This is a genomic window from Paenibacillus qinlingensis (assembly GCF_013204845.1).
Classification (GTDB): domain Bacteria; phylum Bacillota; class Bacilli; order Paenibacillales; family NBRC-103111; genus Paenibacillus_E; species Paenibacillus_E qinlingensis.
Map to the genome: position 1 here is coordinate 1 of NZ_JABMKY010000013.1, position 57007 is coordinate 57007.

At 44.6% G+C, this 57007-nt stretch carries 60 protein-coding genes, 1 other RNA gene, 1 pseudogene and 1 riboswitch (1 of these 63 cut by a window edge); of the genes and pseudogenes, 29 read left to right on the forward strand and 33 right to left on the reverse strand.

The window, feature by feature from the left end:
* Positions 1 to 123: 123 nt before the first annotated feature.
* From HQN88_RS21585 to HQN88_RS21595, 3 genes are all read right to left on the reverse strand, one after another.
* Complete coding sequence (locus HQN88_RS21585) at positions 124 to 420, reverse strand: transposase (protein ID WP_056609655.1); 297 nt, start codon at positions 418 to 420, stop codon at positions 124 to 126.
* Positions 421 to 750: 330 nt separating this feature from the next.
* Complete coding sequence (locus tag HQN88_RS21590; RefSeq protein ID WP_162261632.1) at positions 751 to 918, reverse strand: hypothetical protein; 168 nt, start codon at positions 916 to 918, stop codon at positions 751 to 753.
* A gap of 259 nt (positions 919 to 1177) precedes the next feature.
* Positions 1178 to 3424, reverse strand: coding sequence for an FAD-dependent oxidoreductase (locus HQN88_RS21595; RefSeq protein ID WP_173116393.1), 2247 nt, complete (start codon positions 3422 to 3424; stop codon positions 1178 to 1180).
* A gap of 120 nt (positions 3425 to 3544) precedes the next feature.
* Between HQN88_RS21595 and HQN88_RS21600 the strand changes: the two genes are divergently transcribed.
* Positions 3545 to 4324 (forward strand): helix-turn-helix domain-containing protein, encoded by a 780-nt coding sequence (locus HQN88_RS21600; protein ID WP_173116395.1) that lies wholly within the window; start codon positions 3545 to 3547, stop codon positions 4322 to 4324.
* A gap of 58 nt (positions 4325 to 4382) precedes the next feature.
* On the opposite strand, the gene ytvI is transcribed toward HQN88_RS21600, so the two are convergent.
* The 3 genes from ytvI to HQN88_RS21615 are packed head-to-tail and all read right to left on the reverse strand — an operon-like array spanning position 4383 to position 6660.
* Positions 4383 to 5495: a sporulation integral membrane protein YtvI gene (ytvI, locus tag HQN88_RS21605; RefSeq protein WP_173116397.1), complete on the reverse strand. Its 1113-nt coding sequence runs from the start codon at positions 5493 to 5495 to the stop codon at positions 4383 to 4385.
* An 18-nt stretch (positions 5496 to 5513) separates the two neighbouring features.
* A complete protein-coding gene (map, locus tag HQN88_RS21610; RefSeq protein ID WP_173116399.1) occupies positions 5514 to 6260 on the reverse strand; it encodes a type I methionyl aminopeptidase in 747 nt (248 codons plus the stop codon).
* A 40-nt stretch (positions 6261 to 6300) separates the two neighbouring features.
* The gene (locus tag HQN88_RS21615) at positions 6301 to 6660 is read right to left on the reverse strand and encodes a winged helix-turn-helix transcriptional regulator (RefSeq protein WP_056616422.1); all 360 of its coding nucleotides are present in this window, start codon (positions 6658 to 6660) and stop codon (positions 6301 to 6303) included.
* A 220-nt stretch (positions 6661 to 6880) separates the two neighbouring features.
* Here HQN88_RS21615 and HQN88_RS21620 point away from each other — a divergent pair, with 220 nt between their 5' ends.
* Positions 6881 to 7183 (forward strand): HesB/IscA family protein, encoded by a 303-nt coding sequence (locus HQN88_RS21620; RefSeq protein ID WP_173116401.1) that lies wholly within the window; start codon positions 6881 to 6883, stop codon positions 7181 to 7183.
* Complete coding sequence (locus HQN88_RS21625) at positions 7183 to 7404, forward strand: YuzB family protein (protein ID WP_028556521.1); 222 nt, start codon at positions 7183 to 7185, stop codon at positions 7402 to 7404. Before HQN88_RS21620 ends, HQN88_RS21625 begins: the two co-directional genes overlap by 1 nt.
* 62 nt (positions 7405 to 7466) lie before the next feature.
* On the opposite strand, the gene HQN88_RS21630 is transcribed toward HQN88_RS21625, so the two are convergent.
* Together HQN88_RS21630 and HQN88_RS21635 are read right to left on the reverse strand one after the other, a co-directional pair.
* Complete coding sequence (locus HQN88_RS21630; RefSeq protein ID WP_173116403.1) at positions 7467 to 7961, reverse strand: glutathione peroxidase; 495 nt, start codon at positions 7959 to 7961, stop codon at positions 7467 to 7469.
* 70 nt (positions 7962 to 8031) lie between these two features.
* Positions 8032 to 8922 carry a TIGR01777 family oxidoreductase gene (locus HQN88_RS21635; RefSeq protein ID WP_173116405.1) on the reverse strand — a complete coding sequence of 297 codons (891 nt, stop codon included), beginning with the start codon at positions 8920 to 8922 and terminating at the stop codon, positions 8032 to 8034.
* A 186-nt stretch (positions 8923 to 9108) separates the two neighbouring features.
* Here HQN88_RS21635 and HQN88_RS21640 point away from each other — a divergent pair, with 186 nt between their 5' ends.
* The 4 genes from HQN88_RS21640 to gloA2 all read left to right on the forward strand — a co-directional run bounded on the left by HQN88_RS21640 (position 9109) and on the right by gloA2 (position 12458).
* On the forward strand, positions 9109 to 10332 hold the full coding sequence (locus HQN88_RS21640; protein ID WP_173116407.1) for an MDR family MFS transporter: 1224 nt from the start codon (positions 9109 to 9111) through the stop codon (positions 10330 to 10332).
* A 115-nt stretch (positions 10333 to 10447) separates the two neighbouring features.
* Positions 10448 to 10541: riboswitch (cyclic di-GMP riboswitch) on the forward strand.
* 118 nt (positions 10542 to 10659) lie between these two features.
* Positions 10660 to 10965: a hypothetical protein gene (locus HQN88_RS37775; protein ID WP_246320387.1), complete on the forward strand. Its 306-nt coding sequence runs from the start codon at positions 10660 to 10662 to the stop codon at positions 10963 to 10965.
* 112 nt (positions 10966 to 11077) lie between these two features.
* Entirely contained in the window at positions 11078 to 11992 is a 915-nt protein-coding gene (locus tag HQN88_RS21650; RefSeq protein WP_173116409.1) for an exopolyphosphatase, read from the forward strand.
* 70 nt (positions 11993 to 12062) lie between these two features.
* Entirely contained in the window at positions 12063 to 12458 is a 396-nt protein-coding gene (gene gloA2, locus HQN88_RS21655) for an SMU1112c/YaeR family gloxylase I-like metalloprotein (protein WP_173116411.1), read from the forward strand.
* A gap of 375 nt (positions 12459 to 12833) precedes the next feature.
* Here the strand turns inward: gloA2 and HQN88_RS21660 are convergent, their stop codons facing one another.
* Positions 12834 to 13970: a THUMP domain-containing class I SAM-dependent RNA methyltransferase gene (locus HQN88_RS21660; RefSeq protein ID WP_173116413.1), complete on the reverse strand. Its 1137-nt coding sequence runs from the start codon at positions 13968 to 13970 to the stop codon at positions 12834 to 12836.
* Positions 13971 to 14106: 136 nt separating this feature from the next.
* Between HQN88_RS21660 and HQN88_RS21665 the strand changes: the two genes are divergently transcribed.
* On the forward strand, positions 14107 to 14742 hold the full coding sequence (locus tag HQN88_RS21665) for an O-methyltransferase (protein ID WP_173116415.1): 636 nt from the start codon (positions 14107 to 14109) through the stop codon (positions 14740 to 14742).
* A 56-nt stretch (positions 14743 to 14798) separates the two neighbouring features.
* On the opposite strand, the gene HQN88_RS21670 is transcribed toward HQN88_RS21665, so the two are convergent.
* On the reverse strand, positions 14799 to 15020 hold the full coding sequence (locus HQN88_RS21670; RefSeq protein WP_173116417.1) for a hypothetical protein: 222 nt from the start codon (positions 15018 to 15020) through the stop codon (positions 14799 to 14801).
* A gap of 338 nt (positions 15021 to 15358) precedes the next feature.
* Positions 15359 to 16273, reverse strand: coding sequence for a metallophosphoesterase family protein (locus HQN88_RS21675; protein WP_173116420.1), 915 nt, complete (start codon positions 16271 to 16273; stop codon positions 15359 to 15361).
* Positions 16274 to 16404: 131 nt separating this feature from the next.
* On the opposite strand from HQN88_RS21675, the gene HQN88_RS21680 reads away from it, so the two are divergent.
* On the forward strand, positions 16405 to 17682 hold the full coding sequence (locus HQN88_RS21680; RefSeq protein ID WP_246320388.1) for a CapA family protein: 1278 nt from the start codon (positions 16405 to 16407) through the stop codon (positions 17680 to 17682).
* Positions 17683 to 17700: 18 nt separating this feature from the next.
* On the forward strand, positions 17701 to 18327 hold the full coding sequence (locus HQN88_RS21685; protein WP_173116422.1) for a fumarylacetoacetate hydrolase family protein: 627 nt from the start codon (positions 17701 to 17703) through the stop codon (positions 18325 to 18327).
* 62 nt (positions 18328 to 18389) lie between these two features.
* On the opposite strand, the gene HQN88_RS21690 is transcribed toward HQN88_RS21685, so the two are convergent.
* A complete protein-coding gene (locus HQN88_RS21690) occupies positions 18390 to 19583 on the reverse strand; it encodes an HD domain-containing phosphohydrolase (RefSeq protein WP_173116424.1) in 1194 nt (397 codons plus the stop codon).
* 158 nt (positions 19584 to 19741) lie between these two features.
* Here HQN88_RS21690 and HQN88_RS38680 point away from each other — a divergent pair.
* Positions 19742 to 19840 (forward strand): annotated as a pseudogene (locus tag HQN88_RS38680) (hypothetical protein); the annotation flags it as partial.
* On the forward strand, positions 19815 to 20594 hold the full coding sequence (locus tag HQN88_RS21695; protein WP_420794165.1) for a DUF92 domain-containing protein: 780 nt from the start codon (positions 19815 to 19817) through the stop codon (positions 20592 to 20594). The pseudogene HQN88_RS38680 and the gene HQN88_RS21695, both read left to right, overlap by 26 nt.
* Positions 20595 to 20623: 29 nt before the next feature.
* Here HQN88_RS21695 and HQN88_RS21700 read toward each other — a convergent pair whose 3' ends face one another.
* The 5 genes from HQN88_RS21700 to HQN88_RS21720 form a co-directional block, all read right to left on the reverse strand.
* Entirely contained in the window at positions 20624 to 20929 is a 306-nt protein-coding gene (locus tag HQN88_RS21700; RefSeq protein WP_173116426.1) for a LapA family protein, read from the reverse strand.
* 119 nt (positions 20930 to 21048) lie between these two features.
* Positions 21049 to 22839 (reverse strand): oligoendopeptidase F, encoded by a 1791-nt coding sequence (pepF, locus tag HQN88_RS21705; protein ID WP_173116428.1) that lies wholly within the window; start codon positions 22837 to 22839, stop codon positions 21049 to 21051.
* A 276-nt stretch (positions 22840 to 23115) separates the two neighbouring features.
* Positions 23116 to 23298, reverse strand: coding sequence for a hypothetical protein (locus HQN88_RS21710; RefSeq protein WP_173116430.1), 183 nt, complete (start codon positions 23296 to 23298; stop codon positions 23116 to 23118).
* A gap of 82 nt (positions 23299 to 23380) precedes the next feature.
* Positions 23381 to 24217: a YjbE family putative metal transport protein gene (locus HQN88_RS21715; RefSeq protein WP_173116432.1), complete on the reverse strand. Its 837-nt coding sequence runs from the start codon at positions 24215 to 24217 to the stop codon at positions 23381 to 23383.
* Between the two features lie 262 nt (positions 24218 to 24479).
* Positions 24480 to 24725 carry a low molecular weight phosphatase family protein gene (locus tag HQN88_RS21720; RefSeq protein ID WP_173116434.1) on the reverse strand — a complete coding sequence of 82 codons (246 nt, stop codon included), beginning with the start codon at positions 24723 to 24725 and terminating at the stop codon, positions 24480 to 24482.
* 189 nt (positions 24726 to 24914) lie between these two features.
* Here HQN88_RS21720 and HQN88_RS21725 point away from each other — a divergent pair, with 189 nt between their 5' ends.
* Together HQN88_RS21725 and HQN88_RS21730 are read left to right on the forward strand one after the other, a co-directional pair.
* The gene (locus tag HQN88_RS21725) at positions 24915 to 25619 is read left to right on the forward strand and encodes a class I SAM-dependent methyltransferase (protein WP_246320389.1); all 705 of its coding nucleotides are present in this window, start codon (positions 24915 to 24917) and stop codon (positions 25617 to 25619) included.
* Positions 25620 to 25758: 139 nt separating this feature from the next.
* Positions 25759 to 25956, forward strand: a complete 198-nt coding sequence (locus tag HQN88_RS21730) for a cold shock domain-containing protein (protein WP_028556542.1) — start codon at positions 25759 to 25761, stop codon at positions 25954 to 25956.
* 104 nt (positions 25957 to 26060) lie between these two features.
* On the opposite strand, the gene HQN88_RS21735 is transcribed toward HQN88_RS21730, so the two are convergent.
* A complete protein-coding gene (locus HQN88_RS21735) occupies positions 26061 to 26681 on the reverse strand; it encodes a TetR/AcrR family transcriptional regulator (protein WP_173116438.1) in 621 nt (206 codons plus the stop codon).
* A 122-nt stretch (positions 26682 to 26803) separates the two neighbouring features.
* Here HQN88_RS21735 and HQN88_RS21740 point away from each other — a divergent pair, with 122 nt between their 5' ends.
* The gene (locus HQN88_RS21740) at positions 26804 to 29029 is read left to right on the forward strand and encodes an MMPL family transporter (protein ID WP_173116440.1); all 2226 of its coding nucleotides are present in this window, start codon (positions 26804 to 26806) and stop codon (positions 29027 to 29029) included.
* A 534-nt stretch (positions 29030 to 29563) separates the two neighbouring features.
* Here HQN88_RS21740 and HQN88_RS21745 read toward each other — a convergent pair.
* From HQN88_RS21745 to HQN88_RS21755, 3 genes are all read right to left on the reverse strand, one after another.
* Complete coding sequence (locus HQN88_RS21745) at positions 29564 to 30211, reverse strand: nitroreductase family protein (RefSeq protein WP_173116713.1); 648 nt, start codon at positions 30209 to 30211, stop codon at positions 29564 to 29566.
* A gap of 154 nt (positions 30212 to 30365) precedes the next feature.
* The gene (locus tag HQN88_RS21750) at positions 30366 to 31544 is read right to left on the reverse strand and encodes an MFS transporter (RefSeq protein WP_246320390.1); all 1179 of its coding nucleotides are present in this window, start codon (positions 31542 to 31544) and stop codon (positions 30366 to 30368) included.
* 20 nt (positions 31545 to 31564) lie between these two features.
* Positions 31565 to 32899: a multi antimicrobial extrusion protein MatE gene (locus HQN88_RS21755; RefSeq protein ID WP_173116442.1), complete on the reverse strand. Its 1335-nt coding sequence runs from the start codon at positions 32897 to 32899 to the stop codon at positions 31565 to 31567.
* A 170-nt stretch (positions 32900 to 33069) separates the two neighbouring features.
* Here HQN88_RS21755 and HQN88_RS21760 point away from each other — a divergent pair, with 170 nt between their 5' ends.
* The 5 genes from HQN88_RS21760 (at position 33070) to serS (ending at position 37701) form a co-directional block, all read left to right on the forward strand.
* Positions 33070 to 33384, forward strand: a complete 315-nt coding sequence (locus HQN88_RS21760; protein ID WP_173116444.1) for a hypothetical protein — start codon at positions 33070 to 33072, stop codon at positions 33382 to 33384.
* Positions 33385 to 33412: 28 nt separating this feature from the next.
* On the forward strand, positions 33413 to 34045 hold the full coding sequence (locus tag HQN88_RS21765; RefSeq protein WP_173116446.1) for a hypothetical protein: 633 nt from the start codon (positions 33413 to 33415) through the stop codon (positions 34043 to 34045).
* A 43-nt stretch (positions 34046 to 34088) separates the two neighbouring features.
* Positions 34089 to 35114, forward strand: a complete 1026-nt coding sequence (locus tag HQN88_RS21770) for a tetraprenyl-beta-curcumene synthase family protein (protein WP_173116717.1) — start codon at positions 34089 to 34091, stop codon at positions 35112 to 35114.
* 37 nt (positions 35115 to 35151) lie between these two features.
* Positions 35152 to 36120 (forward strand): 6-phosphofructokinase, encoded by a 969-nt coding sequence (gene pfkA / locus HQN88_RS21775; RefSeq protein ID WP_173116448.1) that lies wholly within the window; start codon positions 35152 to 35154, stop codon positions 36118 to 36120.
* A gap of 300 nt (positions 36121 to 36420) precedes the next feature.
* Complete coding sequence (gene serS / locus HQN88_RS21780; protein WP_173116450.1) at positions 36421 to 37701, forward strand: serine--tRNA ligase; 1281 nt, start codon at positions 36421 to 36423, stop codon at positions 37699 to 37701.
* Between the two features lie 517 nt (positions 37702 to 38218).
* On the opposite strand, the gene HQN88_RS21785 is transcribed toward serS, so the two are convergent.
* The 7 genes from HQN88_RS21785 to HQN88_RS21815 all read right to left on the reverse strand — a co-directional run bounded on the left by HQN88_RS21785 (position 38219) and on the right by HQN88_RS21815 (position 43661).
* Positions 38219 to 39175: a D-2-hydroxyacid dehydrogenase gene (locus tag HQN88_RS21785; RefSeq protein ID WP_173116452.1), complete on the reverse strand. Its 957-nt coding sequence runs from the start codon at positions 39173 to 39175 to the stop codon at positions 38219 to 38221.
* A gap of 136 nt (positions 39176 to 39311) precedes the next feature.
* Positions 39312 to 40505 carry a putative glycoside hydrolase gene (locus HQN88_RS21790; protein WP_173116454.1) on the reverse strand — a complete coding sequence of 398 codons (1194 nt, stop codon included), beginning with the start codon at positions 40503 to 40505 and terminating at the stop codon, positions 39312 to 39314.
* Between the two features lie 183 nt (positions 40506 to 40688).
* The gene (locus HQN88_RS21795) at positions 40689 to 40913 is read right to left on the reverse strand and encodes a Sec-independent protein translocase subunit TatA/TatB (protein ID WP_173116456.1); all 225 of its coding nucleotides are present in this window, start codon (positions 40911 to 40913) and stop codon (positions 40689 to 40691) included.
* 123 nt (positions 40914 to 41036) lie between these two features.
* Entirely contained in the window at positions 41037 to 41231 is a 195-nt protein-coding gene (locus tag HQN88_RS21800) for a hypothetical protein (protein ID WP_056616326.1), read from the reverse strand.
* A gap of 130 nt (positions 41232 to 41361) precedes the next feature.
* Complete coding sequence (locus tag HQN88_RS21805; RefSeq protein WP_173116458.1) at positions 41362 to 42183, reverse strand: YitT family protein; 822 nt, start codon at positions 42181 to 42183, stop codon at positions 41362 to 41364.
* A 149-nt stretch (positions 42184 to 42332) separates the two neighbouring features.
* Positions 42333 to 43034, reverse strand: coding sequence for a DUF4247 domain-containing protein (locus tag HQN88_RS21810; RefSeq protein ID WP_173116460.1), 702 nt, complete (start codon positions 43032 to 43034; stop codon positions 42333 to 42335).
* Between the two features lie 90 nt (positions 43035 to 43124).
* Positions 43125 to 43661, reverse strand: a complete 537-nt coding sequence (locus HQN88_RS21815; RefSeq protein ID WP_173116462.1) for a DUF4178 domain-containing protein — start codon at positions 43659 to 43661, stop codon at positions 43125 to 43127.
* 285 nt (positions 43662 to 43946) lie between these two features.
* On the opposite strand from HQN88_RS21815, the gene cshA reads away from it, so the two are divergent.
* Entirely contained in the window at positions 43947 to 45572 is a 1626-nt protein-coding gene (cshA, locus tag HQN88_RS21820; RefSeq protein ID WP_173116464.1) for a degradosome RNA helicase CshA, read from the forward strand.
* Positions 45573 to 45633: 61 nt separating this feature from the next.
* Here the strand turns inward: cshA and HQN88_RS37780 are convergent, their stop codons facing one another.
* On the reverse strand, positions 45634 to 45720 hold the full coding sequence (locus tag HQN88_RS37780; RefSeq protein ID WP_246320394.1) for a YjcZ family sporulation protein: 87 nt from the start codon (positions 45718 to 45720) through the stop codon (positions 45634 to 45636).
* Between the two features lie 207 nt (positions 45721 to 45927).
* Here HQN88_RS37780 and HQN88_RS21825 point away from each other — a divergent pair, with 207 nt between their 5' ends.
* Positions 45928 to 46764 (forward strand): YesL family protein, encoded by an 837-nt coding sequence (locus HQN88_RS21825; RefSeq protein WP_173116466.1) that lies wholly within the window; start codon positions 45928 to 45930, stop codon positions 46762 to 46764.
* A 49-nt stretch (positions 46765 to 46813) separates the two neighbouring features.
* Positions 46814 to 46995: non-coding RNA, 6S RNA (ssrS, locus tag HQN88_RS21830), on the forward strand.
* Positions 46996 to 47061: 66 nt separating this feature from the next.
* Here the strand turns inward: ssrS and xylB are convergent.
* Entirely contained in the window at positions 47062 to 48594 is a 1533-nt protein-coding gene (gene xylB, locus HQN88_RS21835) for a xylulokinase (RefSeq protein WP_173116468.1), read from the reverse strand.
* Positions 48595 to 48938: 344 nt separating this feature from the next.
* On the opposite strand from xylB, the gene HQN88_RS21840 reads away from it, so the two are divergent.
* Entirely contained in the window at positions 48939 to 50285 is a 1347-nt protein-coding gene (locus HQN88_RS21840) for an Nramp family divalent metal transporter (protein WP_173116470.1), read from the forward strand.
* A gap of 156 nt (positions 50286 to 50441) precedes the next feature.
* On the forward strand, positions 50442 to 50831 hold the full coding sequence (locus HQN88_RS21845; protein WP_056616306.1) for a DUF1499 domain-containing protein: 390 nt from the start codon (positions 50442 to 50444) through the stop codon (positions 50829 to 50831).
* Between the two features lie 48 nt (positions 50832 to 50879).
* Here HQN88_RS21845 and tpx read toward each other — a convergent pair whose 3' ends face one another.
* Entirely contained in the window at positions 50880 to 51398 is a 519-nt protein-coding gene (tpx, locus tag HQN88_RS21850) for a thiol peroxidase (protein WP_173116472.1), read from the reverse strand.
* 158 nt (positions 51399 to 51556) lie between these two features.
* On the opposite strand from tpx, the gene gltC reads away from it, so the two are divergent.
* Entirely contained in the window at positions 51557 to 52441 is an 885-nt protein-coding gene (gene gltC / locus HQN88_RS21855; protein ID WP_173116474.1) for a glutamate biosynthesis transcriptional regulator GltC, read from the forward strand.
* Between the two features lie 52 nt (positions 52442 to 52493).
* Here gltC and HQN88_RS21860 read toward each other — a convergent pair whose 3' ends face one another.
* Both HQN88_RS21860 and HQN88_RS21865 read right to left on the reverse strand, forming a co-directional pair.
* A complete protein-coding gene (locus HQN88_RS21860) occupies positions 52494 to 53183 on the reverse strand; it encodes a zinc metallopeptidase (RefSeq protein WP_173116476.1) in 690 nt (229 codons plus the stop codon).
* Between the two features lie 22 nt (positions 53184 to 53205).
* A complete protein-coding gene (locus HQN88_RS21865) occupies positions 53206 to 53646 on the reverse strand; it encodes a MerR family transcriptional regulator (protein WP_173116478.1) in 441 nt (146 codons plus the stop codon).
* Positions 53647 to 53950: 304 nt separating this feature from the next.
* Between HQN88_RS21865 and HQN88_RS21870 the strand changes: the two genes are divergently transcribed.
* The 3 genes in view from HQN88_RS21870 to HQN88_RS21880 are tightly spaced (at most 49 nt apart) and all read left to right on the forward strand, a layout consistent with a single transcriptional unit that may run on beyond the window.
* A complete protein-coding gene (locus HQN88_RS21870) occupies positions 53951 to 55336 on the forward strand; it encodes an ammonium transporter (RefSeq protein ID WP_068662125.1) in 1386 nt (461 codons plus the stop codon).
* Between the two features lie 39 nt (positions 55337 to 55375).
* Positions 55376 to 56458 carry a DUF294 nucleotidyltransferase-like domain-containing protein gene (locus HQN88_RS21875; RefSeq protein ID WP_173116480.1) on the forward strand — a complete coding sequence of 361 codons (1083 nt, stop codon included), beginning with the start codon at positions 55376 to 55378 and terminating at the stop codon, positions 56456 to 56458.
* A 49-nt stretch (positions 56459 to 56507) separates the two neighbouring features.
* On the forward strand, positions 56508 to 57007 hold the 5' portion of the coding sequence (locus tag HQN88_RS21880; protein ID WP_173116482.1) for an exonuclease domain-containing protein. Its footprint extends 235 nt past the window's final position; 500 of the gene's 735 nt are visible here — the first part of the coding sequence; the start codon lies at positions 56508 to 56510; its stop codon lies off the right edge, out of view.

Below are 57007 nucleotides of genomic sequence, written 5' to 3' on the forward strand. Positions count from 1 at the left end.
GTTTGCACTGCTCAGAGACTCCAGCTGCTCGCCATTTGTAATATCCGCTCTTGGAGACCTTTAACACTTTGCACATCTTCTCCAATCGAAACTCGGAGCGGTGATCTTCAATGAACTTAAATCTCAGTTCTTTTCTTTGCTGAAGATGTGCATGGCCTTTTTTAGAATCGCGATCTCCTCCTTCAGATCTTCGATTTCCCGTTTCTGGTCATCAATGAGCTGAGACTGCTCGCGGAGGTTTTCCACTTTGTTCACAGGTTCATGATCAAACTCCCGATATTTCCCCAACCAGTTACGAAGGGTACCAGGATTGATATTCAACTCATCCGCGATATGCTCTAGGGATTTAGTCTGTTCTTGCACATACTTTACAGCTTCACGTTTAAAAGTTTCATTATATCGTTGTCTTGATTCGCTCATGGATAGACACCTCTTAGTTCATAGTTAAGATTATTATTACTCCTACACTAAGAGACGTCCACTTTTAATTCTAAGTGCATATATACAGCTAATTAGCTACGTTTTTGCAAATAGGATCGGATGAGGCCAAATTAACTACCTATTTTCCATCTAAATTGAATTTAACAATGGATTTCTCAAGAATAGCTGTAGAATTTCCAGTTATTTCATTTGCGACGACCAGCGCCGACTTAGGAATCGGAAGTTTGCACTGTAGATCCCCATAGTTCCCTCTAGAACATCAATAAAAAGCCCCACGAGTTAATCTCGCGGGGCCCATATGTGTATGAATTAATGGTTTGGTGTGAGTAGTTTATCTGCTAAAGATTGTTTAAGCTTCTTCATTGCATCGGTCTCAAGTTTGTTGCTTTGGGCGAATTTGGTTCCAGTTAATGCAAGCGCTTCCTTGACTGTCATTTCAACACGAATAATTTCTTCGCCATGCGGAATTTGTAACATTTTCATCACTCCTATGTCAGCTTTTAAAAGCGAAAACCTTGATTCTACGCACTTTTAATATAACACATCATGTAAGGTTAAACAAGAGCAAAGCGAGCCTATTTTTAAAATAATTAAGGGGGCTTGTCCGAGAAAATGAACACAGCAACGCCAACAATCAGAGTGGGAAACCATCACCATCCATCTACATCAAAGCATAAAAAGAACCGATCTCAACCATGAAGCACATGGCGATATCGGTTCTTTCAATGGCACTATTTTAACGGTAACAACGTAATTCCACGATTTCTGCATGTGCAGAGCCATTCGTTGATGCCACAACGACACGCAGACGGTTCGTTGATACGGCGCTGTCTAACACATGAACATGGTGCCTTGTATGATTGTTAGTTGCCTCAACAACTGTTGTCCACGATTCCCCAACCCATGCTTGCACTGAATAATCTTTAACGAGTTCTGGAATAATTTCGAATTCGGTCCGATGATGATGCAAGTTAATTAAATCCTCGTTCACGTCATCATTGAACGTTAGATGCACTTCCCCAATGCTATGAGTTCCCGTCCAGCTAGCTTCGAGCCATTCCTCAGCACCATTGCCTCCAGCGGAAGACCACAGATGTGGACTACCGTAAGGCCGTTTGTGGCCGTCAGCAGCTTTCTCAGCCGCATAAGCGGATGTTGGCGAGAGAAGTCGGAAGCAGATTGGCTTCCGTTTAAAGTTATACGGACTCCAGTCGATCACAGGTTGATCAGGTTGCATGTCCCCGAAGTCTGCTGTACTTGTCGTGACCGCATTATTCTTAAAGGACAGTACGCCAGATTGCGGGCGATCGGATAGATGTACAGCTAGAGCAGGGTTGCTTTTGAGCACGATGAACGCGTTCTGAGCGTGTGTTGGCTCCCAATTCAGCGCTGCTGTAACCCACTGCTTAGTCCCCTCAGCTACAGGCACGACAACGGTCGCTATGAGTGTTTGAGGGACGTAATTCTGCGGCTTGCCTGTGTCCCACAGTTCGACAGTAAGCTCTGTAGCAGCAGTCGCATCGACTAATAGCTCTAAGCCATTAATAAACGGATCTACGGGCACTAGAAGCGCTGCCGGCGTCTCCAAAGGATAAACACCAGCCGACTGCTCCAAAGCCAGCTCTGTCAGCGTGCTGGAGGCCGTCAGCGTCGCGCTGCGCACAAGATCTCCCTCGTCGTTATTCACTACGCCGAGAATCGACGCATCCTGCCGCAGCAGCGTCTGCTGCAGCTCGTTCAAGTGCTCGCTATGCAGCTCGCGTGGTGAGATCCCTTTGGCTGCGCACAGGGCTGCGCCTGTGCCCGCAGCTTCGCCAATTACAGCACATGTCGCCATGACACGTGTTGTGCCGAAAGCAACGTGGGACGCGCTGATATTGCGTCCAGCCATGAGCATATTCGACACGTTGGTCGAATAGAGGGAACGGAACGGGATATGATAGGAACCATCCATATGCATATGTTTAGAGCCGCTTTCCGTCGAATACATGCCTTGCGGCGGGTGCAAATCAATCGACCAGCCGCCGAAGGCAACGCGGTCCTCGAAGAACTCTTGGGCAATCACGTCATTTTGATTCAGGACGTAGTCCCCGACGAAACGGCGGTATTCCCGTTTCCCTGGAATCGATCCAATCCATTCCAATGTTAAATTGGCGCTGTCAAATTTCCCTGAGTTTTTGATATAATCCCAAATCCCATAGATAACGGAGGAAAGCTCATCACGAATTCGCTCATTATCATGAACAGTGTCATGTTCTCCGCCCCATTCAATCCACCAGTAAGCGCACCCATTATCGCCGCTGCGAATGACTCGCTTCATAGGGATAGACGTTTGTGTAATATCTTTAGCAAAACTTGGTGCTATATATTTAACTGGGCGGCCAGCATCTTTGGTGTAGAAAAGAAGTGTGCTTCCGAGCGTGATATCATCGGGGATAAGAGGTGCCCATTCCTCGTTTAATTCATGCCTAGCTTCGCGGCCAATACGGAATTTAGCGCCTGCTAGGAAGCCGACTAGACCATCTCCTGTACAATCGAGGAAAACACGACTTTCGAAACGGATTCTTCGCTCCGAGCCCATCATCCAACCTGTGACAGCTTGAATGGTGCGATTATCATCGTCACCTGAGGCATCGACCTCGTGCACATCTGTGTTTAAGAATAAAGTAATATTTGGCTCCGCTTTCACTTTTTCAAGGACAATTAAATCCCAGATGTAAGGGTTGCCATCAATATTGCGATATTGGTTTTCTACAAAAAGTTCACCCATAATACCGGTTTCGCGGGCATTGCGGTGGACACCATGTGAAGTGGCACCACACACCCATACACGTATTTCACTGCTGGCATTTCCGCCAAGTACCGGACGATTTTGAACGAGAGAAACAGTTTGACCTAATCGTGCTGCAGCAACTGCTGCACAAACGCCTGCCAAGCCACCGCCAACGACTGTGATATCAGATGTAACGATTTCATGCTTCATAATGAGCACCTCACTAGTTTTAGAATATCCATGCTTTCATTTTAAAATAGGTGATATCCTTTTAACATACAGTGAGTTACAATTAGCATATACTTTATTTCATCGAATGGAGAGTAGGATATGGCCTATCGCGATCCAGCCTTGAAACTCTTATCTCATGTGTACTGGCATCAGAAAAAAGAGTTTATGTTTGAGCGTGATGACTACCCATGTTGGACGTTGTTTGCGGTGGAGGAAGGGGGCTTCTTCTATGAAATTCGTACGGAGCAAGGTGAGGCTAAATTCGGAGACCTGGTGCTGTGCCCCCCTCGAACCGTGTTTCGTAGAAAAACGATCGAGCCGCTGACGTTTCATTTTATACAGTTTATTGGGGAGCCCCATATGGAACAGGAAGCTAGTTGGAAGGGAAAGCTGTCCGTCCAAGATCTGCCGCGCCTGACGTCTAGTTATCGCTATTTGCGATCTATGCAAGGGTGGGATGAAGAGAGCACTCAGCATAAGCTGCATCTTGTGAATGATCTCTTCCGAATGGTACAAATGGAGAACCTTATCAAGGAAGGCTCACCTGCTACTATTATAGATGGAGATATGGACCAAGCACGGGGCTTTCTGACCGACCATGCGTTTGGCAATCTATCGATGCTGGAAGTAGCCACCTCATTGGGACTGACGCCTGTTCAATTTACCCGCAGATTTCGGAAAGCCTTTGCCCAAACACCAACCGAATTTATTAATGACTTGCGTCTTACGCGTGCGAAACATCTTTTGGAAAATACGACATTCACGCTGGACATGATCGCGGCCCAATGTGGTTATGAGAATGGCTTTTACTTGAGCCGTGTGTTTACGCAAAAAATCGGCAAAGCTCCCTCCTTGTATCGCAGTATGCATCGAGTATAGTACAAAAGCACAACCCCCCAGATCTTCAATAGAAGACTGGGGGGTTGTGTGCTAAAGGCTAATTGCCCGTATACGGCAGTTTTCCTTCGGTATATTCGTTCTCCGGCTTACGGATCCAACGCTGTAAATATCCTTGCGTATGCAAGGCTTTGATCAGAATGATCAGTACTGGTGAGAGGATCACCCCAGCTACCCCAAATAGGGAAAGAGAGATAATCATGAACGCTAAGGTAGTAAATGCCGATACCCCTAAGGATTCACCTGTGATTTTGGGTTCCATAATTTGTCTGACGAGAATCACGACTAGAAGCAGTGAACTTAGCCAGATTGCCAGCGTTGTATTACCAACGATAAATAAGTATATAATCCACGGGATGAATAGTGTGGAAACACCAAGCAATGGAAGGACATCAAAAATCGCTGACAATAGGGCGATAGAGAAGGCATTATTCACATTCAGTACGAGCAAGGCAATAAAGACAACGATGAACGTTAATGTGATGAGCTTGGCTTGTGCTTTTATGTAAGAAACGATCCCCTTCACGACATTTTCCTTAAGAAAAAAGAAGGCGGATTTAAAGGTGTTCGGTGTTTGCTCACTTGCAATACGTTTCCAAGATTCAATTTCGATGCTTAAGAAGTATGCGAGAATAATGCCGACGATGAAATTGAACATGAACGTGGAGAAAGAGGTCAGGGAGGCGACTAAGCCTGATAAAAAGGCGACAAGGAATGTAGACGCTTTGCCAGCAAATTGACCAGCATAATCTTTGGCCTTACCAGTCACATCATCGGGCAGGGCTTGGAATCGATCATTTAACTCCGCAATGCGATGAATAATCTGCTCGTTGAAAACCGCTGCGTAGTCATCGATTTTATCCACAAGACTCATGATTTGACTGGTGAAGATGACGACTGCCCCAGCCAACGCACCTAGGATGATCAAGACGAAAACCAAGGTTGAAAGGGCGGAGGCAAGCGATTTACGCATGCCTTTGCGATTCAAAAACCGAGCCAAAGGCTCGATCATCATGAAAATAATCAAGGCCAAGAAGATTGGCGTGGCGATAGCGTACAAATAACTGAATAACAGCATGAATAAGTAGACGGTTAATACGATGAGCCCTATGTCGAATACCGTTCGCCAATATTTCTTGTAAAAAGAAAGCATCCCTGTTCCCCCAGATCGTTATTGTTCAGTTAAAATAATCGGTCCGTTACTAGTGATCGCAATCGTGTGCTCGTATTGTGCAGAGAGACTGCCATCGTATGTTCTAGCTGTCCAACCGTCTTGGTCGACTTTGGAGTGATATTTACCAACATTCAACATGGGTTCAATGGTGAAAACCATGCCTTCCTTGATGCGCGGCCCTTTGCCAGCCGGTCCATAATGCGGCACTTGAGGCTCTTCATGCATCTCGGAGCCGATTCCGTGACCGATGAAATCTCTAACAACCGAGAAGCCATGCGACTCCGCATAAACTTGAATAGCGTTAGCGACATCGCCGATCCGATTACCAACGACTGCTTTTTCAATACCTTTATATAAGGACTCCTTGGTAACTTGCAAGAGTTTCTCAGCAACAGGCGAAATCGTACCAACCGCGTAAGACCAAGCGGAATCTGCTAACCACCCATCGACCCGAACGACCATGTCAATCGTAACAATGTCACCATCATTGAGCGGCTCTTTCTTTGGGAAGCCATGACAGATGACGTCATTTACCGAAGCACAGGTTGCATAGGGATAGCCGTGATACCCTTTTTGCTCAGGTGTAGCGCCATGTTTGGCCAGAAAGCCTTCGACAAATTGATCGATTTCCCATGAAGTAATGCCTGGGCGAATCATTTTGGCGATTTCTTTATGGCAATCCGCAAGAATTCGGCCTGCTTTCCCCATGGCTTCAATCTGTTCTTTCGTTTTAATAGTAATCATCAAGTTTCTCTCCTCTTCAGCTAGCTTCCCTAATTGTTCATTATGTCCATTTTGCTGACCAAAGCTTCATCTCTCTAATAATTTGATGCAGATCCTGCCCTTTTGGTGTCAAGGTATACTCAACTGTAACAGGAACTGTAGGGAACGCCATGCGCTCGAGAACCCCGTGTTCTTCCAGATGGCGCAAAATATCCGTAAGGGATTTGGGACTAATGCCCGTAATTTGACGCTGCAGCTCTCCGAAACGTTTCGTTCCACAGAATAATTCGCGAAGAACAAGAAAGGCCCATTTCCCACCAATAACCTCCAAGGTTCGCTCGACGGAACACTCGATTTCTTTGGGGATTTTGGGAACATAGTTGCTTAGTGGAGCGACTTTTTCATTTTCAAGAGTGGACATGAGATCGCTTCCTTTCATCAAAATCGTGTAGGGTACTTACTTTAAGGTTAGTAAGTTAACATTTTGTAATAAGGGATTAATACTCATACTACTATGTATTTTAAAGTTCCTTATGGAATTTGGCAATAGAAGGGTAGAATAGGACAAGGTTGATTTCATGCTCTAGATTCTTTACAATAGAGTTAAAATTAAAATTTATTGTTTCAGGAGATGTGTACATATGAATGTCAAAATTTCTCGTAATGCAGCAAAAGTACTTCAATTGGAGCTTGATAAAGAAGAAAACCAAGGTTTGTTGGTTCGCGTACAAGTGACGCATAAGCATGGTGATCATGCTCACTATGGTTTGGGTCTTGATGATAAAACGGAAAATGATGTTGTTGTAAACACAGACAAAGGAATTGATGTTTTGTTGGATCAATCAGAGCCGCTTCTAGACGGTATTCGTATTGACTACTTCTACACACCAGAAGAAGGCTTCATGATTACTAACCCAAGTAAGGGGAACCACGGAGACCACTAATGCGGAATGATATTCGCATTTGTGATAAATGCAAACACATGAAGGTGAAATCAGCGCTTGCCAAAATAAGTGCAATTGCACCGGATACGGAAGTCAAAGTTGCGTGCAAATCGTATTGCGGTCCATGTTCGAGATTCGCATTCATCTTTATTAATGGCCGCTACATTACGGGCGCAACAGAAGACGAAGCCATCGAAAAAGCAAAAAAATATGTGAAATGATTAAAAAAGCATCCGTCCAATAAGGACAGGATGCTTTTTTTTGGCTTATATAAGCTGTGAAATTAGGCATGCACGGCTGATTTTTCTAACAGCTTACGAATTTCATGATCGATCTTATGCGGTTTCGTAGTCGGTGAGAAGCGCTTGATCACATTGCCGTTTCCATCGACAAGGAATTTGGTGAAATTCCACTTGATGCCAGATCCGAATAGGCCAGATGCCTTGCTTTTCAAATAACGATACAAAGGATGGGCATCAGCGCCATTCACATCAATCTTGGCAAATAACGGGAAATTAACACCGAAATTAAGCTGGCACGCTTGTTCAACTTGTTTGTTATCGCCAGGCTCTTGATCCCTGAATTGATTGCAGGGAAAACCTAGGACACTAAAGCCTTGATCTTTATAGGTGTCGTGTAACTTCTGAAGTCCTTCGAATTGAGGAGCTAACCCGCATTTGGTTGCTGTATTTACAATAAGCAGGACTTGGTTCTTGTAATCGCTAAGAGATTTGTCCTCACCGCGAATCGTCTTCACTTGAAATTGATGTACACTCATAGTGACACTACCTTCCGCTACTAATATTTCTCACAATTTAATTGTACACAATTTTAATTCGGAAGGAAAGTTATTTTTTTGCCAAATCTTCTAATGCACCTGTTATCCAAGGGAAACGCCACTCAAAACCATGCTCTTGCAAGACACGCGGAATGACCTTCTGACCTTCCAGAAGGAGAACAGAAAGTTCGCCGAAAATTAACTTCATCATAAATGCGGGAACGGGGAAGAGATTAGGTCTATGCATAGCAGTCGCAATCTCTTGCCCCAATTGTTTATTCGTTACAGGGTTTGGTGCTGTGGCGTTTACAGGACCCACAATCGCGTCATTTTGAACGCAAAAATCAAGCATTCTCACCATATCATCGATGTGAATCCACGAGTGCCATTGCTTGCCACTGCCCACGGTGCCGCCTACACCAAACTTATATGGAAGTGCCATCTTAGGGAACGCACCTTCTTTATTATCCAACACAAGCCCAACCCGCACCTTCACGATACGTGTGCCTTGAATCAGATCAGCTGCAGCTTCCCATTGCTTGACTACGTTGGCTAGGAAGTCTGTTTCTCGATAAGGACTTCTCTCGTCAAACGTATCCGTCTCCGAAATACCGTAATACGACATGCCAGAAGCATTCACAACGACTTTAGGCTTTGGATTCATTTTGGCGACTAGCTTGGCTACATGATCAGCCGCTTGCAATCGGGATTGTACAATTCGCGTCTTAGCCGCTTGCGTCCATCGTTGACTGATGGATTCACCTGCCAAATTTACGATGGCATCAAGACCTGCAAGAGATTCCGTATTCTGCTCTAACTGATCCCATGTTATCGTTCTGACCCGTGGTATCTGCTTGGAAGATGAGCGTGAAATATTAATGAGTTCGTGACCTTGTCCCAACCAGTATGAGATTAATCGTTTTCCTATAAATCCGCTGCCGCCTGTGATCGCTATTTTCATATGCAAGCACCTCCATATCGTTATTATAAATTCTCTACCCAATAAATACCATCTGAGACATGGAAAGTTAGAGTAAACTTCTTAGTCTGAAATGACGACACAATTCGCTATTTTCGTGTATAATTGGATTTTGGTTATTAATTAACCAAAGGGTAATTCGTGTGTCAGCGAGAGGAGTCATCGTCTATGAATCGTATGCGTCAATTTCTTCAAGCCTATCATCCTATCGTACATACGCTTATCTTAGGTACGGTCATGGCTCGGGCTGCTTCTTCCATGAGTTTACCGTTCCTAGCTATCTATTTGGCGAAGCACTCCGATATGAGTCCAGGCGTCATAGGTATTGTCATTGGAATGGGGGCGTTAGCTGGAACGTTTGGCGGTTTTATCGGTGGCACCTTGTCGGATCGATTTGGGCGTCGAATCATTATGCTCGCGGCACTGTTCGGGTGGAGCTTTGTCTTCCTAGGCTTTGGAGTCGTCAAACTTCCCGTGTTGTTTATGCTGCTCAATATGCTGAATGGACTTTGTCGTTCTTTTTATGAACCCGTATCACAGGCCTTAATGGCAGATCTAACAGAGCCCTCCAAAAGGCGACAGGTATTCTCTCTTCGGTACATGGCGATTAACGTCGGTGTAGCTGTTGGTCCATTACTGGGAGCTTTCTTTGCGACAATGAACGGAGCCTTACCATTTCTGCTCACAGGAATCATTTATGGAATTTATGGCCTTACACTTTACGCCCTTCTTATTAAGTTTGGGATTAAGAAAATTGAGGGTGAGAAGAAATCAATTGTTACTTTCCGTTCTGCGATAGATGTTATTCGTAAAGATATGACCTTTCGTTTGTACATTATCGGGGGGATTATCGGAGCCATTGGCTATTCACAGGTAATGGTTACGTTGTCGCAGTACTTGCAAAGGGATTGGGCTGATGGGGTCAAAATGTTTGCCATTCTCATGAGCGCCAATGCCATTGTCGTCATTGCGATGCAGATCCCTTTGGGGAGATGGGCGGAAAAGTATTCACCTCTAACGGCAATTGTTGTTGGCAACTTCATGTTCGCATTAGGAGATATCGGATTTGCCTTTTCACACACGCTGCCATGGATGATTATTTCGATGGGGATCTTTACATTTGGTGAAATTCTAAACTATCCAGCCGCGAACATGTTGATTGATAAGCTAGCTCCAGAACACATGCGCGGAACGTACTATGGTGCTCAAACGTTAACGAACATCGGTCACTTTATGGGACCATGGATTGGCGGCTTTTTATTAGTATCTTATGGCGGCAGCACACTCTTTCTTGTGATCGCTATTTTGTCCTTGATTGGCTCAATTTTCTATTGGAGAGGCACAAAACGTCGAAATGTTGCGAATATAACGTCGAAAATGCAAATATTATGATGAATTTCGTAAAAATAGTTCCTCCGAACTATTCGATTTCAAATCGTCATCCCTTATCCTTGAGAGTATAGCAAGGAATAGTAGGAAGCTACATCTAACAGGATTGTGCACGTCATCTCGACAAAGGCAAAGCTGGCGAAAGCCAGTGACGCAAAGCTACAGGGGCCTTACTTCTCCTGCAAAGGACAAGCAGCCAGCCAGCCGCCGAACGATTGGGAATTCACTTTCGAACCCCTCTAGTCGGTTCACTACGGTGGGGTTTTTTCTCTGTCATAGCGAAGCAAATGAATCAAATGGAATGACACGCACAAAGGAGGCCCTAGCGGCATGAAATCAGAAGTAAAATTGCAGGATGAACAAAAAGCAACATCGTTATGCGGTAACCATGTTGCTCGTTTGGTGCCATCCACGGATGGTCCTAAGCTTATGATTAATCGAGAAGAGTATGCATTGAACGAAGCGTGTTGGGATGTTGAAATGTTTCACGGGAGAAACAATAGCATTCTGATTTTTTACTGGAAAGGTGAAGTAAAGCTTTCTGTGAAAATGCCCCCTATGGCTCAAATTGAAGGGTTTGTCACAAGACTTTTGCAATGTCTATCATCCAAATTGAGAGCGGTTCAACCTATCTAGGTGAATCGCTCTTTTTTTTGAAATCGCTCATTGTCACCAATCAACACTAGCTGATATAATATACCAATACAATTCGTAGTTCTTAAGGACTATATTAAAGGAGATGCATGGCATGAGATTGATCACACGTTCCGATTTCGATGGCTTAGTATGCGCGATGCTCTTCAAACAATTAAACATGGTGGATGAAATGAAATTTGTCCATCCCAAAGATATGCAAGATGGCTTAATTGAGGTTACCGAGAATGATATTTTAGCTAATGTGCCCTATGTCGCAGGATGCGGTTTATGGTTCGATCACCATTCTAGTGAACTCACACGGATGGGGGAATCCGTAACGTTCAAAGGTGAAACACGGCTGGCTCCAAGCGCTGCGCGAGTTGTCTATGATTACTACGGTGGAAAAGAAACCTTTGGCGATATCGACGATATTATGTTGGGTGTAGATAAAGCGGACTCCGCGCAATTTAGCAAAGAGGATATTTTGAATCCGAGCGGTTGGGATTTGCTTTCGTTTATCATGGACGCTCGAACGGGGTTAGGTCGTTATCGGGATTATCGCATCAGCAACTATCAGTTGATGGAGGATCTAGTCGAGCATTGTGCAACGAAATCCGTTGACGAGATCATGGAATTGCCCGATGTCAAAGAGCGTGTAGCTCGTTATTTTGAACTAGATGCGCTTTACCGGGATATGCTGCAAACCTATACTCGGGTAGAAGGAAATGTCATTATTACTGACCTTCGCAACGTGGAGACGATCTATCCAGGGAATCGTTTCATGGTATATGCGCTCTATCCGGAGCAAAATATTTCCATTTGGATAGTTGACGGTCGAAACAAACAAAACTGCGTATTCGCTTGTGGGCATAGCATTGTCAATCGCACCGCACAAACAAACATTGGTGATTTGATGCTCCAAAATGGTGGTGGCGGGCATCAAGCTGCTGGGACTTGCCAAGTGGACTATGCGCAAGCTGACGAGGTTCTGCACAAAATCGTTGAAACGATGCAAGCAGCAGGTTAAAATAAGTGGACAAGCCGCAGCGGGGGAGCAGCCCAGCGTGCGGTTTTTCTTTGTGAGGAGGTCATATTCAATGGATTTAAAACAGATGCATCACGTTGCGATTATTTGTTCCAATTACGAACTATCGAAGCATTTCTATGTTCATTTACTCGGGCTCACCGTCATTCACGAAACCTACCGCGCTGAAAGAGACTCGTACAAATTGGATTTGCGAATCGGGGATACCGCGCAGGAAATTGAATTGTTTTCTTTTCCGAATCCACCACTGCGTGTAAATCAACCAGAAGCTAGGGGACTGCGTCACCTGGCCTTCGTTGTTGCCGATATGGAGCAAAGTGTACAAGAGTTAGAAGGCAAAGGAATTCCAGTTGAGCCAGTGCGAATTGATCCGATTACGGGGAATCTGTACACGTTTTTCGTGGATCCCGATGGACTGCCGTTGGAGTTGGTGGAGATTGTTGGATAGGTGAAATTCTGAGCGGGCTGAAGTAGATCGGACTATTGACTTATAAATGGTAGAGCGATTAGTCACCTTGATGCATAACGGACACCAGCGCCGTTATTGTTCTGTAATTCGTTACTTTTTGAACCTAACGGACAGGAGAGCTCCTAGTTGCTCATTTTGAATCAAGTTTTCATTCAAAAAGGACGAATAGCCGCGTTGGTGTCCGTTAAAATTCTGAAGTGGTGATGATCCCACGAATAAGGGCTTCTGTGTCCGTTACAACGGAGCGGGAAACGGGAAGGATCAGCTCTCCGTATGTGTAATCCCAAAATAGCGGCAGCGAAGACATAAAGTCTCGCTGCCGCTGTTTCATTTATCTGTATGCTATGTGAGTTATCAGCGCGGAGGCAAAGGGCCTAGATACTGGAACAAATTACATTCGATCCGACCGTTAAACAGCTTACGCTTCTTATCAGCGCGGCGGTTCATATAATGCTCGAGCTGGGTGCTCGGGCTTAGGATGAACAGGCTCCACGACGGCATCGGCCGCGTGAGTGCGCCGAGCTCGCGAAGCGCCAGCTCGACATCTGGTGCTTCACCAAGTCGCTCGCCATACGGCGGGTTGGTGATCAAGCAGCCATAGTCGCCGCGTGGGCGCGCTTTGGCGATGGGTTCAACCTTCAGCTGGAACTGCTTCGTCAGTCCAGCTGCCTTGGCGGCCGCCTCTGCCACTTCGATGGCAGCAGGATCAATATCGCTGCCGACGATGTGCAGCGGCACGTTGTCTTTCACCGCGTCGAAGGCTTCGTCGCGGGCTTTGTCCCACAGCTTGCGGGGAATGTTCCCCCAAGCTTCACTAGGGAAGCTGCGCCGCAGGCCTGGCGCGATGTTCCAGCCGATCATTGCGGCTTCGATCGGGATGGTACCCGACCCGCAGAACGGGTCGTAGAGCGGCCGGTCGACGTTCCAGCGGCTTAGCAGGATCATTGCAGCCGCCATCGTTTCCTTTAGCGGCGCTTCAGTCACGAGCTTACGATAGCCCCGCTTATGAAGGCTCGGGCCGGTCGTGTCGATGGTTAACGTCGCGATATCGTTCAGAAGCGCGACTTCAATGACGTAGCGCGCTCCGTTCTCGGGGAACCACTCGGTGCCATAGCGCTGCTTGAGCTTCTCAACGACAGCTTTCTTAGCGATTCCTTGGCAAGCGGGAACGCTCGATAATTGCGACTTATGGGATCGCCCCTCGACAGGGAATTCGGCATCGTTCGGGATCCAGTCTGGCCAAGCGAGAGCTTTGGTGCCTTCGAAAAGCTCGTCGAAGGTTGTTGCTTTGAATTGCCCCATGAGTACGAGGACGCGATCTGCTGTACGCAGCCAAAGGTTCGTACGACAGATGGCCAATTCGTCACCAAAGAAACGAACGCGTCCATTCTCGACGGTCAATTCCTCATAGCCGAGATCACGGATTTCGCGGGCAACGATAGCCTCTAGTCCCATCGGACAAGTGGCGATTAGTTCAATTTTTTGTGGCATAGGTATAGTCCTTCCATCCGGGTTGTACAACGCTCAGAAAACTCATACAATTAACAAGTATAGGACAAATAGGTTACACTTACAAACGGGTAATGCAAACTACCTACCTATGATGCGAATTTAGGAGGACAAATACATGGAAACGATCACTGCAGAAAGCTATATGGAAGGTCTATATGAAGACGATGCCGTACTAACACGGGTGAAGGAAGTTATTGTTGCTCACAACATGCCTGAGATCTCTATCGCTCCAGGATATGGCAGATTGTTAACGATGCTGGTTACGATGATAGGTGCGAAGCGAGTGTTGGAAATTGGAGCATTAGGCGGATATAGTGGCATTTGCTTAGCAAGAGGGTTAAAAGAGGGCGGCAAGCTCATTTCTTTAGAGCTGAAACAAGATTTCGCGGATGTGGCGAAGCGCAACGTGACCGACGCAGGTCTTGGGGATTTCGTTGAGTATCGGATAGGCGAAGCACTTCATCACTTGAATGAACTGCTGGAGCGGGGCGAGCGATTTGATTTCTTCTTTATTGATGCGGATAAAGTGAATTATCCGAACTATTTGGAGCTCGCAATTAAGCTGGCTAATCCTGGTGCAATCATTGCTGGAGATAACACGCTGATGCGAGGCAAAGTTGTCGATGAGAAGCAAACGAAGGCATCCGTACAAGCGATGCGAACGTTTAATCAGCGGATTGCGACAGATGAGCGGCTGGAAAGCACCATTCTTCCAGCGTATGATGGTTTGGCATTAGCTCGGGTGAAATAGAGCAACTGAGCAAAAAAGAGCGATTCGCTGCTAGCAGCTGATCGCTCTTTCATGTGTTAAGACGCTTTATCTTTCGTATGTATATCAGAATCGATCCTTTTCGTATCTTTTATTTGTGGTTGAATTTGTGTTAATGGTGCCTGAGGTTGCTTGGTTGGTGCGAGGTGAGTCGTTGTACGTTGCTTCTTGAAGCTCATCGTGCTAAGGCTGTTCCAATAGATAAACAAACATTCGGCACAAACGATAATCAATATGATTTTACGCCAATTTAGCTTCATTTAGATAAGCCTCACTTTCCATCATGCACCTATATTAGCATATAGTGGAATTAATTTCCATGAGTTTTCATCCAAGGGTAAAATCATTCCCTATTCGCAAGGCCTGTCGATACATGGAAAACCTCCATCTAATTTTCGGAATATATGATGAAAGTATGAATTAAATGGAAAAAGTACATATAAATGTCCCGTTTTCAGAGGAAATCAAAGAAAGAGCCCAAATTAGCTGCCTAAAATCCAGTTATTTGTGCAAATGGGTGTTTTAGACTGATAATAACTGGAGATTTTCCATTTATCTTGTTAGGAGGGGGGTGATAGGAGTAGGCGGGAGCACAAATTCAAACGTCCAAATGCACCAGTCCTGTCGTAATCTCCAACTCGTATCTATGACTTTCAGGCATTTGCATGTCGTATGCCATCTGGACAGCTCGCTTAATATCATAGGGCACCCGCACGAATTGCAGCGTAACCCCGGCCTGAACCGCAGGATCCGTTTCGCCCTCGATCACGCAGTAGCACGCCTGAGGTATACCGTCGTAGGGAACGCCAATACTGCCCACGTTGAACAGCATCAACCCGCTGCGCTCCTGAGTTTTTGCATGCTGCTCTGTCAGGCTCGCATTCCGCCCAACTGCGTTCGCCCGCTGCTCTCCCAGAGTTGCAATCGGCTTTCCTAGCTCCGCACTTTGCTCCTCATCACTCGCACGCCGAGCCTCTAAGCCAGCCCTCAGCTCCCCCCTCTCTGAAGGATTGCTCAACGTCAACATATAAGGGATATGTATATCCCCGTATCCAACGATATCCGGCTCATCACCACCGACAGGGAACCCGGTCATCTCTGTATTTTCAAACATTGCTAGCCGCTCTATCTTGGAAGCTTCCCGTTTCAATCGATGAAAGACACTCTGAGCCGATGCGTGGAACAAGCGAATATGTTTCCCGCTAAGCATCACGTCGATGGAGAAGGGAAGCTGCTTCAAATAGGCTAGCCTCTCATCACCAAGCGATTGTTGCTGCCACAAGCCAGCAGGAAGCTCCTGCGGCATCGTAATGCCGAGATCCCAGTTGCCTTGCACAACGGCTTCACAAGTCAATTTAATGAGGTCGACAACCTCAGATGAGCTTGGTCCTTTGCCAACAAGATCACCTAGGCAGATGATACGTGTAAGGCCTCTACGCTTAATATCGTGAAGCACTGCTTCCAAAGCTGGAAGGTTTCCATGAATATCGGAAATAATAGCGATTTTCTCCAAACGATCCGTGTCCTTTCTTCTCTTATGTAATGCTTCTGTTATACCACAAGGTAGGCATTCCTGAAAATGTGAGTCTCTTCCTATTACCCAACGATGTCGACATCTGTTATAATTTGTAGGGGGAAAGGGGAATGTTTGAATTGGAATCCAGACAAGAACGTCACGGTAAATCGAAAAAAGAATCAAATCCGAGCAAAAAGCCTTCACTTAAAGTTTTAGGTGTCTTCACAGTTGCAGCGATTGCTTGTTTTGCCATTGGAATCGGGGCTTCTTATTTGTCCTCCAATTATAATAATGGGGAAGAAGAGGGATCGGCTTCAACACCAATGGCTGTTATTTCACCTAAACCATCGACCTCCACTACGAATGGAAATTCGACCGTGCAGGTAAGTCCCAAAGCTTCTGCCGTCGTTACCCCGACACCAACACCATCAGCGAATGCAGCAGCGGTACAGCAAGTAGGAACTGGCGCGCAAGTGAAGTTAACTTTTGTGGGTGATGTGATTATGGCCTCCAAAGTGGAAGATATTCTTAAGCAAAAAGGCTATGATTACCCGTACACGAATGTAAAAGATTTCTTAACCAAAGCTGATTTTACAATTGCAAATTTGGAATCGCCCATAACGACTAGAGGCAGTGTTCAGAACAAAGAGTACGTATATCGTTCAGCGCCTGAAGCATTGCCCCCGCTTAAACAAGCAGGTGTTGATATTGTCAACCTAGCCAATAACCACATTATGGATTATGGATCTGAAGGATTATTAGATACGATGAAAGCACTGGATCAAGAGGGCATTAAGCGAGTGGGAGCCGGCAAGGATAACTTAGAAGCCTACCAACCAACCATCGTGGAAAAAGATGGCATGAAGATTGCTGTTTTTGGTTTCAGCCGTGTTGTTCCAGAAGCTTCTTGGAAAGCTGCACCTGGTCATCCTGGCGTTGCCGAAACATATAACTATAAGCCGCCTGTTGAAGCTATTGAGAAAGCCAAAGCAACCGCAGATCTCGTTGTCGTTGTGGCTCATTGGGGCGTAGAGCGCGATGACAATCCGGATAAAAATCAGAAGGAGCTCGCACATCGATACATTGATGCAGGAGCAGATCTCGTTATCGGTGGACATCCGCATGTCCTTCAAGGCTTTGAACAATACAAAGGCAAATGGATTGCCTATAGTTTAGGGAACTTCATCTTTACGACGAATGATACACCCAAAACGTGGGAGACCGTCATCTTGGAAGCGGCTTGTAAGAAGGACAAGTCTTGCAATATTCATTTAGTGCCAATTTTGACGAAATTAGCCTTGCCTACTCCAATGAATGAGGAAGATGGTGCCAAGCTATTTCAACGATTAAGCAAAATTTCAATAGGTGCCACGGTGGATGCACAAGGCAATGTGAATAAGAAATAGAAGAGGTGTTCATCTCACATGACAGCAACGATCCGAAATATATATTGCGTTGGACGGAACTATCGCGCCCATGCAGCAGAACTTGGGAATGACGTCCCTGATCAACCGATGATTTTCACAAAGCCTACTCATGCGTTAGCACATATGGATGGAGGCGCTCTGTCTCTCCCTAGTGATCAAGGTGAGATTCACTATGAAGCTGAACTCGTCTTACATATTTCGAAGCCGTACACGGAAGGCATACAAGTCGATGAGATCGTCGATCAATACGCACTAGGGATTGATTTCACACTTCGTGATGTGCAGAGCGTGATTAAGAAAAAGGGGCAGCCCTGGCTGCCTGCCAAAGGCTTCCTGAAGTCAGCGCCAATCACAACTTTCCGTCCATTTCCTGGGGCATCTGAGTTGGCGAAATCGAACTTTCAACTTCGTCAGAATGGGCAAGTTGTTCAGGATGGGAACATATCTCATATGATTTTCGATCTTCAGACCATCATCGATTACATTGCGAAGCATTATGGATTAGGTCCAGGTGACATCATTTTCACGGGGACGCCTGAAGGCGTCGGCCCTGTCCAAGATGGCGACCGATTAGAGTTGCACTGGGGCGAAGAATCATTTGGAGCTTTTTCCATTCAGTTATAGCATAAAAGGGCAAACTCTAAGGTCAAGTCGACCTCTGAGAATTGCCCTTTTTTATTGGTATTCTATGTATTCGTTTCAAATGGATTGGCTAGAGCAGCATCCGAATATTGCTCTCTTACACGGAGAATAGCAGGTAATTGTTTGAAAAAGGCATCAACCACATCAGGGTCGAAATGCTCTCCGCGTTCCTCCTGAAACAATTGGAGAATACGATCGAGCTCCCAAGCCTTCTTGTAGACACGATCACTGCCAAGGGCATCGAAAACATCAGCTATAGCTGTTATACGCCCGTAAATATGAATCGCTTCACCTTTAATGCCGCGCGGGTATCCTCGTCCATTCCATTTCTCATGGTGTTCATAAGCAACAACCGCGGCGGTTTTGAGAATATGGCGGGGCGAATTTCGAAGCAGATTATAGCCGATTAGCGTATGGTTTTGCATGAGTTTGAACTCGTCCTCAGTCAGCTTGCCTGGCTTATTGAGAACCGAATCGGGGATAGCTACCTTGCCGATATCATGCATAGGTGATGCAATCTTCAACAGTTCAGCCTCATCTTGACTCATACCTAACTCAAGTGCTAGTAAATACGAATACTCGGCAACACGCTTCACGTGATTACCTGTTTCCTTAGAACGACTTTCACCAATTTCCCCCATCCGAAAAATGATTTCTTTCTGGGTTTCCTCAATTTCCATCGTGAGGAGAGCAGACTCTAAGGATTTTCCGGCGTAGGAGGAGGCCAAAGTCAAATATTCCATATCTTTATCGGAGAATTGTTCACACGCTGTTAGCTTATTAATCGCTTGATAAGCCCCCATAATCTCGCCTTGGCTATTCCGGAAGGGGATGACCATCAAGGCTTTGGTGCGATAACCCGTTTGTTGATCCGTGCGGAGGGCACCATTTTGCAGATAAGATTTATATTCCTCATTGGTATAAGCATCATGAATGAAGACAGCTTGATCATTCGTCACAGCGTAGCCTACAAGGCCAGCAGAACTTGGAATCCGAATTTCATCAAGACCATGAGCCACTTTAGACCATAGCTCATTCTTTTGTGTATCGAGCAGCCAGACGGTACAACGATCAGAGACAATCATCTCGCGACCCATATCCGCCATTAGCATAAGTACGTTATCAAGAAGCCGTTCGTTCGCAATCTTGGAAGCATAGTCGAAAATGACACGCAGCATTTCTTCGGGTTCTAGGTCTCTTTTGTAAGTGGAATTGGTAGTGAAGTGATCTTGCTCCATGTCAGCCTCCTATCGCTTATCACTTTTATAGTATCATAGAATAGGTTATTTATGGTTAACAATTTGCAGAAATAACCGAAAAATGTCGAATTAATTTTACAAAAATGCAATAAAAAGGGACGAAGTCGAATGTGATACAATATACATAATTAAATTGGGTGCAGAAACGAAATGAAAGGGAGAGTCCTATTTATGCTGTTTATGCCGGTACTCTACGGATTCATAGGAAGTGTGTTGATTGCAGGTGCTGCCTACTGGAAGAAATCTTTATCTATGACGGGGGGGATAGCTGCGGTGCTGCTAGGAACGACGATGTATGCGTGTGGGAGTCTAGCATGGTTCGGAACACTAATCGCATTCTTCATTTCTTCTAGTTTGCTATCGAAACTCAAACATCAGCGCAAGGCCGCAGCAGAGAGTGGCTATGCCAAAGGTGGACGGCGTGATGCAGGTCAAGTTGCTGCCAATGGAGGACTTGGTTTGTTGCTTTGTATCGGAAATGCCATCTGGCCAGATCCTGTCTGGTGGTATATCTATTTAGGTGTTATGGCAACTGTGAATGCCGATACGTGGGCAACCGAAATTGGCGGGTTAAGCAAGTCGATTCCTAGGTCTATCGTGAATGGGAAGCCGGTTGCAGCGGGTACTTCAGGTGGAATTACGGGGCTAGGATTGTTTGCTTCCTTGCTTGGTGGGGCGTTTATTGGACTTGTTGGAGGCATTTACCATCTTGGGGAGTCACATGAGGCGAATAGCTTTATTGTTGTTCTGGTCTTGCTGGGGGCGATAGCTGGATTAAGCGGATCTCTTGTGGATTCCTGGCTCGGGGCTACCTTGCAGGTGATGTTTTATTGTGACGTTTGCGGCAAAACGATTGAAAAACAGGAACATTGCTCTCAGAAAGCTAGGCAAATTCGTGGTCTGCGAGGGATGAGTAATGATGTGGTAAACGCATCTTCCTCATTAATCGGAGGGGTAATATGCTTCTACTTAAGCACCTTACCTCTCTAATGGTTGTTCGTCAGTAATACGTTATACTTCTATACACTTGGCTCGTTCTGTTCTATGTCGGAAACCTTGGTGGATACAGCGGGTGGAAGTTGCGCATCGTGAAGTTGTTTCTCTAATTGTTTAACTTTACGCTGGAGCTTATATTGACGTACCATGCCGAAGAGACCAACAATGAGACCACCTAATAAGGTTGAGGTTAAAATGACGAGAATTAGAGGTGTGGACGTCGTGGTGAACATGAAGTTTACCTGTACCGGCTCTACATTGACGACAGCGAAAACAGCTGTGATTAGAGCAAACACTAAAGCACTGATTAAGATCCATTGCATCTTCATATAGCCATCTTCCTCTCTTGTTTAAGAAAAAGGTTGAAAGCTAATGCTTTCAACCTTTTGGTGTTTCCTGCTATCCGCCTTCGTTACCAACCGGAAGGCGGAGGTAATCTCGGAATCGTTTACTTCGTTAGCTCTTCCATTTGGTCCAGCAACGAGCTGAATACGCTCATGGCTTGCTTAATCGGCTCAGGTGAAGACATATCCACACCGGCCTTCTTGAGAATGTTCAGCGAGTAGTCACTGCCGCCGCTTTTGAGGAAGCCGAGGTAGCGGTCAACTGCTGGCTGACCTTCATCCAAAATCTGTTTCGCGAATGAAGTAGCAGCAGAGAAGCCTGTCGCATATTTATAAACATAGAAGCTGTTATAGAAGTGAGGAATCCGAGCCCATTCCATCTCGATATCTTGATCTACAACCATGTCGTTGCCATGGTACAGTTTATTCAAGCCATAGTAGATTTCGCTGAATTCTTGTGGTGTTAGGGATTCGCCTTCTTCTGCTTTCTCATGCGTGATCATTTCGAACTCAGCAAACATCGTTTGACGGAATACTGTCGTACGGAACTGATCAGCGTAGTAAGTGAGCAAGTACATTTTTTCCTTCGGATCCGTTACACGTTTCAACAGATAATCCATCAGAAGGGCCTCATTTAAAGTTGAAGCAACTTCAGCTAAGAAAATGGTGTATTGTGCATAACGATACTCTTGGTTCTCATCCGACAAATAGGAATGAATGGCATGACCCATCTCATGCGTTAATGTAAACATGCTGTTCAAATTGTCTTTATGGTTCAACAATACGTACGGATGTGTGCCGTAAGCACCCCAGCTATAAGCACCATTGCGCTTATTTTTGTTCTCGTATACATCGATCCAGTGGCTGTCGAAGCCGTCTTGAAGAATTTTCAAGTAATTTTCGCCTAGTGGTGCCAAGCTTTTCTTGATTTCTTCTTTGGCTTGCTGATACGTAATATCCATTTTGAACTCTTCAACGAGCGGTGCAAACAGGTCATACATATGTAATTCATCGACCTTGAGCAGCTTTTTACGGAGTTTGAGATACCGTTGCAACTGAGGCAAGGATTCGTGAATGGTGGAAATTAAGTTCGTATATACTTCTTTCTTGATATTGTCACCGAAGAGTGTCGATTCAAGGACAGAAGGGTAATGACGTGCTTTGGCATAGAAAATGTTTTTGTTAATATTCGCGCTTAGTGTAGCACCAATCGTATTCCGATTATTGCGGTACGTTTCATAAACCGCTTTGAACGCATTCTTTCGAACCTCTGGGTCACGGCTCTCTAGGAACTGAATATAGCTGCCGTGGGTTAGTTCAACTTCCTCACCCTTTTCATTCTTCACCTTCGGAAATTTCAAGTCTGCATTGTTCAGCATGCCGAAAATCGTACTTGGCGCCCCGGCCATCGTGCCTGCTTGAGCAAGAAGTGCTTCTTGTTCCTTAGACAACGTATGTGGCTTCTGGCGGATCATTTCTTCAAGTGTATCTTTATAAAAAGATAAGGAAGAATCACTTACGAGCTGCTGAAGCTTTTCGTCCGAAAGGCTTAAAATTTCAGGAGATATGAAGGAAGCTGCTTCCCCAACTTCAACACTGAGTTTTTTTGCTTTTTCGGATAAAGCCTGGTACACAGGTTCAGCTGTATCTTCATGATGCTTCATGTTGGCGTAGACATATAATCGTTCCATTTTCACAGAAAGCTCATCTTCCAATTGGAAAATTTGCTTCACGGAAGCCGCATCGTTAAGTTTTCCTTGGAAGGCACTGACTTTGCTAAGCGAGCCCTTCACCTCTTGAAATTCTTGATCCCAAGCCTTCTGATCGGCAAATAAATCCTCCAATTGCCAACGGTGCTCGGCCGGTACTTGCTTGCGTTCCAATAATTGAGTCATCGGAGCCCTCCTGTCCTTGTTTTGAGATTGGGGTAAGCTGGAATCCTTTGCGTGTAAATCAGCTATGGGGATGGAGCTAAGTAGAATTCCCATGACAGCTGTTACATAAAGAAGTCGCATTGCGGTCACGCTCCCGGCATATTCCCATGTGGGATGTTCTAACTGAAATCCCAATCCATGGTTTTCACCTAGTATGACCGATTGCCTGTTCAATTATTATTATACAAAACAAACGACTCTGCCGTCCATGATGGACGCATGCGTATGGAAGTATTTTCAAGTTCCTGCTCGAAAGAAGCTAAGCAAGATCAGAACGAAGGATATGGAAACCATAACAATCGCCAGCAAAGCCAGATAGCGCTTCATTTGTGCTGGTAGGCTGTCTTTTTTCATAATCAAAATAATCGCCAGGCAAAAGGATACAATTATAAATGTGAGTATAGATCCAGAATCGGTCATCGAAAATCATCCTTTTTCCTTTAGAGTATGATACTTGTTCCATATCATACTAATTTTCGCTACGCACGGTCAAACTCCTTTTTCAACCGGCATGCTGCATAGAATCTTGGGTCGTGTCATCATCTTCCTCTTTCACCAGTATGAACTTGCCGCGAGAATCCATTTTGACTGTGAAGCGATCCTCAGGAGAAATTTGTGCTTCTTCACTAAGTTCTTTGGGAAGTGTTAACTGTCCGCTATCCCCGACACTTACTTGATAGCCAATCATCTTCGACCATTTACCTGCGCCAAGCACGAGGATGACGAGTAAGCCAATGAATAACCATTTCCCTAACGGGTTGGATTCGAAGAAAGGGGCAAGGAATTTTTCGCCAGTAATCATCTTTCCTGCAGTAAGTGCAAGTACGCCAGCTCCGATATAAATAATCGAAGGATACTTCTCAATCCATTTAATGAATAAAGTACTTCCCCAGACCACGATAGGAACACTGATCAGTAGGCCAATAATCACAAGTAGGAAATTCCCATGTGCCGCGCCAGCAACCGCGATGACATTATCTAAACCCATGACCGCATCAGCGATGATAATGGTCCGAATGGCAGCCCACATACTGTCTTTCACTTGCATCGTTTCATGATTTTTCTTTTCGCTCAGAAGCTTATACGAAATCCACAACAGCAAGATCCCACCGATAAGCAGCAGACCAGGTATTTTGAGCAGCGTTACAACGACTAGTGTTGCAAATGCACGAATCACAATCGCGCCAACCGTGCCCCAGAGAATGACTTTCTTTTGTGTTTCTTTTTTCAAATTACGTGCTGCCATCCCAATCACGATCGCGTTATCACCAGCAAGTACCAGGTCAATCAGAATAATGCTTAGCAGAGAGACGAAAAAGCCCGTTGACAACCAATCCATACGCGAACACACTCCTTCAAGGTTTTTTGATGCAAAAAGAGCCCAGCACCTTTTGTATGGTGAAGGCTCTAATTCATCAAAAAAGACCTTCACCAATGAACATGGCAAAGGTCTTGCTAACAACGTTGTCGTTGCCAATAAAGCCGGGACCTGATGAGGATCCGAATTGACGACTTTACTGTATCAGCTACTCCCCTTTGGAGTGTTACTATGAGATTATACGTTTATTGTATGCGATGCGTTTCAAAATAGTCCTCTTTTTTTAAACGTTTTTAAAAGCATCCATAATAGCTTGCAATTCTTCTTCTGAGCCATCGAATTTATCCGGGGCAAAGCGCTCGCTAGCCCAGTGCAGCATGGCAGGTCGTCCAATAAAAGTATGGCACTCTTCACCCCATTGGTCGGAAATCTCGGTTAAGACAATTTTGGTGCCTTGAACCTCGACATTGAGCATGTTCCATTTATCTTTTTTATAAATCGTATGTCTTTTGAAGGGTTGATGCGACATGGCTTTTTTCCTCGTTTCTGTAATAAGCTTATAGATGTAAACAATCGTATCATAAAATGCCGCCATTTCCAAACAAGTGGACTGTTTTTTTCGTTATTTTCTTGTTGCGCAGGGGAATCACGCGTGATAGAATTCTCCTAATCCTTTCCAGAGGGAAGGGGTTATGAGCCGAGTTGAGGAGAGATGAGCATGGAACAGAAGCAAGTTTATGAGCAAATTGGGGTTGCAATGACCTCGAGATCGTATGTGGAATACGAGAAAATGTTTATGTTGCAGACGGCAGGCCTGATTGGCAAACGAGTACTGGATGTCGCTGGTGGCGCTTCTTCATTTACGTCAGACGCCAGGCAGCTTGGTATCCACGCAGAGTCGGTCGATCCGTTGTATGCAAAGTCCCCAGGTGCCATTGCTGAGCATGGCAGGCAGGAGATTGAGATTGTTGCAGCGAAAATGGCGAAGCTAACCGATGTGTACGACTGGACATTTTACGGGTCTGTCGAGCAGCATCGAGCAGGACGCATTCATGCGCTGGAGCGTTTCGTAGAGGACTTCTCAAGCGCGGAGGGATCAGCCAGATATCATACAGCTGCTTTGCCTTCTTTACCATTCGAAGCGGAGAGTTTTGATCTCGTGATGTGCAGTCATTTTCTTTTTCTGTATGAAGAGCAGTTTGATTATGCGTTTCATGTAGAAGCTGTTCGTGAGCTCCTTCGTGTTTGTAAGCCAGGCGGCGAGGTAAGAATATACCCGCTGTTGAATTTCCGAACAGAGGAATATTGTCGTCTCCAGGATCTCATCAACGAGTTCGAGTTAGCTGGATTTACTCTCCAAAAGCGAGAAGCTAGTCTACCTTTTCTACCGAATTCTCATCAATTTTTAAGCATAAAAAAGTAGCCCTCTGCATAGTGGAAAACCTTGGTACATCAACAAATTTCAGCTTATCCACCTCGGAATTTCCGTTGATTTTTCACCACTCAAATGGTATAATTTCCTTATTCGCCATAGATGGCGATATTTTTAGGAGGTTGTTCATTTGAAGGGTACAGTGAAATGGTTTAACGCAGAAAAAGGGTACGGTTTTATTTCTGTTGATGGAGGCGACGATGTATTCGTTCACTTCTCCGCAATTCAGGGCGAAGGATTCAAAACATTAGAAGAAGGCCAATCCGTTGAGTTTGATATTACTCAAGGTAACCGTGGTCCTCAAGCAGCTAACGTCACCAAATTATAAGACTCTGGGATTCCCTACTTATAAATAGTGTCATAGCACAAGCAATAAAGACAGTTCTCGAGTTCACTCGAGGCTGTCTTTTTTGTTTGTTTTGCTGTCCAATTTCATCGTGGCGGGTATAAGCCATGCCAGAGAATGTCGATAATTTGCGTAGCGGCTTCCCCCTCTTGAGGAAACATTTTATTTCCGTCGCCGTCTGTCGCATGCCCCATCATGAGGAGAGAGGTATAGGCACGTGCGATCACACGTGGATTGACTGGACCGATTTCTCCGGAGTCAATCGAATTCTGGAATTCGGTTTCGAGCGCATCCAATATGCCTTGTTCGGATTTGCGCATGGCTTTCATTTGCTCCTCGGAAAGTGTGGCCTCCATCTTGCGCATGAACGAATGCAGGTCGAAATCGACCGCTTTCAGATGTCCTTCGGTAATGCCGAGAAGCCTTTCGCGAAGTGGAGCAGGCTCGCTTAAACGTTTAATGGTGACACGTCTTACGTTATCCATCAGTTGAATCATGGAGGCTGTAAGCAGGTCAGACTTGGAAGGGAAATAGTAATACACAGATGCTTTTGTAACCTGGCATTCTTTGGCGATATCGTCCATGGAGACGGACTCGAAGCCCCGGGACAAGAATAAGGGAATAGCCGTCATTAAAATTTTCTGATTAAGAGGCATGTCTCCCTGGGAGACACGTGGTCTGCCGAGAGCCTTTGATTTTTTTTCCATAAGTGTCACTCCTGAGAGGGTTCTAAATAAAACTTGATTAATTAACTATATAGTATATATAATTAATTCTGTTGCAAGATTAATTATATCACTATTTCATTTACAAGGAGAGAGGCTACGTCATGCATGAAAATCCTTTTTTCAGTAAACTAGGCGGTATTGTTGCGGGTCGCCGCAGCAAATGGGTAACATTGGCCGTTTGGATTTTACTTACAGGCATTTTATCTGTCTTTCTACCTAACGTCAATTCACAAGAGAATAATGCTGCTAGGCAACTGCCAACCGATTCCTGGTCGCTCGAAGCAGCGGCGTTGATGAAAGAACAATTCCCAAGTAATGAGGGTGTGCCAGCGCTCGTTGTTTGGTATCGGGGATCTGGACTGACAGATCAAGATTTAGCAGCTGTTCAAAAGGTTACGAAACAGCTCACGGATACGCCGTTAGCTGCTCAGAAGGGATTGCCCCCTTTGCATCAGATGCCTGCACCTGCACTGAAAAGTATGGTATCCAAAGACGGCAAAATACTGGTCCTGCCGATTTCGTTTAACGAAGGGACGGAAACAGAAGTCCTCCAGGAAGGTATGAAGAAGCTAGAGGAGTTAACCGTAAGTCAATTAGGCAGTGACCCTTTTGAAGCTCCAATTGAGGCGGACGGTTTGCATGCGCGAATAACAGGCCCAGTAGGCATTCAGACGGATGCAACAGCATTATTCAAGGGAGCGGATTTTACGCTGTTGTTAGCAACGGTACTTCTCGTACTCTTTCTTCTCATTTTACTTTATCGTTCACCGATCCTGGCTATTATTCCACTGGTTGGCGTAGGATTTGCTTATGGCGTTATTTCTCCTATTCTTGGATTCATGGCCAAGCAAGGTTGGATCACGATAGACGCGCAGTCGATCTCCATTATGACAGTCCTATTGTTTGGTGCAGGAACGGATTATTGTCTCTTCTTCGTGGCTCGCTACCGACAGGCACTATTGGTTGAGAAAGACAAATATTCCGCACTTCGTGTTTCATTCGGTGGCTCAACAGGCGCAATCGGGATGAGTGGACTCACCGTAATTGTGTCCTTACTAGGCTTACTATTTGCTCATTATGGTTCCAATCATCGGTTCGCGATACCGTTTAGTGTAGCAATTTTCATTATGGCCATTGCGAGTCTAACACTTGTCCCAGCACTTCTTGCCATTATTGGACGCGTGTCTTTCTACCCATTCATTCCTTTAACAGCAGAAATGAGAGCGGAGAAAGAAGCACGCAAAGGGAAACGCATTCGCGAGCAGAAGCCTGTTGGTGCCATGAATGCTGCACTTGGGCGAGTGGTCACGGAAAGACCCAAAAGTGTGCTTGCTATTTCATTAATCATTCTTATTGCCTTGGCAGCTTTTGCACCGCAAATTAAGTTTACGTATAATATTTTGGAATCGTTCCCTTCCACGATGGCGTCACGTGAAGGATTTAGCTTGTTATCAGAACATGTTTCACCGGGATCACTGGCACCAGTTAAAGTGATCGTCAATACCGAAGGAAAGACGGCAGATGTTCAAGGAGCCCTTGCTAAGCTACCTTATGTGGAATCGGTTGGTAAACCAGAGGATAGTAAGAAAGACGCCAATTATAAGGCTTATGAGTTGATTTTTAAGCAAGATCCATACGACTTGGAAGTCATCAATCATATTCCTGAGATTCGAAGCACATTGGAACAGAAGCTAATTGAAGCAGGTTTACCGAACCCGCAGGTTTGGGTTGGCGGCGAGACTGCTACCCAGTATGACACCAAAACGGTCGTAGAGCGGGATACGAAAATAGTTATCCCAGTAGTTATAACCGTTATCGCGATCCTCTTACTCGTGTATTTGCGATCCATTGTTGCAACTGTTTATCTGATTGCAACAGTACTGCTTTCCTATTACTCGGCGTTGGGTGCGGGGTGGCTCATCTTGCACTATTTCATGGATACAGCCGCAATCCAAGGCTTGATACCGTTGTATGCATTCGTATTCCTTGTAGCGTTAGGCGAGGATTATAATATTTTCATGATTTCGAGTATTTGGCAGGAAAGAAATCGCTTGAAACTGAAGGATGCGATACGTTTAGGCGTAAGCTCAACGAGTAGTGTTATCACTTCAGCAGGATTGATTCTAGCTGGTACCTTTGCGGTTCTAGCTTCACTGCCGATTCAAGTGCTTGTGCAGTTTGGTGTTATTTGTGCCGTCGGTGTTATCTTGGATACTTTCATTGTTAGGCCTTTCCTTGTCCCTTCCATCACGATGCTGCTTGGGGATGCGGTGTTCTGGCCAAGTAAAGTGAAGCGGGCGCCACTTGCGTCTGGTTCTAAGAATTAAGAATGACAAAAGGAGCTATCCGCAATTGCGGACAGTTCCTTTTTAAGTGCATTCCAACTTATTATGAGGTGCTGGGGCTAAGCGGTCGCTAGCTCGATTTAAATGTGATGATTGACATGCTGGTTACAAATTGAGTTGGGGAGGAGTAGTGTGGTCAGTTGAGTAGCTGTCTTTTCAAATAAATGTAAAAGGTGCAGTTAATTTTATCGATTTACCTGGGATTTAATGCGTAGATGGAAAAAGTACATCTAATTTGAAGGAGATTGGCCGTTTAATGGATTATGGCAGTTATTAACTGTAGGTAATCCATTTACTTCTCCCAAATGGCGAGAATCAGCAAAGATAACAACATAAAATCCATTTAATTTGTTTGTGGCGGTGGAGTAAGGTTTGATTGTAGCAGGAAATAGTCACATGGAGGAGTGTTAAAGCAGATTAGTGAGTTGGTTAGATGATAAAAACCCGTTAGCATCTGCCAAATCGGATGCTAACGGGTTTAGTTTGGCTAACTAAGGTCACTTATCGCCGAGGGATTTAGTCGATGATTTCAAGAATATCGTCAATTTCTTTACGTGCCATTTTCCCTGGTTTATCCTTCGGATAACCAAGGGAAATGACCATGTTAATTTGATACTCTGCTGGTATCTCCAGGTAAGCTCGGATTTGATCCTGTGCCAACAAGACAGGGCCCGTCATTGGGCAGGTAGCGAGACCTCTAGCGTGTGCAGCAAGCATCAGGTTCTGTGAGGCTAAGCAAGAGCTCTTGATGCCTTCTTCCGCCCAAACATGATCATCAACCAATTGAATGGGGTCAAAGATGCGATCGCGGAATTTGGATTCATAAGGTGTCGCCAAACAAATGATAAGAACAGGTGCGTCCGAGAAAGCTGTTGCATAAGGTCCGAAGGATCTCACCAGCATGCGTGCTTCTCTCGACAGCCCTTTCTCCTCGGCAGCCGCGGCACGTAGATGCAGCTGGTCCCAAGTCAATTGCTCAATATGTTTGATCTTCTCTGTATTTCGAATGGCGATAAATTTCCATGTTTGTGAGTTTGTATCGCTGGGAGCATAACGGGCACAGTCGATGATTTCACGAATATCTTCTACTGCGACTTCTTGCTCGGTAAAGTTGCGAATGCTGCGTCGTTCAAGAACGATGGTTTTGAAATCCTCATACATCATAATAAATGTGTACCTACCTTTGCTGCTCATAATGTTCATCTTGGATTAATACTTGGTACTAAGACTATATCCTTATTATAGGGGAGATCTACAAGGAGCACAACTGTCGTTACTTCCACTATGCTCAAGCTATAAGGAAGTAAGCATTCTTTTATCATCGACTAGGAAGGGCATCCTCATTCTTTTGAAACAGATACGTGCACAGAAAACCTATGGCTGACGTTATCGACAAGCACGCTGCAATCATATAAACAGTACTTCCGCCAGCTTCGTTATAGATCCAGCCACCTGCTGTGCCGCTTATCAAACCGGCTATGCTTGACCATGCGACAGCGAAAATAGCTTGACCTGAAGATCGGTACTCATCTGGAATGATTTGACTCAAATAACGATTCGCTGTGAAGAGGAAAACACCGAAAGTTAAACTATGCAGAAGCTGAATGCCGATGACCCAAATGGGATCTTGGATGAAACTCATCATGACGAAGCGGAAGGCGTAAATCACACCAGCAAAGGCAAGTAAGGGCAATTCTTTAAAGCGATGGCCGTGCTTGCTTAAATAAAAGAATACCGGAATCTCGCTGAGTGCAGATGTCATCCACGCATAACCGATGAGTGAATCTGATGCGCCGAGCTGACGCATATAGAGGGCTAAGAAACCGTCATTGAATCGATGTGAAACTGACATGATGATAACAAGCATAAGGAACCAGATGAATTTTTTGGAACGGATAATGTTCACCATGCCGCCAAAAGCCATCTTTTTGCCGCCCGAGCGCGTATCTTTCAGCAGAAAAAGAATGATTAATGTACAGCCTATCGTGATAAAAAGCAACAGAGGTGTAAGTCCTGTTCCATATGCTCGTAAGAGTAGACCGAAGCCTCCAGCTGAAAGTGCGAAGCCAATGGAGCCATAGACGCGGAAGGAGGCATAACTTTTCCCGCTAGATCGAATATGCAGCATGACTTGACTGTCATTTAAGGAGTTCACTGGCTGCTGGAAGAAGAAAAACGCTGCCAAACAGACGTAGAGCAGAGAAAACCAGCCTGCAGTAGAAACTAAGATAGCAGTGACGAGTTGACCGAGGATCAGAATAATCATGATCTTCTTGACAGTTTGGAACCGGTCGCTCAGGAACCCCCATAGTAGGTTAGTTGCAATGCCAATTAATGGTCCAATGGCGTAAAGTAAGCCGATTTGGATTTTAGAATAACCTTTATAATCGAAATAAAGCGGGAAAAAAGTCACAACAATCCCCATCGTCATAAAAAAAGAAAAAGTAAACATTTTAAGCAATCGATCATTTCTATCAATCGCATTTGAATTTGCCAAGCGTAATCATCACCATTTCGTTACATATTTTCTTGAGGTTGATTAGGTTGTTCTACATCATTTGTACGTTTGAGCACATAGATGACAACAAGCAGTTCAGCCAACATTCCTACCGATTGTGCTAACGCGCCAATCATTCCGTTCCATTCTGGAACCGTTGCAATGGCAACGAATAATGTGAATACCGTAATAGTAGCATTCGCAGATTGCGAGAAAACCATGATTTTTGTTTGGCCGCGCAGCATAATAATCCCATTCATATAATCGAGCCACGGGAATACAATCGTCATGATCATGAAAATACGCATGGCACTCAGGCTGGCTTGCCTAAGCTCCGCATTTACACCCATGACATGTGTCATAAACCAAGGGCCGATCGGCGTATAAGCGAGTATGGCTATTAATGCTCCAGGAATGAAGCTGAGAATGAGAATGAATTTTTTGACTCGCACAGCATCTTTGCGATAGAAGTTTAAGACGATTTGATGTATGTATGAGAAGAAACTCATCACTAACTGTGTTAAGGATCCAGCGATCGCAAAGGAAGAGATGGCTAGATGGATATGTGTTGTTTTGCCTAACATGGCATTAATAGAGGGTCCAATAATTACCGCGATAACAGATGAATATAACAACGGTTTATAAAAGCTGAAAATTTGCCCCTTCGTCTCAATCGGATGATTAGGCGCTTTCTCCGGAATAACATGTTTGAGTAAGCTTGTACCCTCCCAAATGGCAACAGCTGCTTCAATAACCATGCCGACAAGGAAGATAATGGCACCTACTTTACCGCTAGAGACACTATCCGTAGTAATGAAATATAAAGATAAGAAATACATCGCGATAATCCGTACGCCCATACCGATGGTGAGCCATTTGGTACGCATATTGAAAATGATAATCCCGTGAAATAAACAACGCAGGCCAGAGAAGATGCTGACGTACATGAGGATACGGTAAACACTTAATGTAGCAGCTAGCATTTCACGTTCTACGCCGAAAAAGTAAAGAAACACCCATTCTCCAACCGGTGTGTAACAGAGTATGAGGCCTAGCAGGATGATACAGGCAAATACATATGAGCTGACAACGCCCATGGCGCGGAATGAAATCCGATCTCTGACGAGTGCCGAGCAGGCTTGTCGTAGCAATACAACGGGTCTTTCAGTCAGTCCTAGTAGACTTAGGGGAATAGCATAGCTTGCGATGACGACCTCGGGATTATCAGCCCTAGCCAAGGTGCTGTTAATAATAACATGCGAGAGAGTTACAAGCGTTGCAGAAAGTCCGAGGGGGAGGAAAAAGGAGATGAGCTGTTTCCATGTGATGGCTTCCTTTAATGTCTTAGCATTCATCCAAATCGCACTCCTTCGCGTTTTGCAAAACATTTCTTAAGTATATCAGAAAATGAAATGGGGATGACATACAATTTTAACTGGAAACCGAAGGTTTGAAGTGATACATTTAAAGGTAGAATGTTTCTTGAACAAGACTGACAGTTTTGCCTGCAAGGAGGTACACAGGAATGAACAGCTATTTTCAGTATGATGAGAGACTCGGCATTGAGATTCCCGTTTTGGAATTGGAGTGGGATATGTATGATGCTGCTGTTCGCATAAATCTTTTATTACAGTGGGAACAAATACGAGGCGTTATTCCGGATCGAATTATGAAATTGGAAGCACAAATCATTGAAAAGCAAAATAAGCTCGATAAGGAAGACGATTTTGTAACCTCCTGCCGTTTGAATTCCGATATTGCTGACTTAGCTTCAATCATAAATGATCTTCATCTCTGGTTCCGAACTAATCAGGATTTGGAATCAAAAACCCACCATTAATGGTTGTCAATGAAGGGAGAATGACTGCATGCATAGCAATAAGGATGGGAATAACTGGCTGGGAACGATAGCGAAACCACTTCTGGAGCATCTCCCTGCGCTTTATCCAATTGAAGAGTGGGATGTCGCAATGGATGCGCGGATCGAAGGTCTCTCTACATCGTTGATTACGGAAGGTAGTCCTGAGCAGCTCCCCTATGGGTTAGCGATTAAAGCGGGCCTATTTCTTCTCAATGAAAGCCTTGATAAATCTCATGATATCTCGCAGGAAATTACGAATCCAACCGGAAGTTATTGGCATGCCCTTATGCATCGGATGGAAGGCGACTATAGCAATGCGAAATACTGGTTTAATGATGTTGGTCATCATCCTATTTTTTCTAATCTAATCCAATTTGTAAGAGATAATCTATCGCTCAAAGACTTCATGGAATTGGAAAATGAAGCACTTCGACATAAGCTTGAAGTACTTGTAACATCGCCAGTTTGGAATCCATACGTATTTATTGATGTGATTGAAATTCAGGTATCGCTTGTTCAGAATCCTACAGTTGATAGTTGGTTACGCCACATACAGCGATCTGAAATGCAATTATTACTTCAATTCTGCTATGAACAAAGTTGTGGAGGAAGTTTACTTGAAGCAATTGGACAAAAGTAGAATAAGGAGCCATGCGAAAGTTCCGCAAGGGCCCATTCGATTAATGATCAGTGTATATCGTTATATTTTACCCGGTGTCAATGAACAATTGAGCATCTGGAAAAGTAAAGCGGCGAGTATTCCCGATGAAGAGCTTCGAACCCAAGCGCTAGCAAGCATTGCAACGAAGCAATTTCATTGTCAAGGAGGAGCTGTGTATGCAGCTGCTCATTTATCGATGCGTCATGTGCTTATTCCACTGATCGTCGCATTTCAGTCGATCAGTGACTACTTGGATAATTTGTGTGATCGAAGTACGTCGCTAGATCCTAAGGATTTTCGGCAATTGCACCAATCCATGCTTGATGCAGTTGATCCTACGAAGCCATTGCATGATTATTATGCGTTCAGAGATGAGAAAGAAGACGGCGGTTATTTACAAGATCTTGTTCAGCAATGCCAGACTTCAATAAGCCAGATGCCATCGTATTTGAAAGTGGCTGACCAGGTCAAAGAGTTTGTTGGCTTATACTGTGATTTGCAGGTGTACAAGCATATTCGCAAGGATTTACGCGAGCCGCAGCTGCATCAATGGTGGGATAATCATCACCATAAGTATCGCCAGATTGATTGGAATGAGTTTGCTGCTGCTACGGGTTCAACGTTAGGCATGTTCATGTTATTTCTGGCTGCGTGTGATCCGAATTTGACGGACAAGCAGGTGCAATCCATTCGAGAAGCATACTTTCCTTATGTCTGTGGACTTCATATCTTGCTTGATTATTTAATTGACCAGGAAGAAGATATTGTAGGTGGAGACCTGAATTTCTGTACCTACTACGATTCGTTAGATACCACAGTAGAGCGAATCGCTTTCATTGTCCAAGAGGCGAGAAGTAAAATTTTGTTCTTGGAACATCCGAGATTTCATCGTATGATAATCGAAGGTTTGCTTGCTCTCTATTTATCTGACCCTAAGGTCAACAGCCAACACCAAGTGAAGAAAATTTCAAAGCGTCTGATGAAAAACAGTCCTTTAACCAGGCTTTTTTTCTGGATAAATAGCATGTACATCCGTACGACATCATGAATATCATTCACAAGAATTATGAGGGAGGAAATTTAATATGTCAGCAGTAAAATCAATTGCCGTGTTAACCAGTGGAGGAGATTCTCAGGGTATGAATGCAGCGGTTCGAGCGGTTGTTCGAAGTGCATTATACCATGGGCTAGAAGTGTATGCCGTTCAGCGCGGATATCAAGGTCTTATTAACGATGATATTCGTAAAATGGACTTGCGTAGCGTAGGTGACATCATTCAGCGTGGAGGAACGATTCTTCAAACGGCTCGTTGTAAAGAATTTATGACACCTGAAGGACAACAAATCGGTGCAGACAACCTGCGTAGACGTGGAATTGACGGCCTAGTTGTTATTGGTGGAGATGGTTCCTATCAAGGAGCGAACAAGCTTAGCAAGTTGGGTATCAAAACGATGGGCCTGCCGGGTACGATCGACAATGACATTCCATTCACTGATTTTACTATTGGATTCGATACAGCCGTAAGTATTGTTGTGGATGCAATTAATAAGCTGCGGGATACCATGACATCTCATGAACGTTCATCCGTTGTGGAAGTTATGGGACGTCATTGTGGTGAAATTGCCCTGTATGCGGGACTTGCCAGCGGTGCTGAAACTATTATTGTGCCAGAGGTAGATGTGGATGTTACTGAAGTTGCTAATCGGATGAAGGATAACTTCAACCATGGCAAGCGTCACAGTATTATCCTTGTAGCTGAAGGAGCAGGAACGGGTGAAGGAATTGCGAAGCAAATCACGGAAACGAACGGGATTGAGCCTCGTGTGACTGTTCTTGGTCATATTCAACGTGGTGGTGCGCCAACTCATAATGACCGCATCTTGGCAAGTCGTCTAGGCGATTTTGCTGTTCGCAAACTAATGGAGGGTGATTCTTCCAAAGCTTGTGGTATCATCAAAGGTGAGCTAGTGGCAACGGATATCGATCTTGTTGTGAACACGAAACGTAGTTTTAACATGGAGCTTTATGAATTGGCAAGCCGTTTGTCTCAATAAGCCTAATTGTGTACAGAGGTATTGATCTTCATTTGCATTTCGGCTATAATTGCGAACAACGTATAAATCGACATCATGTCTATGAAGAGCTTCCAACTCGGAGACGTTCATGATCGGAAGGATGTAAGGTCCTTCTCTAAATAAACCGGCACCGCCCGTTATCGCGGAACCAAGCGGATGATGACCATTCATGTCATCATCAAGTTGGGTGGCACCGCGAGCAGAACGCTCCTCGTCCCAATCGGACTGAGGGCGTTTTTTGTCTTTTTCACATATACGAAGAGGAAGCGGTGACGGATTATGCTGGATGTCAAATGGATTCGAAACAACCAAGATCAAGTGAAAGCAGCAGCGATTCAAAAAGGTGTAGAATGCCACGTTGAGGAACTGCTCGTAGTTGATGAGAGGAAAAGGGACTTGCAGGGCCAAGTCGAGCTGCTGCGAGCAGATCGCAATCGTGCTTCGGAGCAAATTGCGTCGCTAATGACGCAGAGGAAAATTACCGAAGCAGAAGGCTTGAAGGAGCAAGTTCGTGGCTGGAATCAGAGCTTAACACGACTAGAAGCGGAATTGAACGCGTATGAACAGAAGTTCATGGATCTTATGCTGAAAATACCGAATCTAGCCTCGCCGGATACACCAATAGGGGCGAACGATCAAGAAAACGTAGAGCTGAAGGTCGTTGGGGATAAGCCGACTTTTAACTTCGAGATGAGGGATCACCTTCAGCTTGGGGAAGCGTTGAACATAATCGATGTTGTTCGGGGTGTGAAGATCGCGGGCAGCCGCAACTATTATCTCAAAGGAATGGGGCTTTATTTGCACAGGGCTGTCCAACAACTGGCCATTGACTTGCTAACGGATCGTGGGTTCACGGTCATGGATGTGCCACTCATGGTACGGGAGGAAACACTGCTGAATGCGGCTTTCTTTCCTGCAGGCAAAGATCAAACATATGAGCTTCCTGAGGACAACACATGGTTAGTGGGTACTTCGGAAGGTCCGTTGATTTCGTACTATGCAGGAGAGATTATCGATCTATCGGAGGGACCAATCCAGCTAGCGGCCGTTTCGAATTGCTTCAGGAAAGAAGCGGGCTCAGCGGGCAGAGATGTACGGGGCTTATATCGCGTTCATCAATTTGCGAAAGTAGAGCAAGTGATTCTCTGCGAAAATAATGCGGATGAGGCAGATCGCATGCTGCAGGCGATCACACAAAATGCCGAGGATTTACTTGCATGTCTAGAACTGCCGTATCGCGTTGTAGCGGTGTGTTCGGGGGATATGGGGGCCAAAAACTACAAGCAATTTGACATTGAAACCTGGATGCCTAGCCGCGGGGCATATGGTGAAACGCATTCGTCGTCGAGCTTGCTGGACTTCCAAGCTCGACGCAGTAATTTGCGTTATCGGGATCAAGAAGGTGTATTGCGTTATTGCTACACACTGAACAATACCGCCGTTGCATCGCCGCGGATCCTTATACCACTGCTTGAAAATCACCAACAGGGGGATGGCTCGATCTATATTCCCCCTGCATTGCGTCCATACATGCGCGGACTGGAAGAGATTCGCGCATAATCATAGAAAGCCCCTTATCCTAAGTGATTCGCTAGGATAAGGGGCTATTTGTTGAAAGTGGCGGATTTGCTTTGGCTAAGATTTTCGGTGCTTACTTGCTTCCGAGCTTCTGAGCCCCCGAATACCCGAACTCTCGAATACCTGAACTCTCGAATGCTTGAAATCTCGTATGCCTGAACACCCGAATACCTGAGCCCCCGAATACCCGAACTCTCGAATACCTGAGCTCCCGAATACCTGAGCTCCCGAATACCTGAACACCGCAAACTCCCGAATTCTTCTGTTCCAGCTCACTAATTTATTCGCTAAAGGACATAGAGGACGCTATTTGGCTTATATATGCCCCTTTAAAACTCTAACGGTCACAGTGGATGCTATTCAGTAGAATTAGCTCTTTATTCGAGTTGAAATCGCACAATAACGTCAATCATGTCCGTTAGATTAACAAACATCCTTTTTGTGTAGAAATAACGATCATCGTGTCCGTTAGAGTTCGTATGTGCATCTGGCTATCAAATTAATAACCCTCTGACAAGTCCACAACGTTGATCATTTCTCCGCCATCCAACATCGCACGTAAATTGTGATAGAAGATGGTGGATACGCGATCTGTATAATGCTCAGAAGATCCAGCAATATGAGGGGTTAGGATGACATTTTTCATGCCCCAAAGAGGGGAAGTAGCAGGTAGCGGTTCTTGCTCAAAAACATCTAACGCAGCGCCAGCAAGTTTGCCCTCCTGCAAAGCTTGAATCAAAGCATGTTCATCCAGGACATCGCCGCGAGCTAGATTTATGAAAAAGGCACTCGGTTTCATAAGCGCCAGATGCTCTTTTTGCAAGAAGCCCCGTGTTTTCACTGTACTTGGAAGCAGGACGACAATGAAATCGCTTTGTGATAATAGCAATTGTAGGCCATCTTCACCGTGAACGGTTTTATCGAAGGCGGCTTGTGGTACTCCCGACCGATTCAAGCCGATGACTGACATATCAAACGCTTTGGCTTTGCGAGCAACTGCTTCACCGATGGCTCCAGCCCCGATAATACCAATCGTTTTACCATGCAATTCACCAAAGCGAACTTGATTGTCCCACACGTGCTGCTGCTGATTATCATGAAGCAAATTAGCTTTCCGAACCCATTGCAGCATGAGACTCAGCGCGAATTCACTCATTTGAATGGTGTGAACACCTCTGGCATTCGTAACAATCACTTGACGTTGATCGAGCTCTGCCAGAGGCAATTTATCAACGCCTGCGGATAAGGTTTGCACCCATTTCAACTTAGGGGCGCGACTGACGATATCAGGCTGTAAACGACCTGCTGAGATGATCACATCAGCATCAGGGAGAACGTCTCCAGCATCCTTAGAAGAGGCAAACCAATGAAACTGGATGCGTTCTTTCAAGTCTGGAGGGATTTGCTCTTGCATAGAAGTTAGATTCATGCCTGTTACAGCTACTATTTTCAGCATATCTTCACATCCCTTTTATAAATTCGAAATGACTACTACCATGATAAATGAAATGGAAACCGAAAGTAAACTCGGACCGCATGCAAAAATACCCGGAACGCATATATATGCGCTCAGGGTACTGACATAATGGCGACTAATAATTGACGTTAGCGGTGTAATTATTGTTGGCATTCCATAATAAATACTCATTAACGCCGTTATCCTTCAAAGCTCGAATCTGTTCATCTAATTCATGTTTGCCGTATTTAATATAGCCTGGTACCCAGGAAGCAGTAAAATCTTGTATCCAAGGGCGGATAACCGGCTTCCAGCCTTTCTTATCAATGGCTTCAAGCTTCTTATTGGTATCCTTGGAAGCACCATTGATTGTGGCGTAAGGTGCAGCATCAGGTACTTTGGAGCCGAACCAACCCGTACTGTAATGGCTTGGATAAATCATTGGAGCAATGACATCGACATTCTGTGAGATTTTCTCGAAATCTTGACCGATACCTTCTGCAGCCGGAACAGACGCTGCATATCCGAAAATGTCGACAGAGACGCGAACACCCAGTGGAGATAATTGCTCTCTCGCATATTTCACGAAAGAAGAGACCGCATCAATCCGTGAACGCTCATCTTTGGTATATTTGAGAATGTCTGATCGTTTCTCGAAGCCTTCTGGAAAGCGAACGTAATCAAACTGAATTTCTTTGAATCCTGCTTTGACAGCTTCTTTGGCAACGGCGATATTGTAGTCCCATACCTCTTTGCTGTATGGATTGACAAAGCTGTCAGCAGGTTTTTTCCCGTTATCCCATAGTGTGCCGTCTGGATTAACAAAAGACAATTCCGGTTTTTTCTTAGCAAGGATGGTGTCTTTGAAAACGACAATACGAGCAATAGGATAAATGCTATGTTCTTGTAGTGTTGTCATGAGTCCTGGCATATTGCCAATGATTTTCTGAGTAGTTCCCATTGCATCGAGCTCGGGATTTCCTGTTTCCCAAGTAATGTAACCCCAGTCATCTTTCACGTCGATAACCATCGCATTCAAATCGGTATCATCAAGTAATTTTACAAGCGTATTGAGTCGTGAACCGCCTGCACTGTGAGCAGTGGAGTAGATCCCTTTAACGACAGGAGCATCTTTCTGTGGATCTACCTTGTTAACAGGTGCGAGTGGATCCGTTGCATCCGTAGGTGTCGCAGGTGTGACGGGTTGAACGATAGCAACAGCGTTCTTCGCATCTAGCGAAGCTTGCACAAGCTGTTCAAAGCTTGCATCGGGGTTTGCGGCCGTAACATTGCCCCAGATAAGGGCAAGTGAGGCGAGTAATATTTCCATGATGTATAAGTCCACTCCAATCCTTGTTTCTAGCTTTCATTATAAGCCAAGCGGGAAACTACGCACAGAGGAAATTTGTAGGCTTTTGTAGAAGCTTGTATGAGTCATTTGGCACATGTGGTACACAGTCTTAAGTAGGAAAAAACAAAAACACCTAGAAGCTTGGCCTCCAGGTGCTTGGACTTACTTATTTGATTCACTATTGGATACTTCAGGGTTAATTTCTTTCCTTGTAGTCGTAGGTTGATCATCCGCTGATGAGTTGCCGCCGTTTCCATTTGTTGCATCTTTGAACTCGCGGAACATTTTGCCGAAACCTCGACCAAGCTCAGGCAGTTTATTAGGCCCAAATAAAAGCAGGGCAACGATCGCAATTAGAATGATGTGCCAAGGAGATAAAGCTCCCATTCCAGACACCTCCAGTAAAATTTATGTTACTTTATTATATCATGGACTTATCATAACCTATATAGCCTATTTATTACAATTTTAATAACAGTATATGCCTAAGAGATCCAAAAAAAGACACCCTCAATGGTACAGGGTGTCCTTATGATGTTCCGAAATGCTAAATTGAATAATTTCCATGACATCTTCCGCTGCGAGTGCCTCTATACCGAACCGTAGCACGATCTCGGATTCCAACTCATTGCTGGTTAAAGAGGGATACAACTCGGGCGTTAATTTCATTACAATCCTGGATAATTTGACTGTCTCCACAAGCATCACCCTTCCAATCAGAAGATTAGAATAAGAACTACGCCTGAACCTACCATCGATGAAAACCAGAACTATATGAAATTATATTCATTATAACACAATTCAAAATGGAATAAAGGGGCAGTTGGCTTATTTATCATTTGGGCTTTCGAAATTCCCCGACAACACCGACCGTTTCCACAATATTCACGAACGCTTTCGGATCAATCTCTTTAATAATTCGCTTTAATTCCACGAGTTCATATCGCGTCGTAACCGTCATCAACATATCATGCTGCTGCTTCGTATACGCACCTTCCGTTTTAATGAGAGTAACCCCTCTTGGGATCATGAGCAGCTTATTAATAATGGCATCCTTATGCTTCGTTACAATGAACGCGGTTACTTTAACATGGCGGATATGTATCATATCAACAGTTTTCCCGCTAATGAAAATTGCTAACATTGAAAATAATGCTAGGTCCCAGTTATCTTTAAAATAGCCTAGTGCGACGATAACAATACCGTTCATCGAGGATAAGATGGTGCCAAGAGGGAAATCGTATTTCCGGGTTAAAATCAGGCCGACAATGTCGAAACCGCCGCTGGATCCGCCGATGCGAAGTGTGATTCCGCTGCCAATACCAATAAGGACACCGCCAAAAACAGCGCCTAGCATGGAATCTTTGGCTACGAAGTTCATGGGAATAATTTGCATCATCCAAGTGGTTAAGACGACAGATGCAACGCTGATCATGATGAAACGTTTACCAATGGAGACGAGTCCCCAAATCATGAGTGGCATGTTAAACAACAAATAAAGAAATCCGATATTATAATCTGTAAAATAACCAATAATCATGGCAATACCCGAAACTCCACCGCTAAGCAGCTGATGGGGAATGAGAAACATATTGAAGCCAACTGCGACAAGCAGTGCGCCAACTAGAATGATTAGGACATCTAGCGCCTTTTTCAAAACAAATCACCTCTAAAATAGTATGCAGCATATTGCAAGTATAATTCATTCTTATAAAACTGCAATCATTATTTAGACGATGGTTAATTAATGTGGGAGACGCAAAAAAAGCTGTGTCCAAGAGATGGACAACAGCTTCTAGGTGAGAATTATCGGCGCTTGAAGGAGCCGGTTTTCTTAGTCGTACTTGGCTTGCTTGTACTCGGTTTAGTTGTAGATGGCTTCGTTACTTTATTAGTAGTCGAACCATCATTTTTACGTGCCGTTGAGGAGCTTCCAGAGCTTGGATTAGCTGCACCACTCGTGAATCCACCCGTTCGATCGGACGTAGTAGGCTTCGTCTCTTTGGTGGAGCCGGTAGCCGGTGTTGTTGGTGTACCTGCCTTGTAAGTCGGCGTCTTTGTGTAGCCGCGGTAGTCATAAGATGATCCTCTGTTGTTATTCCAGCCGCCACCGAAAATAGATTGAATCAGCGAGGCCGTTAAATAACCTTGTAAGAAGGAGGAGTCATAATGGCTCTTGGCATATTCAATGCTATCGAGCTGAACTAATGTATTGTTACTATCACTCGGATCTTTCTGGATGTTGATAACCTTGTCCTTATAAATAAGGAACATCTGATCCTCGGATTCTTTACTCTTCTCTTGGGGTTTTTCTTTGGCAGCCAGTTCATTGGCAACTGTTGGCACGTTCTTGTCTTCAACAGCGTAAACTTTGGACATTGTAGTTCCCTTGCCATCAACGCTTACTAACGGATATTCATCCTTGATATAACGTCCGGCATCTGCGCCACATGCGGTAAGAAGAGCGATAATTAGTATGAAGGAAAGCCATGAAGTCCATCTCTTCATTGTCTGGTAGTCCTCCTTTCAGGGTGTTTCCGAAACATGCTTTCATGATAACATAGCTTGGTCGTCATCAGTGTCGATTTCAAAAATTTCTTAAACATTTCTCAAAAATTTAATTTGATTGCCAGGTGTCCGCTCGCCTTCTAGTGCAACGAACTTACCATCCTGCCATTGAAGGAAGAAGAAGCGCTGGTCCGGTCCGAAATATCGCCAGAAGATAATATCATCGCCGCTGCGAAAATCGGTGTTGCCTTCAGTCTGTGAGACGTCGTTGCGATGAAATTCCAAATCGAAAGTGACATCGCCGTCTAGCTCTAATCGGGTGGGCACATCATTAGGATCATCTAGAGCTCCTTCAATGAAGCTGCATAAGAAGCAATCATAAGTTCTGCCTTTTTCCACAATCAAGCACTGAATATTTTTACCGCTTTGTAGATAATAAGCATAGCGATGTGGAGCGAATCCGCGGTCAAAATAAGTGACCTTACCTGAGATGACATATTCCTCTAAGTCTACATTGACGATATCGCCGACCTTTGCGACTTCTAGGGGATTGCCGAGGGATGCTGTCGCAGGTGGTTGCTCCTTATTGCTTCGTAGAATGTTGCTGACACGTTTAAAAATGGACATAGAAACTCTCCTCTGTACGATTCCGTTTTATTGTTCTCCCCTTTAATACGAGTTGCTTATTCATTCGGTTTCGTTCGAATCGTTAAAAGTAGCCACTGGCAATGTGTGTATCACCTGTGCTATAATATTTTAGATGTTCTTAAGGGCGGCCAGTTGGATCATGGAAGATGACGAATCGAAAGTGTATTCCACCAAGAAACTATAGAGACGGATAGGAAGTCGTACTTAAGGGTAAAAAAGATACAAGGCATTAGCCTGCCCTGTACAAAAGGAGATTGAATTTATTTGAAAACATTTCAGGAGTTTGGTTTAGACGCATCGGTACTACGTGCGATTACGGAAATGGGCTTTGAAGAGTCCACACCAATTCAAGAGAAAACAATACCATTGGCCATGGAAGGCCGTGATTTGATCGGGCAAGCACAAACAGGAACTGGGAAAACGGCAGCATTTGGTATTCCACTAGTTAACAAAATCAATGTAAAAGAAGAACGTATTTCGGCTTTAATCATGTGTCCAACACGGGAACTTGCCATTCAGGTTGCGGAAGAGATTGAAAAACTCGGTCGTTTCAAAGGCATTCGTTCTTTGCCAATTTACGGTGGACAGGATATCGTCAAACAAATCCGTGCTTTGAAAAAGAAACCACAAATCATTATTGGGACACCAGGACGTCTTCTTGACCATATTAACCGCAAAACAATCAAGCTTGATGATGTTCAAACGGTTATTTTGGATGAAGCGGATGAAATGCTTGATATGGGCTTCATGGATGATATCCAATCTATTCTTAAACTAGTTCCAGCAGAACGCCACACGATGTTGTTCTCTGCAACGATGCCGACGAACATTCAGAAATTGGCACAACAATTCCTTACAAATCCAGAACACGTTTCGGTAATCCCGAAACAAGTGAGCGCTCCTCTGATTGAGCAAGCTTACATTGAATTGCATGAGAAACAAAAATTCGAAGCTCTTAGCCGTTTAATCGATATGGAAGCACCAGACCTAGCAATTATCTTCGGACGCACGAAGCGTCGGGTAGATGAGTTGGCAGAAGCTCTTCAAAAAAGAGGTTATGCTGCTGAAGGACTTCATGGTGACTTGTCCCAAAATCAACGTGATAACGTAATGAGAAAATTCCGTGATGGCAGTATTGATGTTCTAGTAGCAACTGACGTTGCTGCGCGTGGACTTGATGTATCTGGTGTTACTCACGTTATCAACTTTGACCTTCCGCAAGATCCAGAGAGCTACGTTCACCGTATCGGCCGTACAGGTCGTGCAGGTAAAGAAGGTACTGCTTGGACTTTCGTAACGCCACGAGAAATCGATCACCTTCACTTTATTGAGAAGGTTACACGCCATAAAATTAACAAAAAACCTTTACCTAGCGTCGCTGAAGCGGTAGAAGGTAAACAAAAAATGACAGCTGAGCGTATTTTGGATATGCTTCAAAAAGAAGAGCATTCCGAATTTAAAGGCCTAGCTATTCAAATGCTTGAGCAATACGATTCCGTTAACTTACTTGCAGCAGCGATGAAGCTTCTTACAGGTGACAAGAAAGATCTTAATATCGAATTGACACCAGAAGATCCGATTCGTGCAAGAAAGAAAAAATTCGATGTTCGCAGCTCAGGTAGACGTGTTGGCGGCGGATACGGTTCAGGATCAGGTTCAAGCGATCGTCGTCAAGGTGGCGGCGGCTACGGTGGATCAGGTTCAGGATCAGGCAATTCCTCCAGTGGCGGCTCACGTTACCCGCGTAAGGATAGCAGAGATTACGGTTCAAACAGAGAAGGCGGAAGCAGCTCAACTTCAAGAAACCGCGAATACGGAAGCAACAACTCCGGAAATCGTGATCGTTCCAGAGCACCGCGCAAAAGTGAAGATACACTTGTAAATAAATAAGATATAGCAACGAAAAGGCGGAGATCCTAGGATCTCCGCCTTTTCTTAACTTGTATATAGATTAAAGAACGAATGAGCTAGTGATGATGACTAACAAGATAAAAAGCACCAAAATAGCACCTGCGGATGTTCCAACTGGATAAGACATAGTATCTACCTCCTGAAGAATGATTTGGGGGTGATGCGACTAGACAATTCTATATTATGTAAAAGAACCTATAACGACTAGACGGCTACCTATATGATGAAAAATAGGCTATAATTAAGAACATATACAAAAAAGACATGCTATGGTCATGTCAGCAGTTAACAACGTAGAAAGTTTCCTGAAGGAAACGCTAAGGAGGAAGCAGTTTTGGAGTTTAAGGGAGTTATGGGAGGACTGTACAGAATATCGGAGTGGATTATGCGGTTATCCGTTATTAATTTACTTTGGATGCTTTGCTCGATTCCGGTATTCTTTTTCCTCTTTATGGGGTTAGTGAGTCAAACGCCGGACGCTTTGAAAGCTACGCTGCCGATTCTTGCAGTTTTGGCACCGTTTACTTTATTTCCTGCGACAACCGCTATGTTTGCGGTAGCTAGGAAATGGGTGACCGGAGAAGAAGATGTTCCCTTGTTAAAAACATTTTTCCGTGGATACAAAGAAAACTATTTGCAAAGCATGCTTGGTGGTATATTTTTTGTACTAATCTTCGTAATTATTGCAGTGAACTATTTCTTCTATTTGAAACAAGGCAGTTCGTTGAAGGTACTAGCCGTTCTCTTTATTGCTTTTACCGTGATCATGATTATTGCTTTGTTTAATTTCTTCTCTATCATCGTTCATTTGCACATGAAGATTTTTCAAATTGTCAAAAATTCAATTTTAATTACAATTGGTAACCCGATCAATTCGATTGTTTTGCTCATTTGTAATGGTGTTATTGTTTATATTTGCCTAACGAAATTCAATTTCTTCTTAGTAGTGTTCTTCATGGGCGCTATTGTAGCAACGTTCTCCTTCTGGCAGTTTAACCGTAGCTTTACGAAGCTTCAGACGAAACAACAGGAACTGGAAGAGAAGGAACAACAGCGACTTGCTGAAGCCGAAGCGGCTGAAGAAGGAAATGATGCTGCGAGTGAGGGAGTCATTAATGAATCTCCGATTAGCTTGCATAAAAAAGAAGATAATGACAAGAATAGAGATTAATCCTACCAGTTGATTATCAGCGCGGTTGGATCTATAATAAGAACACAGAAGAAATCTGCGATGCTCGTAACGGTTTTAAGTTGTTTTAAACCAATGACTGTTTCTAGGGAGACCTATATTGATGTGTGGCTGACATGCCCTCGAAAGGGGACCTCAAATACACGTCTGCGGACACCCACCTGCGAGAGCGGGTTTGAAGCACGGAAACCGGACGGCATAGGCGGGTTTCTTCGAATAAAAAAGAGGTTGAACAGGGATATCACCTGCTCAACCTTTTTTTTGCGTTCTTACCGTTTCTTATTGTAGCTCAGCAAGATCCGTCAACTGATGGAATGTACTTTGAAGTGTCGGATATAGACTGCGGTAGATTTTATAATAAGCTTCATATTTCTGCTGGTTGGCCACATTTGGTTCTACGCGATCTGTGACTTTAATCCAATCCTCACATAATTTCGTAATATCGATTTGCCTTACGCCGGATGCTGCCATGATGGCTGCACCGTACGCCGGGCCATCCGTCGAATTAACCGTTACGACTGGAATTCCGAAAATGTCGGCAATCATTTGGCGCCAGAAAGGACTTCTAGCTCCGCCACCGTTAACTCGAAGCTCCGTTACTTCGATCCCGGATTCACGAATTAACTCCATGGAATCACGAAGTCCAAAGGTGATACCTTCAAGAACTGCGCGGGTTAAATGAGCTTTCTCGTGTCTTAAATTAAGCCCAATGAAGGCACCGCGTGCTTTCGGATCGGGATGAGGTGTACGTTCTCCAGACAAATAAGGAAGGAACAATAAGCCTTCACTGCCAAGCGGCGCTGTTGCAGCTTCTGCTGTCAGTATTTCGTACACATCTTTGCCTTCCTGCTCAGCGCGTGCAAACTCTTCACTGGCAAAGTGATTACGCCACCACTGGAACGAGCCGCCTGCTGCGAGCATGACACCCATGCGGTGCCATTTGCCTGGCACGCCGTGGCAGAAAGAATGAAGTCGATACGCTTCATCCACTTGGTAGGTGTCGTCATGGACGAAGACGACACCAGAAGTGCCAAGCGCGACCGAGGCGATGCCTTGGCGGACGACGCCAACACCAACGGCGCCGCAGGCTTGGTCGCCGCCGCCGACAACGATCGGCGTGCCTGGTGCTAGGCCTGTGAGCGCCGCTGCCTCAGGCAGCAGGTGTCCGGCAATGTCGCCGGACTCATAGAGAGGCGGCAGCCACTCGAGCGGGATCTCTAACCGCTCCGCAACGGTTTGCGACCAGCTGCGATGGGCTACATCGAGCAGCAGCGTGCCGCTGGCGTCGGCCATGTCCATGCCGAACGCACCCGTCAGGCGCAGCCTGACGTAGTCCTTCGGCAGCAGCAGATGCCGAACGCGGGCGTAGTGCTCCGGCTCATGCTGCCGGAGCCATAGGAGCTTGGGCGCGGTGAAGCCGGTCAGCGCCCGATTGCCTGTGAGGCGACCGAGTTCGGCTTCGCCGACGGTCGCTTCGATGTAGGCGCACTGCTCCGCGGTGCGCTGATCGCACCAGAGCAGCGCAGGTCGGATGACCTGCTGCGCCTCGTCAAGGAAGACTGAGCCGTGCATCTGGCCGGAGAAGCCAATACCTGCGACTTCATCGCCTGATACACCGGTGCTAGCTAAGAGCCCTTGGATGCCTGCGATGGTGGCGTTCCACCAATCTTCAGGATGTTGCTCAGCCCAACCTGGGTGTGGTTGCTGCAACGGATATTGGGCAGAATGTGAGCCGATAACTGTACCGGTTTCATCCACTAGAATACATTTGATGGCAGAAGTGCCTAAATCTAAACCCATAAAGTAAGTCATGAGATCACCCTTTATAATGAAGTATGGTTAGTGCTTTGATATTCTTTGTTTGTTTATTGAATATACAAAGATAACATATTCAATGTATTCGCCCATGCTTTCAAATATCCTTCTTTTCCAGTCGATTATTCCTATGAATTTTTGCTGAGAAGGGTATCCTTAAAAGAATGGATCGCTCTCACTTACGAAAGTGGTAAAACTTGTCTCAAAACTTTCCCTAGGGAAAAACAATTTCGTAGGAACATAAATGTTTACCTGTAGCATAAGATGGGGTTATGTAGTATACTACATATAAAAGTTTCCCTAGAACAACATTATTGGTCTTGTGAAAGAAGGGTTATGTTATGGATATTGCTAAAAAAGAACCTGTTCAGGATCCCATCGGGTGGCGTAAAGATTCCTCAACGCCAAGTCTACCTGAAGTTCATCATAGTATGAAAGTACCTAAGAAGGCGGGTTTTTTTAGAAAGTTACTAGCCTTTGTGGGGCCAGGATATCTGGTAGCTGTCGGTTATATGGATCCCGGAAACTGGGCAACTGATTTAGCAGGGGGCTCGCAATTCGGATATACGCTGCTTTCCGTTATTTTAATTTCTAATCTTATGGCGATTCTCTTGCAAGCTTTATCGGGTCGACTTGGCATTGTGACTGGTAGAGATTTGGCGCAAGCGTGCCGTGATCATTATAGTAAGCCAGTTTCTTATGTTCTTTGGTTTTTGTGTGAGCTTGCGATCGCTGCCTGTGATCTGGCAGAGGTCATTGGTGCCGCGATTGCGTTGCAGTTACTGTTCGGGTTGCCGCTCATTTATGGTGTGATTCTGACGGCATTGGATGTTATTCTGGTGCTCATGCTTCAGAAAAAAGGCTTTCGTTACATTGAAGCAATGGTTATTAGCTTAATTGCACTTATTATGGTTTGTTTTATAATGGAGCTTATTTTCTCTCAGCCTGAATTTGCAGCAGTTGCTGCAGGATTCATTCCAACAACTGAAATTGTAACGAATCCAGCCATGTTATATATTGCCCTAGGTATTCTAGGAGCGACGGTTATGCCGCATAATTTATATTTGCACTCATCCATCGTTCAGACGCGTAAAATTGAACCTACAATTGAAGCTAAACGCGAAGCAATCAAATTCTCGACTATTGATACGACGATTGCTTTGATGTTAGCGTTATTCGTAAACGCGGCGATTCTCATTCTTTCGGCGGCAGCTTTTCACTCCGCGGGGAAAGAAGTTGCGGAAATTCAAGATGCGTATCATCTCCTTGGGCCTATGTTGGGTACAGGTGCAGCCAGTATTTTGTTCGCCGTTGCACTCCTAGCATCTGGTCAGAACTCAACACTTACGGGTACACTGGCCGGACAGATCGTTATGGAAGGTTTTCTGAACATCCGATTAACACCTTGGCTGCGCCGGTTGATTACTCGGTTGATTGCCATCATACCTGCAGTTATCGTGATTGGTATCTACGGAGAAAGCGGAGCAACGGATCTACTCATTCTCAGTCAGGTTATTTTGTCCCTGCAATTATCTTTTGCGGTGATCCCACTAGTTACGTTCACTTCCGATCGTAAAAAGATGGGCGTGCTCGTGATCCCGAAATGGATGGCAGTATTGAGTTGGTTTGTAGCTATTTTAATCGCAGGATTGAACGCTTATCTGCTGTATACTACTTTTTTTGGATAAAAAGGAATAGATAGGAATAGATTGGAATGAATCGGGGGAGAGATCCCTCGATTTTTCATTTACCTCTTTTTCTAAAGCCTAATCAATGGTATTATAGAGAATAGTGTTGAAATGGCAAGTGGTCTACATGCACTTCATTGAAGGGGGAAAGGGCTTTTGCTAAAGAGAACTTTAATCGGATTAGTACGTAGTCATGAAACGACAGGGGAAAAAGCTAGAGATCCTTTACTTAAAACTAGATATTTTAAGCTGCCGAAGGAGCAAGTTTGGGAAGAGGTAACGGCTGTATTGAAGAAAACGCCAGGTTACAAGCTATTACATGAGGTCCCGAACGTAGGAGAAATCCTTGCTGAGCGCAAAACGGTAACTGGAAGAACCCAAGACGTAACGCTGACTTTATTTGCAATTAATCCTGTGAAAACGGCTGTTGATATTTATTCGGCTTCACGTGGTTCAATGGGCGATCTTGGATCCAATTATCGTACGATATTAGACATTTATAAACAATTAGATCGTAAGCTTGCTTCATATAAAATTGATGGATAACAAAAACAGCAGGGAAGCTTGGCCTCCTTGCTGTTTTATTTGTGTGGATTAAACTAATTTTTTAACAGCTTCTACAGCTGCTTCATAGTTCGGGTGAGCTGTCATTTCGCCAAGGTACTCCACGTATTGAACAGTGTCATTAGCGTCGATTACGAAAATAGAGCGCATATCCAATTGAATTTCTTTGATCAATACGCCATAAGCTTCGCCAAAGGATTTTGTTTTGTAATCGGATAGTGTAATCACTTTGTCGATACCTGCAGCGCCGCACCAGCGAGCTTGTGCGAAAGGAAGATCAACGCTGATTGTAAGAACGGCAACATTGTCACCTAGGCCAGCTGCTTCTTCATTGAAACGACGTGTTTGTGCATCACAAACGCCTGTATCTAAGGAAGGAACTACGGAGATCAATTTCACTTTACCTGCGTAATCAGCAAGTGATACTTGCGTCATCAAATCTTTGTTAACTTTGAAATCAGGTGCTTTGTCACCTACTTTAATTTCGGGTCCTACCAAAGTGATAGGATTGCTTTTCAGGGTAGCAACACCAGTACGTTCTTGTGCCATTGAATGATTTCCTCCTTTATTATCCATGCTAAATAACAACTTACTTATTATAAGCTTTTTGCGGATAAGTTGTCCAATCGTTGCTATCGAGCTATAATCGGAGTCAAAGAACGCGTTTTGTTTCTTCATTAAGTAGATAAGTCAGGGGATTTACTCACGTGGAATTAAGACAATTGCAATACTTTGTGAAAGTTGCTAGGAAGCAGCATGTGACACAGGCGGCGGAAGAACTGCATGTAGCGCAGTCTGCAGTTAGTCGGCAAATTCATTTGCTGGAAGAGGAACTCGGTGTTGATTTATTTGTGCAAAAGGGGCGTAATTTACATCTGACCTCTGTGGGGCATTTATTTCTAAGTCGAGTAGAAGGAATTCTTACGGATTTGGAACGTGCGGTAGGTGAGATCCATGAGTTTCTTGATCCAGAGGCTGGGGAGATTCGAATTGGTTTCCCTCATAGCCTGGTTATCAATTTACTTCCTGCTGTTGTTGCAGCATTTAAAAAAAATCATCCCAATGTGAAGTTTCGACTGCGTCAGGGTACATACACTTCGTTAATTCGTGATGTTTCGAGAGGGGAAATCGATCTCGCATTTATTTCACCCTTTCCTAAATCCCATGAGCATGTGACAGGTGAGATATTATTGACAGAAGAGCTGTATGCTATCATCCCCTCCAATCATATTTTGGCAGACTATACGTCAATTCGCCTTGAGCAGTTGAAGAATGAATCATTCGTTATGTTCAGTGAAGAATATACGCTTCGAACAATTGTGATGGACGCGTGCCAGAAGGCAGGCTTCGTTCCTAAGATTGAGTTTGAAGGGGAAGAGACGGATACGATTCGTGGACTTGTTGCCGCGGGTATGGGGGTCAGCTTGCTTCCGGCGATGGCTTTATTGGAAAGCGGGCAAACACAGCCAGTCAAGATACGAGTTACAGATCCTCAGGTTACGAGGACGGTTGGTTTGATTTGTCGCAAGGATGTGAAGCTGCCGTTGGTGGCTGAAGTGTTTCGTCGTTTCTTATATGATTATTTTAAATGAGAAAAGCTCTCCCGTCAGGTCTACATGAACCTGGGTGGGAGAGCTTTTGTGTTTAATCGTCGTTATTTCGACCATTGAAAATCATAATGTACTTCAGAAGCTCGAGTACGGAGATCAAAGCCGCAGCTACATAGGTTAAAGCTGCTGCATTCAAAACCTTAGCTACACCGCGTTCTTCTTCATTAGATATGAAACCTTGAGCCACCATCTCATCACGTGCTCTTGAGCTAGCGTTAAACTCGACTGGTAACGTTACTAATTGGAAAGCTACGGCTGCTGCGAAGAAAATGATACCGACACCCAAGAGCCAGGGGATCTGCTGGAAGAAGAATCCCGCTAGGATCAAGATAGGAGCCACACCGGAAGCGAAATTAACAACAGGGAACATCTTGTGTCTAGCGACGAGCATTGGGTAATGTACTTGATGCTGAATAGCATGACCTACTTCGTGACAGGCAACAGATACAGCTGAGATGGAGCTTTGGTAGTAGACGGGCTCCGACAAACGTACGGTTCGAGCCATTGGATCGTAGTGGTCTGTTAATGTCCCAGGCACAGCTTCAACAGGTACATCGTAAAGGCCGTTAGCATCTAACATTCGTCTTGCGGCTTCGGCGCCAGTCATGTGTGAGCGGACAGGTACGCTGGACCATTTGTTAAAGGTTCCTCGCACTCGGAATGAAGCCCACAAAGACAGGCCGAAAGCAATGATAATTAGAAAATCCATCGGGTGAAAAAACATAGGGCATTCCTCCGTATTTCAATTATGAGAACGGATTTTTACCTAAAAGGACAATAAGTGCTTCGATGCAAGCGGCAGTCGGTTGTGTCAGAATATGATACAGCTTCTTCAACTGTTTAGGCTTCAATTGCTGAACAAGTGGACTGAGTTCCTTGGCTTCCTTCATTAATTGTTCTAGATGTAATTGAAGGGATGTAAGCTTATCTGTCACAGTATCATCGGAGGACACTTTACTCCATTGTTGTAAGTTGACTTTGATTTCCTCTAAGGTATATTTCTCGTTCTTCATTGATTCAATACGCCTCAGTCGGTGCAAAGTTTCATCGCTGTACAGACGATAGTTCGTATCGGATCTTCTTTCAGGTTCAATCAAGCTCAGCTTGGTGTAGTAATCAATGGTACGAGGGCTGACATCAGCAAGCTTAGCGAGCTCTCCAATTTTATAAAGCTTCTCATTCCCCATGCTAAATTCACCTCTACTCCAATGGTTTGAAATTCTTTCTTCTATATAAACATGATACCTGATATTAAACCGTACAGTCAAACGTGATGCTTCAGAAAGCTGACATTGGATTTTAGTGTAAAAATGGTGTTTTGTGAACACATATGAGCCGAAACACGAATTATGCTTGTTTCATGTCAGGTTATTTTTCGCTTTTTTCAATATTTTAACGAAAATCCTATTGTCAAACCCAAATAACCTGTATATAATGACATTAAGAGTTTCATTACATGTTACTTAATCTAACATTAAAGGAAGTGGTCGTATGGTTAAGAAATTGTTGTTAGCTTTCGGCGTTATGTCATTACTGTTCCCTACACTCGCATTTGCAGCGGATGAGGCGACAGCACCACAACTACAGAGTGCAATTGATGCAGTATGGGTAATGTTAGCAGCAATCTTAGTCATCTTCATGCAAGCTGGTTTTGCACTTTTAGAAGCGGGGTCAACTAGAATGAAAAATGCCGGTCACGTAGCCGGTAAAACGATTTTAACTTTCGGAATATGTGCCATTGCATTCTGGGCTGTAGGATTTGGTTTCGCCTTCGGTGATGGAAATGCATTCTTCGGAGAAACGGGCTTCTTCGTAACAGGTTTAGAAGATCAAGCTGCAGCAGCATTCGGATCTCTTTCCTTCTCTGATGTGCCAATCGGTATCAAATTCTTGTTCCAACTAGCATTCGCTGGTGTATCCCTTGCCATTGCATGGGGCGGTTTTGCAGAAAGAGCGAAACTTCCGGTTTACTTCATTTTCGGAATTCTTTACACAGTTATTATCTATCCAATCGTAGCGCACTGGGTATGGGGCGGCGGCTGGTTGAGCAAATTGGGTATGCAAGATTTCGCAGGTTCAACTGTCGTTCATTTACAAGGTGCAACAGCAGCGTTAGTAGCAACTATCTTGCTTAAACCACGTATTGGCAAATATAATAAAGATAAAACACCGAACTTGATTCCAGGTCATAACCAAGTATTGTCTGTTCTAGGTGTTATCATCCTTTGGATCGGTTGGTTCGGATTCAACCCAGGTAGTACGCTAAGTGCAATGGGTGACGGCTTCTTCGGTTATATCGCATTGACAACGAATATGGCTGCTGCGGCAGGAGCTGTAGCTGCGTTGATTATCTCTTGGATGTACTTCGGTAAAGCAGATATTCCTAGCATGTTGAACGGTGTTCTGGCTGCGCTTGTTGCCATCACTGCTGCATGTGCTTTCGTAGATGCTTGGGCTGCAATCGTGATTGGTGCAGTAGCGGGTATCGTAACATTCTTCACCGCACAATGGTTCGAAAGAGCTGGAATCGACGATCCGATCTATGCTTTCTCCGTACATGGTATCGCTGGTATCTGGGGTACACTTTCCACTGGTTTGTTCGCAACACCTGAGCTTTCAGCTAAAGTAGGTGTTGGTGGTGCAGGTTTATTCTACGGCGGTGGTTTCCACCAATTAGGAGTTCAAGCGCTTGGTCTTGCTGGAGCTTTGGCATTCGTACTTGTTCTTTCCTTCATTATCCTAGGTATTCTTAAAGCTACAATTGGTCTTCGTGTTACAGAAGAAGAAGAAATTATTGGTCTGGATCTTTCCGAGCATGGTTCATACGGATATCCTGAACAAATGAAAAAAGCAGCTCAAAACGGAGTTTCCGTTTAATAACACTTATACTTTCTACTAGAGCAAAGGGGATGCAACATGAATCATCTCTCAATGGAACGGATCCTGGAACGCATTTATCTCTCGGAGCAATTCGAAGAGATGCGAATAACCAGAGATCAGGTGCATGAGATGTTTCGGGAGCATCTCCTTTTTCCCTATTCACCTGAATTGGGGCAGCAAATCAATCAAGTACATGATGCATTGATTCAAAGAACAACACAGATAGCTGAACATTTACTAGAAGATGAAGGTTACGGAAAGCCGCCTGTTGCGTATGCTTTTATCTTATTGGGCAGTGGTGGCAGAAGAGAACAGACACTGTGGAGTGATCAAGACAACGGACTCATTTATGGTGATAGTGAAACGCATTCGCAAGAAGAATTAGATCTTTATTTTGACAAGCTTGCCTCGTATATCATTCATGGGTTGGATGTGTTGGGTTATCCGCCTTGTGAAGGGAATGTCATATCCAGCAATCCGCAATGGCGCAAGTCACTGCAAGGGTATATGGAGATGATGACCGGCTGGTTTATGGAACCCGATTGGGAAAATGTGCGCTACCTGCTCATTCTGGCGGATATGCGTTGCATGTATGGTTCAGAGCTATTAGTAACGAAGCTGAAACAATCGTTTCTTGACTATGTTCAGGTGCATCCAGGACTCTTGAAATATTTATTGTCGAACACATTACATCACAAAATGTCGTTGGGTATCTTTAGTCATATAATTACAGAGCGATACGGTGAGGATGCAGGTGGATTTGACATTAAATATGGCGCTTATATTCCGATCGTCAATGGGGTTCGGCTGCTTGCTATTCAAGCAGGAATTCTAGCTACTTCTACAATTGAACGAATTAAACAGTTAAAGGCAAAGGGGATTGTATCCGAAGAGCTAGCCAATGATTGGGAACTGGCTTTTTCTATCGCTTTGAAGCTAAGAGATAGTACACCATTCCAGTTAGATGAAGAGAAATATACGACAAGAGGAAAACTTACGGCAGATCAACTTAACAAAGAGATTCGTATGCAATTAAAGCAGTGTTTACGGACGGGAATTCAGTTGCAGAAGTATGTTGGTAAGTCCATAGGCTCACACATAGAGAGAGAAAAGGGTTAGATTATCGGAATCGGAAATCACGTTTCATTGGTAGGGAGAGGTGACTCGGGTGAAGGATATGCGTCCGGCAGGTCGTATGTGGCATTTATATAAGATGGGCGGTTTAACACCAGCTTTAACCTCGATGTTTGATGCGCAAAGTGCGCAACAAATGGCTTTTATTCGGTCGATGCTAAAAGAGCAACGAAAAGATTCTTTGTTTGAAATTCCATTGCACGCCATGGAAATCGTGGTGTTTGATCTTGAAACTACCGGCTTCTCTCCTTATAATGGAGACGAAATTATTTCCTTCGGTGCTGTCTCTGTTATCGGTGGTGAAGTACAGACACAAGATACCTTCTATAAAATGGTGAATCCCAAGCGTAAAATTCCAGATGAAATCGTTAAGTTAACCGGTATTACGAACGAAATGGCTGGCGATGCACCTGACTTAATCGGTGTTTTAAGTGATTTTTTAGAATTTGTACAGCAGAAAATCTTAGTGGCTCATGCCATTGGACATGATAAAAGTTTTCTGAACTCAGCCTTGTGGCGTACGTCCAAAGTGAG

Bases quoted from the DNA above. Each gene is read 5' to 3' on its own strand.
- HQN88_RS21700 (WP_173116426.1), bottom strand. From the start codon at position 20,929: ATGAAGATGCAATGGATCTTAATCAGTGCTTTAGTGTTTGCTCTAATC.
- HQN88_RS21865 (WP_173116478.1), bottom strand. From the start codon at position 53,646: ATGGGGAATGAGAAGCTTTATAAAATTGGAGAGCTCGCTAAGCTTGCT.
- HQN88_RS21790 (WP_173116454.1), bottom strand. From the start codon at position 40,505: ATGGAAATATTACTCGCCTCACTTGCCCTTATCTGGGGCAATGTTACG.
- xylB (WP_173116468.1), bottom strand. From the start codon at position 48,594: ATGACTTACTTTATGGGTTTAGATTTAGGCACTTCTGCCATCAAATGT.
- tpx (WP_173116472.1), bottom strand. From the start codon at position 51,398: ATGGCACAAGAACGTACTGGTGTTGCTACCCTGAAAAGCAATCCTATC.
- HQN88_RS37780 (WP_246320394.1), bottom strand. From the start codon at position 45,720: ATGTCTTATCCAGTTGGAACATCCGCAGGTGCTATTTTGGTGCTTTTT.
- HQN88_RS21710 (WP_173116430.1), bottom strand. From the start codon at position 23,298: ATGACCGATTCTGGATCTATACTCACATTTATAATTGTATCCTTTTGC.
- HQN88_RS21595 (WP_173116393.1), bottom strand. From the start codon at position 3,424: ATGAAGCATGAAATCGTTACATCTGATATCACAGTCGTTGGCGGTGGC.
- HQN88_RS21860 (WP_173116476.1), bottom strand. From the start codon at position 53,183: ATGTTTTTTCACCCGATGGATTTTCTAATTATCATTGCTTTCGGCCTG.
- HQN88_RS21630 (WP_173116403.1), bottom strand. From the start codon at position 7,961: ATGAGTGTACATCAATTTCAAGTGAAGACGATTCGCGGTGAGGACAAA.
- HQN88_RS21670 (WP_173116417.1), bottom strand. From the start codon at position 15,020: ATGAAGCTAAATTGGCGTAAAATCATATTGATTATCGTTTGTGCCGAA.
- HQN88_RS21590 (WP_162261632.1), bottom strand. From the start codon at position 918: ATGTTACAAATTCCGCATGGCGAAGAAATTATTCGTGTTGAAATGACA.
- HQN88_RS21735 (WP_173116438.1), bottom strand. From the start codon at position 26,681: ATGGAAAAAAAATCAAAGGCTCTCGGCAGACCACGTGTCTCCCAGGGA.
- HQN88_RS21620 (WP_173116401.1), top strand. From the start codon at position 6,881: ATGAATGTCAAAATTTCTCGTAATGCAGCAAAAGTACTTCAATTGGAG.
- HQN88_RS21715 (WP_173116432.1), bottom strand. From the start codon at position 24,217: ATGGATTGGTTGTCAACGGGCTTTTTCGTCTCTCTGCTAAGCATTATT.
- HQN88_RS21795 (WP_173116456.1), bottom strand. From the start codon at position 40,913: ATGGGAGCTTTATCTCCTTGGCACATCATTCTAATTGCGATCGTTGCC.
- HQN88_RS21815 (WP_173116462.1), bottom strand. From the start codon at position 43,661: ATGTCCATTTTTAAACGTGTCAGCAACATTCTACGAAGCAATAAGGAG.
- map (WP_173116399.1), bottom strand. From the start codon at position 6,260: ATGATTACTATTAAAACGAAAGAACAGATTGAAGCCATGGGGAAAGCA.
- HQN88_RS21765 (WP_173116446.1), top strand. From the start codon at position 33,413: ATGCATAGCAATAAGGATGGGAATAACTGGCTGGGAACGATAGCGAAA.
- HQN88_RS21740 (WP_173116440.1), top strand. From the start codon at position 26,804: ATGCATGAAAATCCTTTTTTCAGTAAACTAGGCGGTATTGTTGCGGGT.
- HQN88_RS21640 (WP_173116407.1), top strand. From the start codon at position 9,109: ATGAATCGTATGCGTCAATTTCTTCAAGCCTATCATCCTATCGTACAT.
- HQN88_RS21810 (WP_173116460.1), bottom strand. From the start codon at position 43,034: ATGAAGAGATGGACTTCATGGCTTTCCTTCATACTAATTATCGCTCTT.
- HQN88_RS21870 (WP_068662125.1), top strand. From the start codon at position 53,951: ATGGTTAAGAAATTGTTGTTAGCTTTCGGCGTTATGTCATTACTGTTC.
- HQN88_RS21690 (WP_173116424.1), bottom strand. From the start codon at position 19,583: ATGGAGCAAGATCACTTCACTACCAATTCCACTTACAAAAGAGACCTA.
- HQN88_RS21625 (WP_028556521.1), top strand. From the start codon at position 7,183: ATGCGGAATGATATTCGCATTTGTGATAAATGCAAACACATGAAGGTG.
- HQN88_RS21600 (WP_173116395.1), top strand. From the start codon at position 3,545: ATGGCCTATCGCGATCCAGCCTTGAAACTCTTATCTCATGTGTACTGG.
- HQN88_RS21615 (WP_056616422.1), bottom strand. From the start codon at position 6,660: ATGTCCACTCTTGAAAATGAAAAAGTCGCTCCACTAAGCAACTATGTT.
- HQN88_RS21770 (WP_173116717.1), top strand. From the start codon at position 34,089: ATGATCAGTGTATATCGTTATATTTTACCCGGTGTCAATGAACAATTG.
- HQN88_RS21755 (WP_173116442.1), bottom strand. From the start codon at position 32,899: ATGAATGCTAAGACATTAAAGGAAGCCATCACATGGAAACAGCTCATC.
- HQN88_RS21785 (WP_173116452.1), bottom strand. From the start codon at position 39,175: ATGCTGAAAATAGTAGCTGTAACAGGCATGAATCTAACTTCTATGCAA.
- gloA2 (WP_173116411.1), top strand. From the start codon at position 12,063: ATGGATTTAAAACAGATGCATCACGTTGCGATTATTTGTTCCAATTAC.
- HQN88_RS21875 (WP_173116480.1), top strand. From the start codon at position 55,376: ATGAATCATCTCTCAATGGAACGGATCCTGGAACGCATTTATCTCTCG.
- pepF (WP_173116428.1), bottom strand. From the start codon at position 22,839: ATGACTCAATTATTGGAACGCAAGCAAGTACCGGCCGAGCACCGTTGG.
- HQN88_RS21685 (WP_173116422.1), top strand. From the start codon at position 17,701: ATGACAGCAACGATCCGAAATATATATTGCGTTGGACGGAACTATCGC.
- HQN88_RS21725 (WP_246320389.1), top strand. From the start codon at position 24,915: ATGGAACAGAAGCAAGTTTATGAGCAAATTGGGGTTGCAATGACCTCG.
- HQN88_RS21665 (WP_173116415.1), top strand. From the start codon at position 14,107: ATGGAAACGATCACTGCAGAAAGCTATATGGAAGGTCTATATGAAGAC.
- pfkA (WP_173116448.1), top strand. From the start codon at position 35,152: ATGTCAGCAGTAAAATCAATTGCCGTGTTAACCAGTGGAGGAGATTCT.
- HQN88_RS21745 (WP_173116713.1), bottom strand. From the start codon at position 30,211: ATGATGTATGAGGATTTCAAAACCATCGTTCTTGAACGACGCAGCATT.
- HQN88_RS21720 (WP_173116434.1), bottom strand. From the start codon at position 24,725: ATGTCGCATCAACCCTTCAAAAGACATACGATTTATAAAAAAGATAAA.
- HQN88_RS21680 (WP_246320388.1), top strand. From the start codon at position 16,405: ATGTTTGAATTGGAATCCAGACAAGAACGTCACGGTAAATCGAAAAAA.
- HQN88_RS21635 (WP_173116405.1), bottom strand. From the start codon at position 8,922: ATGAAAATAGCGATCACAGGCGGCAGCGGATTTATAGGAAAACGATTA.
- HQN88_RS21650 (WP_173116409.1), top strand. From the start codon at position 11,078: ATGAGATTGATCACACGTTCCGATTTCGATGGCTTAGTATGCGCGATG.
- HQN88_RS21585 (WP_056609655.1), bottom strand. From the start codon at position 420: ATGAGCGAATCAAGACAACGATATAATGAAACTTTTAAACGTGAAGCT.
- HQN88_RS37775 (WP_246320387.1), top strand. From the start codon at position 10,660: ATGAAATCAGAAGTAAAATTGCAGGATGAACAAAAAGCAACATCGTTA.
- HQN88_RS21660 (WP_173116413.1), bottom strand. From the start codon at position 13,970: ATGCCACAAAAAATTGAACTAATCGCCACTTGTCCGATGGGACTAGAG.
- ytvI (WP_173116397.1), bottom strand. From the start codon at position 5,495: ATGCTTTCTTTTTACAAGAAATATTGGCGAACGGTATTCGACATAGGG.
- HQN88_RS21760 (WP_173116444.1), top strand. From the start codon at position 33,070: ATGAACAGCTATTTTCAGTATGATGAGAGACTCGGCATTGAGATTCCC.
- HQN88_RS21840 (WP_173116470.1), top strand. From the start codon at position 48,939: ATGGATATTGCTAAAAAAGAACCTGTTCAGGATCCCATCGGGTGGCGT.
- HQN88_RS21800 (WP_056616326.1), bottom strand. From the start codon at position 41,231: ATGCTTGTGGAGACAGTCAAATTATCCAGGATTGTAATGAAATTAACG.
- serS (WP_173116450.1), top strand. From the start codon at position 36,421: ATGCTGGATGTCAAATGGATTCGAAACAACCAAGATCAAGTGAAAGCA.